Consider the following 56,945-nt stretch of genomic DNA (forward strand, 5'->3'; position numbering starts at 1 on the left):
CATGGACCTCATCGACCACCACATCAAAAACCACAGAAAGTAGCCAGAGAACCGGAACCAAAAACGCCAGGATCCCCGACAATCCGGGGATCCTGGCGTTCTGTCTGTCGTAACTTCAGGCTATATGGCGTGGGTACACTTGACTACCGGTCCTGCCTCCCCCAAGTGCGGGACCGTTTCGGAAGGATCTGGTTACCCCCAAGTTCCAGTTCCTTCCAAGGGAGATACGCCGCAGACCCCAAGCTGCAGGCACTCCGGGCAGGGTTTCGCTGACAAGTCGGTGAAGCCCTGCCCTTCCTTTTTGGGCCAGGGCCTTGGTGTGCTGCCGGAATCACCGGCCGACCGGCGGGTTCCCGGCCATCTCGTCATCGGGATGGGTGCCCAGTCCATGCTCGGTGGCCGGCGGGGAATCGCGTCGCGGTTCCGCATGCCGTGCGTGCAGGAAGACAAGGATGAAGGTGCCCACTGCGGCACCCACGGTGTTGGCCACAATGTCCAGGAGCGAGGCGAAGCGGTTGGGCAGCAGCAGTGCCTGGCCGAGCTCGATGAGGCAGGACGCGGCGAAGCCCGCGGCCAGCGGGTGCCACCATTTCCTGGTCCATGCCGCAGCGATATAACCGAATGGAATGAAAAGCAGGATGTTCGCGCCGAATTCGAACTTGTTGTATCCGAAGAACGAGGGCATACCATGGGCGTGCAGCCACCCGATGATACTGCTCAGGCTTCCGCTGACAGGACGATCCACCGGCGTCGGCCAAAAGGCGATCATTGCCAAAGCCAGCAGATATGCGGCGGCGAGGAACACAGTGAAATGGAAATGTGGCTTGGTCATGTGGCTCAGTCGGATGGGGTGGTTGCGGGCGTGAGGACGTCCGTACGGATTGCGGGAAGGCATCCCGGCAATTCTACGGCAGGGCCGTGCGCCGGGGATTTTGCGGGGGATTGGCCGGACGCATGGACCGGGAAAGTCACCCACTAAGATGACGGGCATGGAGCCAGTCGCGAAACCGAATACGCCCGTCGTCGCGGTTCGCGATGCGGTCCAGGATGATGCCGCTGCCATCGCCCGGGCCCTGGTTGCGGCCTGGCGCGCAGCCTACGCGGGCATCATCGATGCCGCATTCCTGGAGAGCATGGACGTGGACCTCATCGCCCGGAGTTGGGCGCGGACCTTGGCCCGGGGAACAGTTTCCCGCCCGATAGTCGCTGTGGTTGGCGGGGACGTGGTGGGGTTTTGCCAGTTCGGGGTGCCGCGGGACGAAGCTGCAGCGAGCACCGGAGAACTCTATGCGCTGAACCTGCTTCCGGAGTGCTGGGGCAGGGGTTTGGGTACCGTGCTCCTGCATGAGGCGGCCGGCCGGCTGCGCGTGCGAGGATACTCCGAGGCCTATCTGTGGGTCGCCGAGGGAAACCAGCGGGCCATGGACCTGTACCTGCGCCACGGGTGGCGGGACACGGGGATCACCAAGGAAGACCCGCGATTCACCCCGCCCCTGATGGAGCGCCGCTTCCGCATCGGCTTCGATTGAGTCCTCCTCCGTCACGGATTCCGGGGGACGAGCCTAGTCGAAGAGTGTCTTTGGTCGTCCGAGGCGTTTTCCGTCGACCAGGAAATCGGTGCGCTCGTTGTAGAAGCAGACCAGCCCGGCCAGTGCGGCGGACTCGGGCAACGGCTTCGCGTAGCTCCATGCCACGTTCTTTCCCCCGCTTGCAGGTGCCCAGTAGTTGGCGGTTCCCTTGTACGGGCACATGCTCATGGTCTTGGTGGCCACCAGCGCGTCCCACCTCACCTCCTCGGGCTTCACGTAGTAGCGCGGTGGAAGGGATCCCTCAAAGAGCATGACCGGGTGGGCGGATTCGGCCAGCACCATGCCATCGAGTTCCACCCGCACATGCCTGCTGGAGGGAACGATGTCGACCCGGTGGAACGGGTCACGCGGGTGGGCATGTATGTCCTGGTCTTCCTCAAGCCAGTCGAAGGCCCAGAAGTCCAGGAGCACGGCGCCGTCCAAGTCGGGATCCGCAAGGCGGAAGGCTGCGGCATCCGCTGCATGCCCGGACACCCGGACATCCAGTGCGGTGCCCTCCGCGGTGTGCAGGGCAAAGGCGTCATCGGGGGTTAGTACCTTCGCTTCCTCCGGAACGCGGGAGACCTCGGCAGCGGATTCGGTGAGCTCGGCCAGGACGTCGGATTCGGGTACGGCGTAGATCGGCACAATGCGCCGGGGTTCCCAGACGAGCAGTGCGTGCGTGGTGTCCGCGACGGGTTGGCCGCCGAGGGCCGCGCGGATCCTCTTGGCTGACGGTTCGTACCGCAAGGCGGAGAATGACTGTTTGAACAGGTGTGAAATTCGAGTGGCCACGGCGCCAGTATGCGCCCGGCCCGGGGCGCGGTCAATGAGCGGGATGCGTGCGCAAGCCGAGGCCATGGCAGAGGGATGTTCGGGTGACATCGCCTCCGCCAGGTCCGCCACGGACGGGGAACAGGCGGACCTGGGGGAATTGCGGCTCAGTGCCTGGCTCCGAGGACCAGCCCGTCGATGTCCTCGAGCGAAACGGGTCCATAGTCCCGTGAGTCGATCGATCGCTCTCGGTTGTCGCCCATGACGAAAACGGTCCCGTCGGGAACGTCGGTGCGTGGGTAGTAGGTCCCGTCGATGGTGGCCAGGTCCACGAACGGCTCGTCCACCGGGGACGAATCGACATACAGCACCGCGTCCTGGACCTCGATCTGTTGCCCCCCGACGGCAACGACCCGCTTGATCAGGGGAGTTCCGTCCACCGGGGAGGCGAAGACCACCAGATCACCCGGATGCACGCCCGAGAGCTCCGGCCCCGGCTTGAAGACAAACACCAGGCTGCCGGCCTTCACCGTGGGTTCCATGCTGTCCGACCGGACCGCCACCGGCTCCAGGATCCAGAGCCGGCAGGCCAGGGCCACCAACACAAACACTGCGGCGGCGATGGCGGTGAACCTGACCCGGCGCCGCCGGCGGGCGGCGGGCGCGCCGGGGCGGTCCGTGATGGCCACGCTCAGTCATCTCCGGTTTCGGTGTCGAACTGGCACGGTGCGGCAAGGATCGGGTCATTGACATCCTCATCCATTTCGCCCAGGCCCACCCGGAACTGGAACATCATGGAATGGTCCTCGTGCGGGAGGTTGTGGCAATGCACCATGTATCGGCCCATGTGCGGTCCGAATTTCATGATGACCTTGACCTTCTCGTTTTCTCCGATGTACACCACGTCCTTCGGGCCCCGTTCCCAGGCCGCGGGCGGCTTGCCGTTGCGGCTAAGGATCTGGAAATCGATGAGGTGGATGTGGACCGGATGGAACCAGCCGCCGGACTTGTTCTCGATTTCCCAGATCTCCACGGAGCCCAGTTTGGGATCCGCGCTGGCGAGCTTGAAGTTGCTGGCGATGACGTCCTCCCAGGTCACTCCGTTGATGGTCCAGGGTTCGACCCCGTCGTCGCGCTGCACCCGGAAGTAGCGCTTTTCCTCCGCATCATCCTTGGTCAGTCCCATCACGTGGCTGTCCGCCAGCGTGGTGGGAATGAAGTTCCACTTCGGATCGAGCTTCATCTCCGTTTCACTCGGGGGTGCGACGACATCAAAGGCCATGATCTTGTTCGTGTTGTCATAGTCCCGGTTGTTCGCATTGGACAGGTTCCGCAATTGGATGCGCTGCCCGGGCTTGTACTTGCTGAAGTCGATCAGCACCTCGTATCGCTCGGCCATCCCGTGGCGCCAGTACTTGACGGCCTGGCTCCGCGGCATCAACCCGCCGTCGGTGGCCACCACGTACATGGGGTCCCCGGTGCTCAGCGTTGGCCGATATGAGCGTGAGATGGATGCGTTGAGCACTCGGAAGCGATACACCCGCGGCTGGACCTTCATCACCGGCCAGGGCCTGCCGTTGACCAGGATCACGTCGCCCCACAGACCGGAATGGTCCCGGTCGTCGTAGGCCAGGGCGCCGTTGGCGGCGAACATGGCGTCGCTGATGATCAACGGCACGTCGAAGGCGCCTTGCGGCAACAGCTCCCGCTCCGTCGCGTCGTGCATGATGTACAGCGCGGCGAGGCCCGAATAGACGTTCTGCGCCGTGAAGTGGACACCGTGGTCGTGGTACCAGAGCGAGCGTGCGGCCTGGGAATTGGGATAGTAGTAATCCTTGTAGAACCCCGGCAGCGTCACGTCGCTGGCGTAGCCGTCATATTGCGGCAATGACGCCGAACCGTGCAGGTGCGTGGAGGTCGCCAACAGGTGGCCGAACGTCGGGTGGTTCTTCGGCATGTGGTTGCGCATGTGCACCACCGCACGGGTGCCCTGGTCCAGCTCGATGGTGGGGCCGGGAAAGATGCCGTTGTAGCCGAGGATATTGGTGGTCTGGCGCGGGAGGATCTGCGCGACAGCCTGGCGCATGCTGATCCGGTAGTGGTTCACCTTGGCGCCGTCGACTCCGGTGGAGACGGATGATGGATGCAGGACCGGAGGCCTGGCGAACGCGGCCGCGTACGGTTTGGGCATGTCACCGGCGCGCAGTTGGCTCGCGGACTTGGCGGAGACGGTGGAAATCGGCACCGTCACCAGACCCGCACCGATGATCCCCAGGCCCCCAAGGCCGCCTAGTTGGATCAATTCCCTTCTGGAAATGGACATTGCAATTACCCCAAGTTTCTTACTGGTGTTTCGTGAAAGTCAGGCGGTCAACCGCCTGAATGGTGTTCCTTCCCCAGCGAAAGGCGGCCACCGTCAGGGCCTTCGAGCACCAAGGCAACAGCCTTGTCCGGCAGTTCGAAGACCATGGTGGCCCGCACGGATTCACCTTCTTGGACAAAGGCTGCATCCGGAGAGGACCACAGCGGGACCGGTTGGCCCGATCCGAGTCCGTCGACGATGAATCTTGCCGGATCCAGCCGGGTACCGGCAGGGTCCAGGGCCGTGAACTGCATTTCGACGCGCACCCGGTGGGTGCCGACCTGTGCATCTTGCTGCAGGGCCGCCACGGGGGAGGGCGGTTGCCATCCGTCCACCTCCAACGGGACAATGCCCGTGATCATGGCGATGCCCCCTGGAATCTCCGCCGGTGCACCCAATTGCACACTTGGAGCGGTCTTGGCCGTGTTGAGCGAGTAGCCAAGTCCGATGGCGAGCAAGCACAACAACCCGAGGGGGATGACCATGAGGTAGCGACGTGTGGCCGTTGCCGGCCTCAGCGTTCGAACCGCAACAGTACCCATGTCCACACATTGTCCAAAGTAACCTTGGGAAAACCTTGAGCACCTAGTCACAAGCTGGATCGGTGGCCACGCCGCACCATTCCCGCGACATGCCCTTGCGCGTCCGGCGGCCAATGGTGCAGCAATCCACCCGGTCTGCGGCATCCACTTGGGCAGGCGCCCCGGCGGCCTGTTCCGCCGGTGCCTGCATTGCGCCGTCGGGCCGGATCGCCCGCCGAAAATGACAATGGCCGGCAACCCTAAACAAATGCGCCGCATGTTGGTAGGTTCGGGTGAACATCACGGATGCAACACTCCGGTCTTGGGGACCGCGAACGGGGGGCTTGGGGCGGCATGGTCTATTGGGGATGCAGTGGCCAATGGGGTGCGGGAACATGAACGGGGCCAGTCACTATGCGCTTCTGGGGGTTCTCTCCTCTGCGCCGCTGGCCGTGATCAAGGCAGCCCACCGCGCCCAAATGCGCGAACACCATCCCGACGCTTCCACGGGCAACGAGGAACTGGCCAAGGCCCTGAACGAGGCGCTGCGGGTATTGCAGGATGAGAAGCTGCGTGCCGCCTACGACGCGACCCTCGGCCTGGGCGTGGGAACCGCCGGCGGGATCCGCGGGGACCGGGCGGAAGCCGACCCTAGGCAGGACGGGCAGCGAGTCCGGGATGCCGGGGCGCAGAACCGGGCGCGTTCCGCCGCGGCCGAGGCGATCCGCCGGGAGCGCGAACGCGACAAGGCCAAGGCCCGCCGCGAAGCCTGCGCCCGGGCCAACGCGCGCTGGTTTGCCCACCAGGATCCCGCGCACCTGGCGGGCCTGGACGTCTTCGCGCTCAGCGAGATCAGGCTCTCCTCCATGCGCTGGCACCAGCGGGACTACCCGCCACTGCGGATCCGCGAGCCCGGGCGGCGGGGGCCGGGATGGGGGCGGATCGGTGCGTGGCTGCTGCTGGCCATCGTGATGCTGCTGGCCTGCGTGCCCGCGGCGATCGTGGCGCGGGGGAACCGGGCACCGGCGGCAACCGTCCTGCTGCTGGTGCTCCTGGTTCCGGTGCCGGCGCTGCTGGGTGCCTGGGCACGGGCCGGCGGTCGCGCAGGACCCTGGCCGAGCGTTCCCTACGTCCTGTTCCTCGCCTACGCCGGCGGACTGCTGGTTCCCGCGCTCGCCGGAGGACCCAATGTCAACCCCGTTCCGCTGGGCTGGTTGTGCGCCTACTTGGTGGGCGTCGAAACCTTCCGGGCGACGACCGCCCCGCCACGGCGCCCCCGGGCCAAGAGGCTGTTGGATCCGGAACAGGTGCGCCAGCGCACGGGCTGGGAGTTCGGCCCGTCCCTGGACACCGCGGAACTACTCACCGGCCAGTTGCTGGCGCACCTGGACCGGCTGCCCGGGAGCCGCACGATCCACCCGCTGGCATTCCCCGGGGACCCGAACCGGCAGGTGGGCCACGGCGTGCTCTGCGGCAACCGCCTGGCCCTACTCGAATCCATCCACTGTCCCGGCGGCCAGTACTTTTGGTGGCAGGGCAGGCTGCTGGCACAACGCCCCGGCCGAGACCCGGCGGACATCGGGAACCGGTTCCCGCTGGCCGTGGCCGGATACCGCAGGCTGTTTCCCGAACTCCAGGTGCGCGGCTGGACGGTGTTCCACGCCAGCGACGGGGCGGCCATGCTCACCAACAACCAGGCCGCCGGCCAGCTCCCGCGGCTGGCCACCGCCCAGATGGCCCTGCGGGAAGTGGGGGACTGGCTGGCCGCAGGGGAGCCGAACGTCGTTGACCGGCAGGCCCTCTCGGCCCTGGTGCTTGGCTTCGGCAGGGGCGAACGCCTGCTCCCGTAGTCGCGCCGGCCCCCGGCCCGCCGGGCACAGCGCCAATTGGGGTACAGCCCACCGGTGACGCGGCGGTGCCCCGGGCCTATCATGGGAAAGACCCCCCCCATGGGTACGCCAGGCCGCGAAGAAGCGGGCGGTGTGCGCCCCCATACGTCGCAAGGAGTCAGCGATGAGCGACACCGAGCAGTCCATCAGCCGCTACACCACGGGGAACCTGCGCGAGCGGCTGCATGCCGCACTGCGGGACTCGGGGCTGGAACCGGAGGTCCTGCAACCGGAAGAGCTCGGCGAAGCCGACCACCTGCACACCGGCGGCAGGGCCGCCACCGCGGCGGTGGCACAGGCGGCGGGCATCGGGCTGGGAACCCGGGTGCTGGATGTGGGCAGCGGCATCGGCGGCCCCGCGCGCTACTTTGCGCACCTGGGTGCGGTGGTCACCGGCGTGGACGTCACCGAGGAATTCGTCGTCCTGGCCAGGGAGCTTGACGCCGCCTGCGCCATGGCCGGCTCCATCACCATGCTGGTTGCCCCGGGACACAAGACGGGCCTGCCCGCCGGCTCCTTCGACGCGGCAACCATGCTGCACGTGGGCATGAATGTGGCCGACAAGCCGGCGGTGTTCGCCGAGGTGCACCGCTTGCTGCGGCCCGGGGGAGTGTTCGCGGTCTACGACCTGATGGGCACCAACACCGTTGGCTACCCCATGCCGTGGGCCGACGCCGCATCGGCGTCCTATGTGGAAACCGAGGAGGGCTACCTCGACCACCTCCGCGCGGCCGGGTTCATCATCACCGAAAACACCGACCGCAGCGCCGCGGTGCTCAAGCACATGGCCGATGCCGACGCAGCCTCCAGGCGCTCCCCTTCGCCCCTGGCCGCCCCCATCCTGCTGGGCGCGGACCCGGCGGACAGGATGGGAAACCTGGTGGCGGCAGTGAAGTCCGGCGCCCTGGTGCCCCGGCTGATGGTTGCCGTGCGCCACGTCTAGGGGTCGAATCCGCAGCGGAGGTGCTGCTTTCCGCGCGGGCCGCGGTGCCGGGGTCCTGTCCGCCCCACGTAGAATGTTTCACTGGCGCTGCCCACTGCGGCGTGCGGGAGAAACCCGCGCCTGCACGCACACGCAACACATAAGGAGCACACCGTGGCCCAACCGAAGAACCTGAAGAAGCTTGTCCGCACCCGCATGGACCGCACCGGTGAAAGCTACACCACCGCCCGCAAGGCGATCCTCGCCGCCAAGCCCACCCGCCCGGCCAGCGCCCAGGACGCCGCCGCCGCGGCTGCTGCAGCAGAGGAAGCGGAGCTGCCCGAGTACCCTGCCCCGGAAAACGTCGTCCAGTACGATGCAGGGCTCTGGCACCGCGTGCTCACCCAGGCCGGGGTCACCCACCCGCTCACCGGCGAGCCGATGAGCGAGGCGCTGCTGGCCGGGCTTGCCGGCGGCATCGGCTTCATGGCCTTCACCTTCGTCTACGAGGAAGTCACCACGGCCACCGTGGTCACCCGCGCGCATCCGGAGCCGTACACCGCCAACCTGCTGGCCCGCTGCGGGGCCGTGCTCAGAGAGCGCACCACCGGCAGCGCGCGCCTGGCCGCCGACTACCTGGACGCCGGGCTGGATGCCGGCCGCGCCGTGGTGGTGCGCGCCTCAGTCGCAGCCCTGCCCTGGATCGACGCCGACGTGGTGGAGGACTCCGACTCCATCGACCTGGTGGTCGTCGGCGAACACGGCGATGACCTGCTCATCGACGACGGCTCCGGCTCGCTGACCCCCATCAGTCCCGAAGACCTGGCCGTGGCCCGCTCCCGCCGCAAGAAGGACAAGCACTGGCAGGCCTGGGTGCCCGAGAGCACCGGCCCGGACGCCGCCACCCTGGCCGCCAATGTGCGCGAGGCCATCGCCCAAACCACCGGGCGCCTGCTGGGCACCAGCGAGCTGGAGGGAATCCCCGCGCACTTCGCCAAGAACTTCGGCGTGGCCGGGATGGACAACTGGGCGCAGAAGCTGCGCGACACCACCACCGCCAAGGGCTGGACGCGGATCTTCGAGGAGCCCGCCCGCCTGGAATCCGGGCTGTCCCAGGTCCTGGGCTTCCTCACCGACACCCGCTTTGGCGGACTCGGCGCGCTGCGCGGCCAGTACGCGGACTTCCTCACCGAGGCCGCCACGCTGCCCGGGCTCGCGCCGCTGGCCGCCCACGCCGCCGACTACGCGCACCTGGCCCAGGACTGGATCGTGTTCACCGACCTCATCGACCCGTCCATCGATCCCGAGGAACGCTCGTCGCACTTCGCGACCCTGGCCGACCAGCTCGAGGTCATCGCCGCGGCAGAGGAACGCGCGGCCACCGCGCTGGCCACCACGCTGGGCACCCTGGGCCACTGAAGCCCACTCCCTGGACGGCGTCGCCCCCCCCATCGGGGCACGTCACGCGGGCGGGGTCCGGGTGAGGCGGGAGCCGGCCCCCGCCGGCGGGCTGATAGGGTGGTGCGGTGACTTACGAGATTGAAATCGGGCGCTCCAAGCGCGCAGCCCAGGCGTACTCCCTTGACGATGTGGCGATTGTTCCCAACCGCCGCACCCGCGACCCGCAGGATGTCTCGGTGACCTGGCAGATCGACGCCTACAAATTCGAGACCCCGATCCTGGGTGCGCCCATGGACTCGGTGATGAGCCCCGCCACCGCCATCGCGCTGGGCAAGCTCGGCGGCCTGGGCGTGCTGAACCTCGAGGGGCTGTGGACCCGCTACGAGGATCCGGCCAAGGTGCTCGAGGAGATCGCCGCCCTTCAGTCCGCCAACGGCGGGCACTTCGACCCGGCCATCACCGCACGGCTGCAGGAGCTGTACGCAGCCCCGATCCAGCCCGAGCTGATCACCGCGCGCCTGGCGGAAATCCGCGACGCCGGGGTGACGGTGGCCGGCTCGCTCACCCCGCAGCGCACCCAGGAGCACTACAAGACCGTCGTGGCCGCGGGCGTTGACGTGTTCGTCATCCGCGGCACCACCGTCTCGGCCGAGCACGTGTCCAAGAACCAGGAACCGCTGAACCTCAAGCAGTTCATCTACGAGCTCGACGTCCCGGTCATCGTCGGAGGAGCCGCCGGTTACACCCCGGCACTGCACCTGATGCGCACCGGCGCCGCCGGCGTGCTGGTGGGCTTTGGCGGCGGCGCCTCGGGCACCACCCGCCGCGCACTGGGCATCCACGCGCCGATGGCCACCGCCATCTCCGACGTCGCCGAGGCCCGCCGCGACTACCTGGACGAGTCCGGCGGACGCTACGTGCACGTGATCGCAGACGGCGGCCTGGGCACCAGCGGCGACATCGTCAAGGCCATCGCCATGGGCGCCGACGCCGTGATGCTCGGCACCGCCCTGGCCCGCGCGCAGGAAGCCCCGGGAGCCGGCTGGCACTGGGGAATGGAAGCCGCGCACGAGGACAGCCCGCGCGGGGACCGGGTCAAGGTCGGCACCGTGGGACCCATGGAGACGGTGCTCTTCGGTCCCTCGAGCCACACCAACGGCACCTCGAACATCGTCGGTGCGCTGCGCCGCTCGATGGCCACCACCGGGTATTCGGACCTCAAGGAATTCCAGCGCGTCGACATGGTGGTTTCCCCCTACGAGGCCGACTAGCGACACCGGCGATCCGCCACAGGCGCCCACCGCGCCAACGACGGCCGGGCACGATCCGCCGCTTCCACCAGGAAAGCGGGCGATCCGCGCCCGGCCGTTTCGCATCTGCCTGCGACCCCTGCCGCAATCCCTGCCCGCGACCCCTGCCCGCGACCCCTGCCGCGACCCCTGCCGCAATCCCCGCCGGGCATGCCGGGCGGCTGCCCCCGTGTACGCTACAAGGCCAGGGCACAGCGCCGGTTGCGCAGCCCCCCATCCCGCCCGTTGACCGCCACCTTCGAATCGATCCCCATGACTTCAATCCAGCCGACGCCGGAAGACGAGACAACCCCCGAGCTGACCACCGGCGCCATGGTGGTCCTTGAACTGGCCACCCCCACCCGCGACGAGGCGGTTGCAGTCCTGGCCGAGCGGCTCCTTGCGGCCCGCCGGATCGCGGACCTGCCCGGCTTCCTCTCCGATGTCCACCGCCACGAGCACCAGCTGGCCACCGGCCTTCCCGGCGGCATCGGCCTGGCCCACGCCCGCAGTTCCTTCGTCGCCGCACCCAGCATCTGCGTGGGCGTCATGGCCTACGGCCACGGCCTGGACTTCGGCGCCAAGGACGGAGCAGCGCACGTGGTGCTGCTGCTGGCCACCCCCGCGTCCAGCTATTCCGGGCACCTGTCGATGCTCGCCGCGCTGGCCCGCTCGCTGGCCAAGGAGTCGTTCCGCGAATCCCTGCGCCGCGCCAACGACCCCGGGGTCATCGCCGAGCTGATCAACTCCACCGTCGACTTCTCCACCGTCTGATATGTCACCCGCGGTGTAATCCGCGCCACGTCGGCATCACGCGATCCCTCCTTGGCCGGGCACCACCGAACCCCCGGTCGCCAGCGGAAACGCGCCGCCGGGCACCTCCCGCGCACCGGTCGGCGCCGCCGGGAACGAGCGGTGCGCGCCAGGGGTTCCATTGGCTCTTCCACGTCGAATCGAAGTACGGTGGTACTGTGCTGAAAACTGCCCTTAAACCCCGTTGGATCCTGGCCTTGGTTGGCGCCATCGTTGTTGCCACCGGCTTTGTCCTGCTGAGTCAATGGCAGTTCAACCGCTCGCAGACCGAGGCCCCGCCCCCGGTGACCACCACCGAACGCGTCGTTCCGCTCACCGGCCACCTGAAGCCCGCCACCGACCTGATGGCCCGCGAGGCAGACCAGATGGTCTCCGCCTCCGGCAGCTTTCTGCCCGGCACGCAGGTCCTGGTGAAGAACCGCATCGAGGATTCACGCACCGGCTACTGGGTCGTCGCGGCCTTCAAGGTCGACGATGCGCCGGCGGGCAACACCATCCCGGTGGTGCGCGGTTGGCAGCCCGACGACGCAACCCCCGCCGCCGCCCCGACAGGGACGCTGGAGATCACCGGCCGGCTGCTGCCCACCGAGGCGCCCATCGCCGAGGACGCGCGCGACGGCATCTTCCCCTCGCTGTCGGTGGCCCAGCTGATCAACGTCTGGGACGTGCCCTCCTACAGCGGCTTCGTCGTCGCCTCGACGGTGGCCGGGCCCGACGGCACCGACCTCTCCGCCGCCGCGACCGGCTTGGTCCAGGTCGACGTGGGCCCGCAGCCCCAGGAACGTCAGATCAACTGGCTGAACATCTTCTACGGCATCGAGTGGGTGGTCTTCGCCGGCTTCGCGGTGTTCCTCTGGTACCGGCTGGTGGCCGACGACTACCGCCGCCAGCGGGAGGACATCGCCGATGCCGCCGCGCTTGCCGCGGGCCTGGACCCGGCGATCGTCTACCAGCGCCAGCTCGACCACGAGAACCCGGCGACGGCATCCCCGGACACTGCCTCCCCGGAACACGTCGCGCCGGACTCTGACTTACCGGCACACGTCTCCCCGGGCTCCACGTCCGAGAACCCCACGTCAGCAAACCCCGCCCCCCAGAACCGCGAATCCCCAACCAGCGCTTCCCAACACAAGGACCAGTCGTGACCGAAGAAAACTCCGCCCCCAAGGTGCGCCGCTTTGCCGGCACCCCCTCCCAGATCCGCGGCGCCGCCACCTTCTACAAGGTGCTGGCCTACGCCACCGGCGTGATGCTGCTGCTGCTCTGCGCCGAAATGATCGTGAAGTACTTCTGGCACCTGGAGCTGTTCATCGGCGGCACCCTGCTCGACGGCGGCTCCAACGCCGTGGGCCTGGTCAACCGGGCCGACATCGCCGGCGGCGTCAACGTCTCGCTGGCCATCCTGATCATCCACGGCTGGATGTACGTCGTCTACCTGCTGGCCGACTTCCGCCTGTGGTCGCTGATGCGCTGGCCCTTCAGCCGCTTCATCACCATCGCCCTGGGCGGCGTCGTGCCGTTGCTCTCCTTCTTCATGGAGAAGAAGGTCCACGGCGAGGTGGAGACCGAGCTGGCCTCCCACCCGCAGGCCGCCAAGCGCTACTAGGCCACGCGGCGCTGCGCCCAGCAGCACCCCCGCCGGCGCCAACCCGCCGGCACGCCACCGCCAGGGGCGGTCTTTGCATGCGCAGCAGCGCATCCGCAAGGCCGCCCCTCGCGCATTCCCCGCCGATCCCACGCATTCCCCGCCCGTCCTCGTCGCCGACATCCATCAACCTCGGCGCCAGCAGGCCCGCCCACGTCGCCGTGATCCACTTCCCCGCACATTTGTCGGTGCCGGCAGCGGTCCGGGTCGTGGGTGGCGCACACTCTAGGGCATGAGGACTTCCGCCGCACCGATCCCCCCGAGAGGGCACGAGGGCACCAACATCGCGGTCAGCGACCTGGCCACCGCGGTGCTGGCGCTTCGGGCCGCCGCGCAAAGGGCCGGCGGGATGGGGCTCGACGCGGCCTCCAGCGCCATGGTGCTGGGCCTTCTCGAGCACGGCCGGCGCACCATCGGCTACGCCCTGCTTCAGGCGACGTTCCAGGCCGACGCGACCGGCATCCACCGGCTGGACCCGGAAACCGCCACGGCCATCGACGACCTGGCCGCCGATCCCCGGACCCTGGCCGACGGCAGCGCAGCGGCCCCGCCGGAGCGCTTCGTCCCCGGCATGGCCGTGCACCGCAACACCGCCGAGTACCTGCAGGCGCACCTGCACATCTCCGCGACCGAGGCCCGCAGTCGGCTGACCGGTGCCCGGCTGCTCATCGCCCCTGCCCCGGCATCGCCGATTCCCGCCGACGGGGACGAAGCCGCGCAACCCGGGCAGTCCGGCGCCGGCACCGCGGGCGCGGCGCCGAGCTTCCCGGTGCTGGCCGGCACCGCGGCCGACGGCAGCGCGGACGTGGGGACCGTAGCCCAGCTGGCCGGCCGCCTCGAGTCCCTGCGGCCGCGCATTGCCGCCCGACCCGACGCGGCGAACCTGAACACCGCCATCGAGGAATCCCTGGCCCACGAGGCACGCACCGCTCCGCCGCGCAGCTGCCACAAGGCGCTGTCGGATTGGACGGCCTACCTCCAGGAGAACGGCGCGCCGATCACCGACGAGGAGATCCGCGCCAAGCGCGGCATGGTCTATCGCGGTTTTCGCGAGGGCTGCGACGAGTACCTGTTGCGCTGCGACCCCATCGACTCCGAAATCCTCCTCGCCTTCGCCGAGGCCTGGAGCAACCCGCGCTCCGACAGGGTCCCGCCCGCCTCCGCTTCCACCGCCGGACCCCCTTCGGGTCCGGGCACAGCGTCCTCGGCCCCTTCGGTCCCCGCTCCGGCCCCGGAAAACGGACAGGGCTCACCGGCCTCCGGCAACAGCAAGGCCACCTCGGTCACCGGAGCCCCCGGAACCGCTGGCCTCCCGGCCCCGGAATGGGCCCTGGCCCTGGGCATCGACCCGGCCCTGGCGCCCCTGAGCGAACTGGCCTGCGGCGCGCCTGCTGCCGTCACCCCCGGGGCCTCGTCTTCGGAGGCGGCTCGCCGCACCTCCCCGCAGCTGCTGCTCGACGCCGTCCTCGCTGCGGTCTCCGGGGCCCTCTCAGGCTCCGCGCCCCTGCAAAGCGGCGGGATGCCGGTGAAGATCGGTGTGCTGATCGGCTACCGCGCCCTGCTGGGCCAGTGCGAGGACGCAGGGATCACCGCCCACGGCCGCCCGATTTCCGCCGCCAACATCCGCCGCCTCGCCTGCAACGGCGACATTCTCCCCGCAGTGCTCGGCACCGACGGGGAGATCCTGGACCTGGGACGGGAGGCGCGCAGCTTCTCCCCGGCGCAGCGCAAGGCCATCGCCCTCCGCGACCGGGGCTGCGTCATCCCCGGCTGCCACCGCCCGGCCTCCACCTCCGAGGTCCACCACGTGGTGCCCTGGATGGAAGGCGGCCCGACCAGCGTCGACAACGGCGCAAGCCTGTGCCAACACCACCACCTCATGGTGCATGCCGGACTCATCACCCTGAAGATGATCAACGGGATTCCCTACGTCATCGCCCACGCCGGCCAACCCCGCGGCGACCCGGAACGAAACCTCTTCTGGCACCCGGAATTGCGCACCGCCGGCTACACCCCGCCGCTGTTCTCCGACTGAGTTCTTCCCGACGGATCCACCCGCGGCAAATCCCCGCGGCAACGCCTGCCGCAAATCCCTGTCGCAAATCCGCGTCGCAACCTCCGTCGCAACCTCCGCGGCAAGCCCATCGGCCCACGGGCCGATGGGCCACGGGCCGATGGGCCGCGGGAAGGCTCCAAAGTGCCAACATGACGCGGCCGGGGCCACGCCCAAAGTAGTTTGCGTCACCCTCGGCCACTTCAAGATGCAAGCGGGCTCCCCGGGCGGCTAAGCTTAGGCGCGTGACCAACACACCCAGCACCCCAGAGCACCAGCCGGTTCTGGTCGTCGATTACGGGGCCCAGTACGCACAGCTGATTGCTCGGCGTGTACGCGAAGCCAACGTGTATTCGGAGATCGTCCCGCATACCTTCACCACCGAACAGATTCTCGCCAAGAACCCGGCGGCAATCATCCTCTCCGGAGGCCCCTCGAGCGTATACGCCGACGGTGCCCCGAGTGTCGGTGCCGACCTTTTTGAGGCAGGTGTGCCGGTCCTGGGCATCTGCTACGGCTTCCAGGCCATGGCCAACGCCCTCGGCGGCGTTGTCGCCGAGACCGGCTTGCGCGAATACGGTGCAACCGACGCCAGCTCCAGCGGAGCCGCACGCTCCATCCTGGCCGGCATCCCGGAAAACCAGAACGTCTGGATGAGCCACGGCGACTCTGTCTCCAAGGCCCCCGAGGGCTTCGAGGTCCTGGCCACCACGGCCGGCGCCCCCGTTGCCGCCTTCGCCAACGAGGCCAAGCGCCTCTACGGCGTGCAGTGGCACCCGGAGGTCAAGCACTCGGCCCACGGCCAGCAGGTGCTGGAGAACTTCCTGTACCACGGTGCCGGCCTTGACGGCTCGTGGACCGCTGCCAACATCCTGGACGAGCAGGTCGAAAAGATCCGCGCCCAGGTCGGCGACGGCCGGGCCATCTGCGGCCTGTCCGGCGGCGTTGACTCCGCCGTGGCGGCCGCACTGGTGCAGCGCGCCATCGGCGACCAGCTCACCTGCGTGTTCGTGAACCACGGACTGCTGCGCGAAGGCGAAGCCGAACAGGTCGAAATGGACTTCGTCGCCGCCACCGGCGCGAAGCTCTACATCGCCGACGAGCGCGAACGCTTCCTGACCGCCCTGGACGGCGTGACGGATCCGGAAACCAAGCGCAAGATCATCGGCCGCGAATTCATCCGCGCGTTCGAGGCAGCGGAAACCGCGATCCTCGCCGAGGCTGCCGACTCCGGCCAGCCGGTGAAGTTCCTGGTGCAGGGAACCCTGTACCCGGACGTCGTGGAATCAGGCGGCGGCGAGGGTGCCTCCAACATCAAGAGCCACCACAACGTGGGCGGGCTTCCCGAGGACCTGGACTTCGAGCTGGTCGAGCCGCTGCGCGCGCTCTTCAAGGACGAGGTCCGTGCCGTGGGCAAGCAGCTTGGCCTGCCGGCCGAGATCGTCATGCGCCAGCCGTTCCCCGGCCCGGGCCTGGGCATCCGCATCATCGGTGCGGTCAACGAGGAGCGCCTGGAACTGCTGCGCAAGGCCGACGCGATTGCCCGCGCGGAGCTCACCGCCGCCGGCCTGGACGAGGAAGTCTGGCAGATGCCCGTCGTCCTGCTGGCCGACGTGCGCTCCGTGGGCGTGCAGGGCGACGGCCGCACCTACGGCCACCCGATCGTGCTGCGCCCGGTGTCCTCCGAGGACGCCATGACCGCAGACTGGTCGCGCCTGCCCTACGACCTGCTGGCCCGGATCTCCAACCGGATCACCAACGAGGTCGACGGGGTCAACCGCGTGGTGCTGGACGTGACGTCCAAGCCGCCGGGAACCATCGAATGGGAGTAAGCCCGACGGCGTAGACGCGCCGGCGGCAAAGTTCAGGGGGGAGCCTACGCGGGCTTCCCCCTGAACTGTTTTCACGAAAAACTGTTCACCCGGAACTGTTCACGCGGAACTGTTTTCCAAGGGGGGGTATGCCGTCCGCGGCCCCCGGGATTCCGTCGGCCTACGGCGCTGCCGCCGCGGTCGCCGCGCACTGGCTGTTCAACCAGCGGACGCACGGGGTTAACCCCGCCGGCGGCCCGGCGCGGCGCAATGTGGCCCCGCGGCCGAATAGACCGGCGCCGAACGTGTTTTGGTTCGTCATCGCGCGCCCGTTTTGGACTAGGTTGGTAAGGGCTGAATGTATCCACGTGGCAACTCGCCGCGCGGGTGCGGCAGCATTCAGGCAAGAGGTGAAGGGACGGAATGGTGGCAGAGCACCAGCAGCACACAGATGAATTGGTCTCCACGTGGGTTGAATCCCTGGGCCCAGGGGTGGGAACCGACACGTTGCTGCGGTTTGCCCCCTCGGTGTCCAACAGCATCGACATCACCCACGCGCATCCTTCGGGGCTTGCCCAGTTCCTGGCAGGACGACGCACCCGGCTCTCCACGCTGCTGCGCGACTCGGACCAATACGATTCCGCCCGACGCACCGCCGACGCACTGCGCGGCAAGATCCGCGAGCTCTGGGACGAGCGCGGCATCGACGTCGGCTATCTCTCCGCCGGCCAGGCCAACTGGCGCGCCGTGCACGAGGGTCGCAGCGAGCAGTTCAACGCCCCCATCATGCTCGGGCGCATCGTGCTCTCGGTGCGCGATGACCAGGACGACTTCGAGATCCAGCTCATGGGCCGGGCCGAGTTCTCTCCCGCGCTGCTGCGCTACCTGCGACGCCAGCACCGCCTGGACATCGACGTCGAGGCGATCAACGCCGCCGCCTACTCCATCGCCCGCTTCGACCCGACCCGCGCGATGGACGCGCTGCGCACCCAGGTCGCCGACGTCTCCGGCATGGTCATCGCCCACCGCCTGCTGATCTCCACCTTCGCCGACCTCGCCGACCCGGCGGACCCGGGCAGCATCGACATGCGGCACCCCGTGCTGGAAAAGCTTTTCGAGGCGGAGCTGAGCCGCGGCGAACGCGCCCCCGGCACCTCCTCCAGCTCCACGGCCAAGAAGGGCCACACCCGCCCCGCCCGCAGCAGCGACGAGCGCAACCCCGCCGACGAGCTGCTGTTGCTGGATGCCGACGAGTCCCAGCAGGCGGTGCTGGACCTCGTCGAGGCGGGGGAGTCGGTGGCCGTCAGCGCCCCGGCCGGCAGCGGACAGACCCAGACGGCGCTGAACGCCGCCGGCGTGTTGGCTTCCGCGGGCAAGCGCGTGCTGGTGGTGGCCGAAAGGCGCTCCAGCGCCGAGGAATTCGTGGCCCGCTTCGCCGGGCTGGACCTGGCCGGAACCGCGCTGCTGCTGAGCCCCGAGGAGGACCCCGACGCGTTGCGCGACCTGCTGACCCGGGCGATCCTGCGCAACGAGCGCGCCACCGAACCGCAGCTGGGCAAGCTGCACGCCTCGCTGCGCGAACACCGCCACGCCCTGCTTGACCACGTGCGTTCGCTGCATTCCACCCGCGCCCGCTGGGGCTGCTCGCCCTACCGGGCCATGCAGGAACTGGCCCGGCTCACGTCGCTGGACCCCGCGCCCGCCACCATGGTGCGGCTGAAGCGCTCGGTGCTCGACTCGATCACCAGCCGCACCGCCACCGCCGAGCAGCTCAAGCGCGCCGCGGAGCTCGGTGCCTTCGTCCGGGCCTCGGCCTCCAGCCCCTGGTACGGGGCGCGGCTGCGCAACAAGCGCGACACCGACACCGCCCTTGACCTGGTCACCGGGCTGCAGCGGGACCTGCCGATCCTGCGCGAGCACATGCTCAAGGTCGCCGCGCACTCCGAGATCCGCCTGGCCGACTCCTACAACAAGTGGGGCGAGCAGCTGGACCTGCTGGTTGCCGTGCGCTCGTCGCTGGACAAGTTCGAGTCCGACATCTTCGACAAGTCGGTGGAGGACCTGATCTCCGCCACCGCCTCCTCCTCCTGGCGCCGGGAGCGCGGCATCGAGATGAGCTCGATGACCCGCTCGCGGCTGCGCAAGGTCGCCAAGGACTACGTGCGCCCCGGCGTGCACGTCTCGGACCTGCAGTCCGCGCTCGAGGCCGTCCAGGAACAGCACCTGGCCTGGCGCCACCACGCCACCTCCCAGCGCCACCCGATGGTTCCCGCCGGGCTGCTGGACGTCAACGCCGGCTACCAGGACGCCGGTTCGCGCCTCGACAAGTTGGCGACGCTGCTGCCCGAGGCCGTCGGCCGCTCCCTGCGCGACGAGCCGGTCACCACGTTGCAGGAACGCATGGACGAGCTGCTGGAGCACAAGGGCGAACTGGACCAGCTGCCCGAACGCACGCTGATCACCGAGCAGCTGGCCGAACACGGCCTGGGTGAGCTGATGGACGACTTCCGGTCGCGCAACGTCGCCCCCGAGGCCGTCGCCGCGGAGCTGGACCTGGCCTGGTGGCAGTCGGCGCTGGAGGCCATGATCTCCGGCGACGACTTCCTGGCGATGAACGACGGGGACAAGCTGCGCCGCCTGGAGGCCGACTACCGGCTGGCCGACTCCGCGCACGTTTCCTCCGGCTCCTCGCGCCTGCGCTGGGCCCTGGCCAAGGCGTGGAAGGCCGCACTGGCCGACCACCGGGCGGCATCGCGCGAGCTGCGGGCCATGCTCAAGGACGGCGAGCCCTCCGTCGCCGACCTCGCCGCACTCGGGGACTCCCTGCTGAACTCGCTGTGCCCGGTCTGGGTTGGTTCCCCGCTGCTGATCCCCGCCACCGTGCCTGCAGGAATGGAATTCGACGCGGTCATCCTGCTGGATGCCGATTCGCTCTCGCTGCGCTCGGTGCTGGGCTCCATTTCGCGTTCCGGGCAGGTCATCGCGTTCGGCGACACCATGATGGGCGCCCCGAACCCGTTCGAGGTCTCGGTGGATCCCACGGCGCATACCCGCGTCGAGTCGGCCCCGATTTCCGCGATGGAATCCCTCCAGGAGGTGCTGCCGCTCATCCGGCTCTCCACCGCCTACCGCGGCATCGACGAGGGGCTCACCGAGTCCCTCTCGCACGACTTCTACGCCGGTTCGCTCTCCCGGCTGCCCGCCGCCCGCTCGCTGGGGGCCGGCACCCCGGCGCTGAAGGCCGAGTACGTGCCGGACGGCACCGGGTCCCTGGGTGCCGACGGCGAATCCGTCGAGACCACCGTGGCGGAGGTGCAACGCGTCGTCGACCTGGTCTTCACGCACCTGGCCCGCCGCGGCGACACCACCCTGGCCGTCATCGCCGGCAACCGGCGGCACGCCGCCGCCATCGCCGAGGGCATCCGCGTGCAGCTGCCCAACCACCCCTGGGCGACGAAGTACTTCCGCGCCGCCAAGGAACGCTTCCTGGTCACCAGCGTCGACCGCCTGGCCGGGCTGCAGCGCGACGCCATCATCCTCTCGGCGGGCTACGGCCGCACCACCCACGGCAAGACGGTGCACGACTTCGGCGCCCTGTCGCAGCCCGGCGGCGACGAGCTGTTCGTCAACGCCGTCACCCGCGCCCGCGAGTCGATGGTGCTGGTCTCGGCGCTGCGTCCGCAGGACATGGATCTGGCGCGCATGCGCTTCGGCGCCTACCGCTTCCTGGAGCTCTTCGGCCGGGTGCTCGGCGGGGATTCGGGCATGTCCTCGACCGCCACGCCGCTGCAGGACCCGCTGGTCACCGACCTGATGTCCCGGCTGGCCGAGCGCGGGGCCATCGTCACCCAGCACTACCGCGGCGTGCTGGACATCGCCGCACACGCGCTGGATGTCACCGGCAACGGCGCGGCCGTGCCGCTGGCCGTGGTGTACGACGGCACCCAGGGCTACCGGGAACTCTCGGTGCGCGAGCGCAGCCGCCTGCGCCCGCAGCTTTTCGAGGCCCTGGGCTGGCGCTATGTGCCGCTGTGGACCATCGACGTGTTCTCCGACCCCGACAAGGTTGCCAACGAGCTCGCCGGATTCCTGGCGCTTGACGCAGCCACGGGCGACGACGCAGCCCCCGGCGGCTCCACCGGCCCATCGACCGCAGGTTCGCGGAATGCCGGACGCCGGGAGTCCGACCTGGCCGATGCGTAGCCATGTCCGATGAGCCCGAAGCGCCGCGGCGAAAGAAACCGCGGCGCTTCACCGCACCCCCGCAACAGGTCAGCGAGTCGGCACTGGTCGGCGTCTTTCAGCTGCCGCACGGAGCCGGACGCCCGGCGACGCTCCCGTCCACGGATGCCGGCACAGGAGTGGAGGCAGGGACAGAAGCTGGGACGGAAGCAGCGGCAGATGCAGGGGGCGCCGCCGATGCAGCGCCTGCCACCGCCGATGCAGCGCCTGCCACCGCCCCGACACCGGCGAAACCCGGCGACAAGCGGCCGGTCCTTGACCAGCAGGCTGCGGAGGACGATCCGCGGCGCTGGGGAGATGGGGACGACAACCTCGGCGACTGGCTAAAGTCCCAGCGTCCGCCACACTGGGACTGATCACCCGCACTTCCCGCCGGCCTCACGACCTTCCCGCCGACGGCCGGCCGCCATCCAAGCGGCCTACGGGTTGACCAGCACCACCGACACCTTGCCCCGTTGCGCCGCCGTGGAGAGCTGCTCGGCACTGCCGGCCCCGGCTCCCACCACGATCAAGCCACCCTGCCCGGAGGCGGTGGAAACGCTCCATGGTTCCTGGCCGTCGGGCTGGACCTGCGCCTCGGTCCACAGGATCGGCACGGCCCGCGCCAGCACCCGCGACTCCAGCTTCGTCTCAAATCCATTGCCCTCGGTCAACACCACGTCGACGCGCTGTCCCGCGCGCACCAGGGACGCTGTTTGCTCGTCATCCAGGCGCAGCGGCACCGCGACGGATCCGGGTGCCAGTCCGGCCAGGAGCCCGGGCCCGATGACCATCGTGGGAATCACCGGCGTGCCGGCCAACAGCGGAATCGCCAGCCGGGAGCCGGCGGCCGGTGGCTGATTTCCGTAGGTGCCCTCGGGAACCAACGAGCGCGGAACCGATTCGCGGCTCAGGTCCTCTGGCCGCAACAGGGAGCCGACGGGCAGGTCCCGGCCCGCCACCAGCACATCGATGCGTTCCTCCGTTGCGGGGGCGAGTACCGCCAAGGACACCGCCAGCGAGAGCATGGCGAGCGCCGCGGCAAGGTGCCTGCGGTACTTGGCGAACAATTCCCTGCCCGAGCGGCGGGGAGCCCGGGCAGACGGAAACCGGCGCGGTACTTCGGTACGGCGAAAAAGTGACATGCATTAAGCAACGCATGGGCCCCATCCAAACGGATGAGGCCCATGACGAGGTTGTTATGCCGCCGGGTCGCGACAATCCTGTGCGAGGAAGTGCATCACGGTTCCCCGGGACCCGGGGAAATGCGGGTCGGGCGGCATTCGGCACCCAGGAGGACGGCGCCTAAGCGGAAGTCGACGCCGAGGCGGAAACCTTGCTCGGGCTGCTGCTGGCTGCCGGGCTGGCGGCCGGGGTGCTGGAGCTCGTCGTCGAGCGCGAGTCGTTGCGGTAGAACCCGGAACCCTTGAACACCACGCCGACGCTGTTGAACTTCTTGCGCAACGCGCCCTGGCATTCGGGGCAGATGGTCAGTGCCTCGTCGCTGAAGGACTGGACAACCTCCATGGCATGGCCACAGTCCTTGCAGGCATAAACATAGGTAGGCATATTGATCCTTTCGAACGGGCGATGCGTGCCTGGCCGCGGGGCCGAAGCACCTGGCGGCGCGGCCGGTCACCCGGACAAGCGACTGTTGAAGAGGGGAATGCGGGCACCGGGGGCGCCCGCCTACACCAATTCTATCGCACGTCCCGGCGGCTACTTGGTGAGGTTACGCACGCCGGAGGGCAGCGCGACGGCCTCGACGCGCTGGTCGAAGGGTTCGACGGGGAAATGGCCGGCCGGTACGAACTCGTGCTCGAAGGCGATGCTCAACAGCTTCGGGCGGCGCGCGGTGTCCGGCAGGGACTGGATGAACCGGTCGTAGTAGCCGCCACCCTGCCCCAGCCGGTCTCCGTTTTCATCCACTGCCTGCGCCGGGACCAGGATGACGTCGACCTCCGCCATCAGCTCGGGGCCGTGGCGTTCGCCCACCGGTTCATCGATGGGCCCGACGGCACTGCGGGCCATCGGGACCCCGGGGTACCAGCGGGACCACGACAGGCGCCGCAGAGGCTCGCAGATCGGGACGTAGATGGTGTAGCCGGCGGTGTGCAGTTCCACCAACAGGGAGGCGGTGGGCGGTTCGGAGCCGTAGGACAGGAAGAAGGTCAGCGTCCGACGCGGCGCGTTTTGCACCAGCCACGGGATCAGGTGGCCGGCCAGCGACGCCATCTCCGATTCGCGCAGGGCAGGTCCCATGGCACGGCGGCGGGCGCGCAACAGGTTTCGGACTTCGTCCTTGGGGTTCATCTCGCTCACATTCCACAGTCTAGCGATCCGTGCGATGCGCGAGGCTGAAACCGCGCGGCGGGGAAACCGCTTGATCCGGAAACCCGGCGACGCGGAAACCGGGCGACGCAGTAACCGGGCGACGCGGAAACAGGGGGGGAGTGCGGGAGCGCCCGGGGCAGCACCCGGCGAGGCAGGAACAACCCGAGCCACACCCCCCCAGGCGACCCGCGGTGGCCCGCGGGTCGCCAAGGGCAAGATCCCGGCAGCACGCCGTCGATCGGCACGGTCGGCACGGTCGGCACGGGTGGAATAGCTAAGATTGGTGCATGTCCGAATTTGATCGCCACTGGCCCGTCACCGTGCAGGGGCCGCGATTGCTGCTGCGCCCGCTGCGCCGCCGTGACAAGGCCGAATGGATGCATTTGCGCCGCAGCAACGACCGCTGGCTTGCCCCTTGGGACGCGACCCTGCCCGAGGGCACCGGGTACCCGGCGGACTTCGGACAGATGGTCGCCACGCAGAACCGCTCGGCGCGCCAAGGCCAGTGCCTGCCCTGGGTCATCGCCCTGCCCTCCATCCACACCAGGCGCGCCCCGATCGTCGGGCAACTGTCGGTCTCCTCGATCGTGTGGGGCGCGGCGCGCAGCGGTTCCATCGGATACTGGGTCGACGCGAAGCACGCCGGGGCCGGGATTGCGCCCGAAGCCGTCGCCATGGCGGTGGACCATTGCTTCACGGCCATGGGGCTGCACCGCATCGAAATCAACATCCGCCCGGAAAACGGCGCCAGCCTGCGCGTGGTCGAGAAGCTGGGCTTCCGCGACGAGGGCGTGCGCAAGGACTACCTGCACATCAACGGGCAGTGGGCCGACCACCGCAGCTTCGCGTTGACCGCAGCGGAAGTGCCGGAGGGCATGCTCAACCAATGGCTGGCCAGGACGCCGTAGCGAAGGCGCCCTAGCGACGACGCCGGCAATGGCAAAATGTGGCGAAATCACAAATTAGTCCAGAGTATTGCCGGACACACCGGGTTGAATGCGGCACCATCCGCCGAAGCATGCTTAATGTGGTTGACGTGGACGTTTCACATTGACAACATTTTTGGGCGACGAAGCAGGACGCCGGGGGCAGTTGCAGTGAATGGAAGCACCACAATGGAGTAAATCGGCGGCTGTAAAGCGACGCCGTGGCAATCCGCAGGAGAAATCAGTCGCCAGTCGACGGAGGAGCAACATGGCACCGGTAGCATCCAACGCTTCAGTCGCGTCACCATCGACTGGGCAGCGACCCCTGCGGATTTTTTACGACCGGGTGGCCATCGCCCTGCTCGGCTGCCTCTCCGTGCTGGCCCTGCCCATCGGCGGCGTGCTGGCCCTGGCGGGCGTGTTCTCCGGATGGGTGCCGTTGGTTGCCCTGCTTCTGGCCTTTGCAAGCTTCTCAGCGCTGCGCGGCCTGGCCGTGCGGGACAGGCGCGCCAAGCTGCTCGCCCGGCTGGAAACCACGCGGACCCGCGCCATGGAAACCGGCCGCGCCCCGAGCCCCGAACCGGCCCGCAAGACCGCAGTCGTCTTCGACGCGCAGCCGAACTCCAACAAGCGTGCCCCGCGCCTGACCGTGGAGGAATTGCGTGCCGAGGCACTGCGCATCGCCCACAAGGGTGCTGCGCTCCAGCGCCCCGAGGGCTGGGAGCCCACCGAGGTCCCCTTGCCGCAATACGTCGTGGCCAACACCGTCCAGCGTCCGGCCCCTGCCCCGCTGAAGGCAGCTGCCGAGCCGAAGGCCTCCAGCACCGCGACGCTGCGTGCCCAGGAGGCCGCCGCCCGCCTAGCCGAAGCCGCTGGGACCGAAGGCGACGGCGCCGAAGACGTGCAGAAGATTCCCGCCATCCCGGCTGCCCCGCTGACCGAGCCGGTCCAGCCTGCCCGGCCCACCGGCACCTCCGATCCCGTCGGGAAGCCGGCTGCGGAAACCACTGCCGTCCGCGCACCGCGCGCCGAGGCCACCGACCGCATCAACCTCGACGACGTCATGCAGCGTCGCCGGGCCTGAGCCGCCACACACCCCCCTTGCACCGATGAGCGCCAGCGCACCGGGCCCGGCCGACGCGGCGCAGCTTGCCGCGTTGGCCGCGGCCGTCCCCGAGCTGGTCCGCCAACTCGGCGGCAGCGTACCCATCGGCACCTGGGACCTTGAGGCCAACCGGTTGCGCATCCAGCATCGGCCCGGCGCCGGGATCAGCGCGATGTACCGCATGCCCGCGGGCACCGGATTCAACGAGCTGGGCGCCACCACCGAGAAGATCGCCGTCCCCGGCGTCGCAGCCACCACCATCGGCGCGGGCCCGCACACCCCCGGGATCACGGTCAGCGGTTGGATCCACCCCCGCGACCCCATGCTGCCCGACCTGGCCTCCGCCGCCGACCGGGTGCACGTGCAGCGGACCTGGGGCGAGGGTCAACGGCTCACGGGGCTGAAGACCGTCGCCTACCGGCCGCTGCGTCGCGCGGTGCTGCGCGCGACGTTCACCACGCTGGGACCGCTGCGCATTCCACGCACCGTCTTCCTGAAGGTGGGACGCGCCCGCGCAATCACCGGGCTGCGCCTGCGCCACGAACTGCTCGCCGGCACCGGCATCCCGGTCCCTGCCATGCTGGGCCCGCGCACCTCCGGGATCCTGGCACTGGAGGCCGGCCGCGGCGAATCGCTCGGGGCCGCCATCCGCCGGCACTCGGGAGCGGACCTTGACCCCAACGACTTCATCGGCCTGCTCGATGCGCTGCCGGCCGGCTTGATGCAGCTGGAGGCCAGGTCTGCCTGGAGCGATTCGATCCAGCGCTACCGCCAGGCGGCCACGCTGGCCCTCCCGCACCGGGCCGCGGAGCTGGAGACGCTCGCGGCGCGGATCGCTGCGCACCTTGCCGCCTCGGATCGCGGCGAATTGGTGCCGGCGCACGGGGACTACTACGACGCGAACATCCTGCTGGAAGCCGGATCGATCAGTGCGCTGCTTGACCTCGACTCGCTGGGGCCCGGGTACCGGGTCGATGACCTGGCCTGCCTGCTGGGGCACTTGGCGATCCTGCCGTCGCTGGGGGAGAAGAACCGGGAGGCCGGCCCGGCGCTGGAGCGCTTCGGCGCAGTCTTTGAACGCCACGTCGATCCCCGCGCGCTGTGGGCGAGGTCGGCCGGGGTGGCGCTGACGCTGATTGCCGGATCCCGTGGGCTCGGTGCCGACACGTGGGAGCAGGTGGCCGAGGCCCGGCTGGGGACGGTGGAGGAGCTGGTGCGACGCGCCGACGCGTTCGCCTGAGAGGATCCGCACCATCTGGGTCCACGTTTGGGTCTACGTCTGGGTCCAAATCCAGGTCCACAAGCGCCCGGGACCCGCACTCCGCAACCCGCGCGCCGGAACCGCCGGCAGGGCACCGCCCTAGTTCGGAAGGTCCTCCTAGTTCGGAAGGTCCTCGGGGATCGGCCCGCCCAGTCCCTTGTGGTGGCCGAAGACCAGCGTCGTTTCGGTGTGACCCACGGACTCGTCGGTGGCCAGATTGTCCAGCACCCAGTCGCGCAGCGCCTCGGTGGAACTCACGGCGATGTGCAGCAGGTAGTCGGTGGCGCCGGAGACATGGAACATCGAAAGGACCTCGGGCAGCCGCGGCATCTTGTCGGTGAACCTGTCGATCTGCACGCGATCGTGCACGCGCAGCTTCACCGAGATCAGCGCCTGCACGCTGCGCCCCACCGCCGGCAGGCTGACCTCCGCGTGGTAGCCGGTGAGCACCCCGCGCTCCACCAGGGCGCGGGTCCGCAACAGCGCCGTGGACGGCGCGATGCCCGTGCGCTGCGCCAGCAACGCGTTGCTGATGCGTGCGTCATTGACCAGTTCCTGAATAATCCGACGGTCAACGGCGTCAAGTTCAACCGGTTGTTGCGGAAAAGTTGAAGGTGCCATGCTGATATTCCATCACAGTTGTGGTCGATCGGGAGATTTGGACCCCGGGGAAAACCCCTGCACACCCTAAAATGGACTCATGACTACCCCCGAACCCCAGGTCCACCGCGGCTTTGACACCCGGCTTGCCGCCTACTGCGTGGTGATCCGCGAGGGAGAGATCCTGCTGGCGCTGTGGGACATGCGCGAGCGCGATGCCGGATTCGTGCCGCGCTGGACACTGCCCGGCGGCGGCGTGGAACTGGGCGAGGACATCGATGCCGGGGCCGTGCGCGAGGTCGAGGAAGAGACCGGCTACACGGTGCGCATCGATGCGCTGCTCTCCGTGGACTCGGGCCTGATCCCGGCGCACCGGCGCTACAGCGGCACCGAGTACCCCATGCAGACGGTCGCGGTCATCTATGCGGCCACGGTGACCGGCGGGGAGCTACGGCACGAGGCCAATGGCACCACCAGCCAGGCGGCCTGGTTCCGGCTCGAAGACGTCCCCGGGCTGAACCGCGTGGACCGCGTGGACGCCGCCATCGAGCTACACAGCGAACACCTGCGCAAGGAAAGCACCAGATGAGCGAAACGAACCACCCGCACCGCCTCCGCCGCGCCCGGGGGTTTGAAGCTCCGGGGCTTCGCGCGCTCGGGCTCGGCGCCGCGCTGCTGGCCCTGGCCGGGTGCACCCCGAACGCCCAGGTGCCCATCGCGCAGGAGCAGACGGAGCGTGAACTGGTGCTCGTGCAGCGGCCCGATGCCACTTCACAGGCCCTGGGCCATGCCTACAAGGACATGTTGGTCGACGCCGGGGTGTCGGCGCGCCTGGCGGAACCCGCTGCGGATCCGGTCGCGGAGGTCCTGGCCGGCCGGGCCGACGTCGCCGTGGCCGGATCCAGCGAGCTGCTCGCGGCCCTGGGCGAGGTCCCGGGTGCCAAGGACGATGGCGACGCATCCGGGGCCCCGGAGTCCCCGGCTGCACCCGGCGACCTTGACGCGGCTGCCGTCAACACCCGATTGCACGCGCTGACTCCCGAGGGCTTCGCCGTGCTGGACACCGCCGAAGCCGAGCGCACAGGGACCCTGGTCGTCACCGCCGCCACCGGCGCGGGCGAAAAGCTGGCGACCATCGACCAGCTCGGCCCGCTCTGCCCCGAGCTGGACTTCGGCATGACCCGCACGGTGCGGGCCACACTCCTGCCGGCGCTTGGCCTGAAGGCATCGTGCACCCCCCGGGCGATCGTCGAGCTCACCGATGACCAGGCGCGGGGCGTCCTGCCGGTGATCAGCGATGCGGTCCAGGTGCAGGCGACGACGCTCGCGAATTCCGGGATCCAGGACAACGCCCTGGTGGTGCTGCAGGGTTCCGCCTCGCTCTTCGCCCCGGAAGCCCTGACCCCGGTGATCACCACCGACGGGGTGGGCCAGGATGCGATCAAGGCCATCAACAAGCTCTCCGCCGCGCTGAAGCAGGAGGACCTGCAGGACATCAACCGCATGGTCTCCGGCCGCGACGCGCTGCACCCCAAGAAGGCCGCCGCCGACTGGCTGGCCGACGAATCGCTGGTCAGCGCCCCATGATGACGCGCGGGCTTCACACTCGGCCGCCCCGCGAGGTTGCCTTGCTCACAGTCCACGCCCGCTCCCGGCCCACAATGAGAAAGTAAGAGCATGCCAGAATTCAAGCAGTCCACGAAACTCCACAACGTCCTGTACGACATTCGCGGGCCGCTGCTGGAACACGCCCAGCGGATGGAGGCCGAGGGCCAGCGCATCCTCAAGCTGAACATCGGCAACCCGGCGCCCTTCGGCTTCGAGGCCCCGGACGCGATCCTGGTGGACATGATGCGCAACCTGCCCAACGCGCAGGGCTACTCGGACTCCCGCGGCATTTTCTCGGCCCGCACCGCCGTCTCGCAGTACTACCAGACCCGCGGCATCCAGACCATCGGCGTGGACGACATCTACCTGGGCAACGGCGTCTCCGAGCTGATCACGCTGAGCCTGAACGCGCTGCTGAACAACGGCGACGAGGTGCTGATCCCCGCCCCCGACTACCCGCTGTGGACGGCCTCGGTCTCGCTCGCCGGCGGCACCCCGGTGCACTACCTCAACGTCGAGGAGGAGGGCTGGCTGCCGGACCTGGAGGACATGGCCGCGAAGATCACCCCGCGCACCAAGGGCATCGTGCTGATCAACCCCAACAACCCCACCGGGGCGGTGTACCCGAAGGAAACCCTCGAGGGGGTCCTGGAGCTGGCGCGGCGGCATGGGCTCATCGTGTTCTCCGACGAGATCTACGAGAAGATCCTGTACGACGACGCGGTGCACATCAACACCGCCGCGTTGGCCGACGACGTGCTCATCCTGACCTTCTCCGGGCTGTCCAAGGCCTACCGGGTCTGCGGCTTCCGCGCCGGCTGGATGGCCATCTCCGGGCCCAAGCACCTGGCCAGCGACTACATCGAGGGCATCAACCTGCTCACCAACATGCGCCTGTGCGCCAACGTCCCGGCGCAGCACGCGATCCAGACGGCGCTGGGCGGGTACCAGTCCATCAACGACCTGATCCTGCCCGGCGGGCGGCTGAAGGAACAACGCGACGTCGCGTTCGACATGCTCAACGCGCTGCCCGGGGTCAGCTGCCAGCAGGCCAAGGGCGCGCTGTACCTCTTCCCGAAGCTGGACCGGGAAATGTACCCCATCCACAACGACGAGGCCTTCGCGCTGGAACTGCTCAAGCAGCAGAAGCTGCTGGTCTCCCACGGCACCGCGTTCAACTGGGTGGCCCCGGACCACTTCCGGCTGGTCACCCTGCCCTCGGTGCGCGACCTGCAGGACGCCATCGGCCGCATCGGCGAGTTCCTCGAGGACCTGCGCGAGGGCAAGGTCGGCGTCTAGGGAGGCGCCGACCCCCGCCTGCACTGGCCCCCGGCCTGCGCCGACCCCCCGCCTGCGCTGGCCCCCCGCCTGCGCTGGCCACCCCTGCCGCGCCGGCCACTCCTGCCGCGCAGGTGGCGACGCAGGTCATTGGCGCAGGTCATTGACGGGATGGCGCCACCCGGTGTCGTACGCTGAAAGCCCGGCCCCCCATCCCGAAAGCGGCACGCATGAGCAAGAAGACCAAGATCGCGGTTCCCTCCGTTCCCTTCGACGAACCCGCGCACCGGTTGTTCGCGGCCGGTGCGGATTTCCGGTTGGCCGATGTCGACCCGACCGCGAAGCCGGGCTACCTCGGCGACAAGAAGACCGGCGCCGTGGACCTGGCGGGCGTCGGCGCGGCGCTGGGCGACTTGCAGGAGCGGTTCTTCGCCGCCTCGCGGGCAGGTGCCCCGCACAAGATCCTGCTGGTGCTCCAGGGGATGGACACCTCGGGCAAGGGCGGGATCGTGCGCCACGTCGTGGGGACCGTCGATCCGCAGGGCGTCAGCCACCACGCCTTCAAGGCACCCACCGCCGCCGAGGCCAAGCGCGATTTCCTCTGGCGCATCGCGCGCCAACTGCCCAAGAGCGGGTACATCGGGGTCTTTGACCGCTCGCACTACGAGGACGTGCTGATCCACAAGGTCAGGGGGCTTTCGCCGGCGGAGGAGATCGAGCGCCGCTACGGCGCCATCAACGATTTCGAGCAGAACCTGGCGGACAAGAACACCACGATCATCAAGGTCATGCTGCACATCTCCAAGGACGAGCAGCGCGCGCGCCTGTCCGAACGCCTGGAGCGCGAAGACAAGCACTGGAAGTTCAACCCCGGGGACATCGACGAGCGCGCGTACTGGGATGACTACATGGGCGCCTACGAGGCCGCCATCCAGCGCACTGACACCGCCGCGGCGCCGTGGTTCGTCGTCCCGGCGGACAGGAAATGGTACGCCCGGCTGGCGGTGGCCACGCTGTTGCGCGAGGCACTGGAGGCCATCGACCCGCAGTGGCCGGCAGCAGACTTCGACGTCGACGAGCAGCGCCGCCGGCTGGCCGCTTCCTAGGCTGCCGCGTCGGGACCCTGCCGCGTCGGGACCTGCCGACCGGGGAAGTGCAGCAAAACCTACTGGGCGCACCCCGGCGACCTCATTCGGGGGAGTGCGCTCCGTTGTCCTTGCGCGCGGCGTCCAGGCGCGCGGTGGCACCCTGCAGCCAGGCCTCGCAGCGTGCTGCCAGCGCCTCGCCGCGTTCCCACAGGGCCAGGGACTGTTCCAGGGTGGCGGCACCGGCCTCGAGCTGCGCGACGACGGCCACGAGTTCCTCGCGCGCCTGCTCGTAGCTCAGCGCGGCGATGTCGTTGGTTGCTGCTTCGGGGTTCATGGGGTGTTTCCTTCTTCCGGGGTGTGGCTGTGGGTGACGGTGGCGGCGAGCCGCCCGCGGGCCAGGCGCACCTGGACCTCGCTGCCGGTCGGGGCCTGCGCGGCGGAGCGGACAATGTCCCCGGATTCCAGTTGGATGACCGCATAGCCGCGGTCAAGGGTCTGCTGCGGGGACAGGGCGCGGACCTGGGCGCGCAGGTGCGCAATGGAATCGTGTCCGCGGGCCAGCGAGGCGCGCATGGCCAGGGTGCTGCGTTGGCCCAGCCGCACGACGTCCTCGCGCCGTCCCTGCACCATGGATTCCGGAGTGGACAGCACCGGGCGTGCCCGTAGCGAGGCGATGCGCTGGGTCTCGCGTTCCACGTTGGCGCGCACCGCGCGGTCCAGCCGGCTTCGGGCCTGGGCCAGGTTGGCCAGCTCCTCGGCGAGGTCGGGCACCACGCGCTTGGCGGCGTCGGTGGGGGTGGAGGCGCGCACGTCGGCCACGTCGTCAAGGATCGGACGGTCGGCCTCGTGCCCGATGGCGGAGATCACGGGGGTCGTGCAGGCGGCGACGGCGCGCACCAGGTCCTCGGAGCTGAAGGGCAGCAGGTCCTCCAGTGCGCCGCCGCCGCGGGCGATGATGATCACCTCGACGTCGGGGTTGGCGTCCAGCTCGCGCAGCGCGGCGGTGACCTCCGCGACGGCGTTGACGCCCTGGACAGCGGTGTTGCGGATGTCGAATTGGACGGCGGGCCAGCGCAGCGTGGCATTGCGCACCACGTCCTTCTCCGCGTCCGAGTCGCGCCCGGTGACCAGCCCGATGCGGCCGGGCAGCAGCGGCAACGGCTGCTTGCGCGCGGGGTCGAAGAGGCCCTCGTCGAAGAGCGCGCGGCGCAGGCGCTCCAGGCGGGCCAGCAGGTCGCCGAGCCCCACGGGGCGCAGATCCGAGGCGTTGAGCGAGAGCCGGCCGGTCTTGGCGTAGAAGCTGGGCTTCACCCGCGCCACCACGCGGGAGCCGACCTCCGGGGGCGTGTCCAGCGAGCGCATCACCGAGGCCCACACGGTCACCGAGAACGAGTAGTCGACATCCACGTCGCGCAGCGTCAGGTAGGCGTGGCCGTTGCGGACATTCGCCTCCAGCAGCTGGGCCTCCACCCAGGACTCGGGGGAGTTCTCGATGTGCTGCTTGAGCTTTTCGCTCAGCACCCGCAGCGGCCAGGGGTTCTGCGGGGTGGTCGCCGCGGCGGTGCGCGGCAGCGAACCTTGTGCTTCTTGTGCTTGCTCCACGTGGGTGCGCGCCTTCCTTGGTGCTGGATTTCGAAACTACACCAACTCCCATTGATACCAGTAACGTGGGACAAAACGCTGCCGCCGGGCACACGCGCCCCCGCCCCGGCGCCGAACCAGCAGGAGCAACGTGAGAATCGCAACAGCCGCCCGCAACATCCTCGCCATCGTCCTGCTGATGCTCGCCGTACTGCTGGGCGCCGGGTCGCTGCTCGGGTCCGCGGCCACCACCGTGGTTCACACCCCGGAACCGCTCCAACGCATCCTGGGCCCGCTGGCCACCGACCCCCAGCTGCGCCAGGTGCTGCCCGATGAAATCGGCGCCGCGTTGGAGGAGCGGATCACCGGGGGCGCCGCGGTGCCCCCGCAGTTGGCCGGCCCGCTGCACAACGCCGTCGCCACCGCCGGTGCAGCGATGCTCGACGACCCTGGATTCCCCGCCGCGTGGGAACAGACCATCGAAGAGGCCAGGGCCGACTTCACCGCCCGCATGGCCGAAGCGAAGGGCACCGAGCAGGTCACGCTGCGCCTTGACCTGGCCCCGCTGCTGGGCAGCGGCTGGGGCACGCTGCAAGCATCCCTCGAGGGCTCGGTGCTCGGCGCCCTGCTGCCCACCGAGGTCCCGATGCCGCCGGCGGTCCTGGAGACCGGCTGGCCCGACGCCCAACAGCTGCCAACCCCAACCCTGAACACCTGGCTGGCCGTGGCGCGCGGCTGGCCCTGGCTGTTGGCCGGGGCAGTGGTTGCGGCGGCGGCCGGGTTGCTGCTGGCCACCAGGGGCGGGCGGCCATGGGCGGTGTTTGCCGCCGGGTGCACGGCCCTGGCACTGGGCGGCGCTGCGCGCCTGTGGTTCGCCGTCCTCGGACCGGTCATCGCCCCGGCGCAGGGAGCCGGCGTGGAGAGCTTGGTCACCGGCAGGTTGCTGGGCGCACTGGAGGAAGAGGTCGGGAGATTCGCCGCGATCCTTGGCGGCGGCGGCATCGTGCTGGTGATCGCGGGAATCGGGTGGGCCATCGTGGCCGGCCTGGCCGCGCATCGGGCCCCGCGCCGCGGCTAGGCCGGTGGCTGAATCCACACCCCCGAATTTGCCCGCCCCAGTAGACTTGGACCCATGGCTACCAGTTCCACCGTTCAGGTCTCCCTTCCGATGCCCAAGATCCCGCGAACCCGTCGCACACCGGCCGACATCGCCGCCGCAGCACCGGTGGCGGGACAGCGCAATGTGCTCCTGGCTGCCCCGCGCGGCTACTGCGCCGGCGTCGACCGAGCCGTCATCGCGGTGGAAAAGGCGTTGGAGCACTACGGCGCGCCGGTCTACGTGCGCAAGCAGATCGTGCACAACCTGCACGTGGTCTCCACCCTTGAGGCGCGCGGCGCCATCTTCGTGGAGGAAAACGAGGAGGTGCCCGAGGGCGCACTGGTCGTCTTCTCCGCCCACGGCGTTTCCCCGGCAGTGGTGCAGTCCGCCGCGGACCGCAACCTGCGCACCATCGACGCCACCTGCCCGCTGGTCACCAAGGTCCACAAGGAAGCCGTCCGCTTCGCCAAGGACGACTACGAGATCCTGCTGATCGGACACGAAGGCCACGAAGAGGTCGAGGGCACCTACGGCGAGGCGCCGGAGCACACGCAGATCGTGAACAACCCCGACGAGGCCGACACCATCGAGGTCAAGAACCCCGACAAGCTCATCTGGCTCTCGCAGACCACCCTGAGCGTGGACGAAACCATGGAGACCGTGCGACGCCTGCGCGCCCGCTTCCCCAACCTGCAGGATCCGCCCAGCGACGACATCTGCTACGCGACGACCAACCGCCAGGCAGCGATCAAGGCAGTGGCCCCGCAGAGCGAACTGGTCATCGTCGTCGGTTCCTCGAACTCGTCGAACTCGGTGCGCCTGGTCGAGGTGGCCCTGGAATACGGGGCGAAGGCCGCCTACCGCGTGGACTACGCCTCGGAGGTCGACGAGACCTGGTTCGAGGGCGTGGCGACCGTCGGGGTGACCTCCGGCGCCTCGGTGCCCGAGGTCCTGGTGCGCGATGTGCTGGCCCTGCTGGCCGAGTACGGCTATGGCACCGTCGAGGAAGTCACCACGGCTCAGGAAGACATCCTCTTCTCGCTGCCCAAGGAGATCCGCGCCAAGCTCAAGGAGGCCGGCGACGACTCCCGCGGTCCGGGCGGCCGCATCACCAAGTCGGACATCAGCAGCTAGCTTCCCGCACGGCTCCCGCAAGAGGGCCGTACCCGGACTCGTGGCGCGGAACCCCCACCTCCAGTGGCGGGGGTTCCGCGCCACGGCTTTAACCATCACAGCTGCCTCACCAGCACGGCCGTCAACCAGCACGGTCGTCAACCAGCACGGTCGTCAACCAGCACGGCCGTCAACCAGCACGGCCGTCAACCAGCACGGCCGTCAACCAGCACGGTCGCCTCCGCGCCTTCCGACGTGTCCCCACGCGCGCAGGCAGTTGCGGATCCCCGCCGGCCGGGCGCGCTCAGTCCCGCGCGTCTCGCCGGGTCAACGGCAGCACACCGGATGCAGCAGTCCCGAGCGCATCGGCGTCGGCCGCATCGAGCAGCTCACCGGCTCCGAGCGCCCGCGGTGTCGCCTCGATGACCGGGAGGCCGTGCAGCGCCGCGGCCGGATCGTGTTCGGAACCGAGCCCCGGATCCAGGTCCCTGATGCGCCGGGCGCTGGGCAGGACCCGGGATTCCAGGGCGCCGACGAACGCGTTGTACTTCTCCACGCTGCCGCGCAGCGAAGCACCCAGCTTCGACACGTGCCCGCCCATGGTCCCGAGCCGTTCGTACAGCTCACGGGCCTGCACAAACAGTTCGCGCGCGTTCTGGGTCAATAGCTCCTGCCGCCACGCGAACGCCAGCCCCTTGAGCATGGCCAGCAACGTCGCGGGGGACGCCAAGGCGACGTTCTTGCCGAAGGCATGGTCCAGCAGCGCCGGATCTGCTCCCAGCGCGTCGGCAAGGAAGGATTCGGCCGGCAGGAAACACACCACCAGCTCGGGGCTGCCGTCCACGGCATTCCAGTAGGACTTGGCGGCCAGGGCGTCGACGTGCCGACGAAGCGCCTTGGAATGCTCCTGCATCTGCTCCCTGGCCCTGGCGCGCGAGGCGGCATCCGAGGCCGCCGAGAGCTCCTGGGCCTTCAGGTAGGCAGCCAGCGGGACCTTGGAGTCCAGCACAATCATCTTGTTCCCCGGCAGCCGAACCACCATATCGGGACGCAGTCCCTCGGAAGTGCGCAGTTGTTCGCTGAAGTCGACGTGGGCCAACATGCCGGCAGCCTCGACGACCCGGCGCAATTGCAGCTCGCCCCACGTGCCGCGTGCGGCATTGTTGCCCAGCGCGGCGGCCAGCGAACCGGTGGTGCGCAAGAGCTCGGAGTCGTTGTGGGCGGCCTGCACCAGCTGCTCGCTGAGCTGGCCGAATTGCTCCACCCGGTCCCGCTCCAGCGTCGAGACCTGCGCGCCTACCCGGCGCAGTTGTTCGGCGACCGGCGCCAGGGCCTGGAGCACCGACTGGTCATGGCTCCCACGCACACGGTCCTCGGTGACCCGCTCGCGCAATTCCGCCACCTGGGCCTGGGCCCCTGCCAACAGCTGCGCGGTTTGTGCCAGCTCATCGCGCTCAACCACGGCCTGCGCACGTGCGGCAGCGAGCGGTGCACGGTTCCCGTACCACCACGCGCCGACACCCAAAATGAATCCCACGACCAGCGAGCAAAGGGCCGCAACCCACACCAAAGCATCCATGACACAAACCATGCCAGCACCCACCGACGGTTTTGGACGGTAGACTCTATTCCCGTGGCTCTTACAATCGGAATCGTCGGACTGCCCAATGTCGGCAAGTCAACAATGTTCAATGCTCTTACCCGCGCGCAGGTCCTCGCGGCCAACTACCCGTTCGCGACCATCGAACCCAACGTGGGTGTCGTGCCGTTGCCCGATGCGCGCCTGAAGGTGCTCGCCGGGATCTTTGGCTCCGAGCGCATCCTTCCGGCAACCGTGTCCTTCGTGGACATCGCCGGCATCGTCAAGGGTGCCTCCGAGGGTGAAGGCCTGGGCAACAAGTTCCTGGCCAACATCCGCGAAGCCGAGGCCATCTGCCAGGTGACGCGCGCGTTCTCGGACCCCGACGTGATCCACGTCGACGGCAAGGTCGATCCGGCCTCGGACATCGAGACGATCGCCACCGAGCTGATCCTCGCCGACATGCAGACCATCGAGAACCAAATGCCGCGCCTCGAGAAGGAACTGCGCGCCAAGAAGATCGAGGCCTCCTTCATCGAGACGGTCAAGGCCGCGCAGAAGGTCCTTGAAGAGGGCAAGACGCTTTACTCCGCCGGCAAGGCCGCCGGAATCGACATCGACGAGCTGGCCCCGCTGCAGCTGATGACCACCAAGCCGTTCATCTACGTGTTCAACACCGACGAAGAGGGCCTGGCCAACACCGAAATGCAGGCCGAGCTGTCCGCCCTGGTCGCCCCGGCCGAGGCCATCTTCCTTGATGCGCAGTTTGAGTCCGAACTGGCCGAGCTGACCGAGGAAGAGGCCGAGGAAATGCTGGAGGACGCCGGCTACACCGAGTCCGGCCTGGACAAACTCGCCCGGGTGGGCTTCGACACCCTGGGACTGCAGACCTACCTGACCGCAGGTCCGAAGGAAACCCGTGCCTGGACCATCGCCAAGGGTGCCACCGCACCGGAGGCAGCCGGCGTGATCCACACCGACTTCCAGCGCGGCTTCATCAAGGCCGAGGTCTTCGGTTTCGAGGAATTGGTCGAGGCCGGATCCGTCGCTGCGGCCAAGTCCGCCGGCAAGGCACGCATCGAAGGCAAGGAATACATCATGAAGGACGGCGACGTCGTGGAATTCCGCTTCAACGTCTAGGAGCTCGTGTTTCTGATGCGGCCCCACTTGTTTCGACAAGCGGGGCCGTTTCTGCGTTTGCCCGAGAACAACGGATGCCCGGTGGCTCTTCACATTCCGCCGGGGGAACCGCGCCCGTTGGAAGCATTGGTATGGAGGCAGTTCGGCAACTTGATCGGCTTCGCCGCTCGCCGGCCAGTAGCCGTCTCTTAGAACAGCGGCCAGGGTACCGCCGACATCTCACCACTCGGAGCCGGAAACCGACCTGCCGAGCGCAACCGGTCGCAGCGCGCGGCGAGCGATGCGATTTCTTCGGCGCTGAGCAAGTCCGCCAGGTTTCGGCCCAGATCCCCGTGCAGTCCTTCGCTGACGCGATCTATGCCGTCTACTTCGTCGGCGGTCAGGGCGTCTCCCAGCCATCCCCACAGCACCGTGCGCAGCTTGTGGTCACGGTGAAAGGTGAGCCCGTGGTCCACGCCGTGCCGGTGTCCGTCAGTCATGGCAAGGATGTGGTCGCCTTTGCGGTCGGCGTTGTTGACGATGACGTCGAACACCGCCATGCGTCTGAGCGCCGGCGAGTCTTCGTGAACGAGGGCGACCATCCGTCCGTCCTCATCTCGTCCCTGGAGAACGTGTTTCCAACCAGTCTCCGGCATTTGGTCCGCCGCGATCAGGTTCACGGCGTTTTGGGCGGGATCCTGCTCCTGCCAGAGCTGCACCATTCCTTCGCCCAGCGGACCATCGCGCAGCCAGGTGTGGGGCACGACGCCCCAGCCGAAGGCCTGAGAGACCAGGTAGGCGGCCACCTCCCGGTGGGCAAGCGTTCCCCGGGGAAAATCCCACAGCGGACTTTCGCCTGCCATCGGCTTATAGACGACCGCCACGTCGCCGATGCTGCCGAGAAACGTGGCGTTTGAAGCCGTCGTGATACGGCCGGTGAGCGTCAGCTCGGCGGCCACTAGGTCAGGTGTTGGCATCAGACTTCGGGAAGGGTGCAGGTGTGTCCATCAGCGTCCACGGGATATCCGCAGAGCGGGCACATGGGACGCCCAGCACCCACGATCTCGCGGGTGCGCTTGGCGAATGCGCGGGCGGTGCCGACCGGCATTCGCACGCGCAGCATTTCGGTCTCGTTGCCCCCGTCCTCCTGAAGCGCTTCGTCGTTGTCATCGGCATCGGGACCGTCATCGGTGATGGGGTGGGCCTCAATGACGATCTGGGCCGTGGTTGGGTCCCATCCCAAGCTCATGGCCCCGGTGCGAAACTGCTCCGCAACGGCCTCGAGCGGGTCGTTGTCGACAAGTTCAACGGGAGTACCCGTGGGAACGCTGAAGCGGTTGCCCTCGACGGTGATGAGCTGGTCGAGAATTTCGTCGATCTTCTCCGCGAGCAATGCGGACTGCTGTTTCTCCATGGCAATACTCACGACCTGCTTCCGTGCGCGCACCTGCAGGTAGAACGTACGCGCCCCCGGCACGCCAATGGCGCCAACGACGACCCGATCAGGCCAGAAAAAATCGTGAACACTTGTGGGCATATCAGTCATTCTAGGCCCATGAGCCTCATGGCGCCTTGTGCCCTGCGCCGCCGCCCACCGGCGCATCGCCAGAGCGGATGCCGTTCGACAACCATGACAGATCACCCGCATCGGTGTTTGTCGCGTAGACACTCGGCCGACTAGCGCCGTAGCGCACGATCGATATGGAGGCGGGACCCACGTTGATACGCTGAAACAGGTCAAGGTGCATGCCGAGCGCGTCAGCAAGGATCGACTTGATGATGTCACCGTGACTCACTGCCGCCCACACGGCCCCTGGCCCGTGCTCGGCTTCGAATGCTGCATCGTGGCGTCGAATCGCTGCCACTGACCTGGCCTGCATCGCGGCCAGGGATTCACCGCCCGGAAAGACGACGGAGGACGGCTGCGACTGGACAGCCGGCCACAAATCCTCGGTCTCGAGATCACTGAGCATACGGCCCTGCCACTGGCCGTAGTCGCACTCTGTGAGATCGAGGTCGACTGGCGCGTACGGCTCGCCGGTCTGGCGATCAAGGATGAACTGGGCGGTCTGCCGACAACGCTCAAGAGGGCTCGACACCACCCCAACCAATGGCACGGGTGCGAGCCGTTCTCCGGTCAGGGTCGCCTGGTCCCGCCCGATCTGGTCCAAGCCGACGCCGACTGCCCGACCTGCCAGCAGTCCGGTCGCGTTGGCGGTGGAGCGGCCGTGCCGCACGAGAATAACTGTCGCCATTTACCCAGCCTATCCACCCGCCGTCGACGAACCCAGCCCAGAAGCAGAGTGTCACCAACTTGGTGGCCAGCTGCAGCTATTCCGTTCAGATGTAGGCCCTTGATGTCGTCACGTTTTCGCGCGTCCTGCGCCAAGGTATCTCGCGACCTCGGGATCCGAGTCGAGCTCCGAAAACGTTGATCAGTTTTTCGGCCGGTGGGTAACACTGCGGGGAGGGGGCCCAGCATTCGGAACTTCAACAATTTCGGGGATACTGCTCCATTGCAGTAAGGCCGCACGCGGGCGTGGCAATTGACCTGCCCGTGCATTGAGTGCCTCGGTCCATGTGGAGCTTTCCACGGAACGGAGCAGGTTTATTGCGGGCGTGGGGTCCTTGGATCAAGAGAACTTGTCGGGTGGCCGGCGGATGGCAAATTCCGATTCAAAAAACACTCGATTCGTCACGGTCTGGATACCGCAAGCAGCATCTGCTGCGTGCGGTGCCTCCAATTATGGCGATTCCGCATCACTGATCGCTTGGACCCGCTAAAACCGCAGCGACCCCGGTGCAATCATTGGTTGTTTTAGTGCCACCAAGCATGTTTCCTATAGTCAGAACACTAATCGGAAAGGACAGCGGTTCTCAGGTACATTTCCACCAAGTGAAGGATTTCTCATGAACATGGAAAGTTTCGATTGGGCGGGTATGGCGCAGAAGGTCGCCATCGCCGTAATAATCCTGCTGGTGACTTGGCTATTGGCCAAGTTGGTCAAGTGGGTCATTGGAAAACTCGTGGGGCGGGTAAAGGGGTTGCAACGTCAGGGGAATGACGGGCAACAACTTGGGGAATCACTGGGCAAGGTTGCGGGACTGATCATCTGGCTCTTTGGACTGGTCGCCATCTTGCAGGTCTTCGCCCTTACCGAGGTCCTGTCGCCGGTTCAAGATCTGCTGGGCAAGGTCATGGCCTTCATCCCGAACCTCATCGGTGCGGGCATCATCTTCTTCATCGGCTACATGATCGCCAAGATTGTGCGGCAGCTGGTGACCACGGCTTTGGGCGCTGTTGATTTCAGCAGGCTGACTGCCAGGTTCAAGAAGGGACAGCCTGAAGTCGATCCCGTTGCCACTCATCAACAGAACGCCAAGATCATTTCCATCATCGGAAACCTGCTTTTCGCGATCATCATCATTGTGGTGGGCATCAGCGCGCTGCAGGTGCTGGGCATCGCCGCAATCTCCGATCCGGCCCAGCAGATGCTGACCATGATCATGAGCGCGATCCCGCAAATCATCGCCGCGCTGATCCTGCTGGCCATTGGTTACGTCATCGCAAAGTTTGTCGGCACGATCCTGGAAAGCACGTTGCAGGGAATCGGCACCGATTCGGTTGTGCACAAGTGGGGGATCGTTCCCGCCGACAAGAGCGCCTCGGGCATCATCGCGCTACTGGTGAAGATCGCCATCATGCTGTTCTTCGGCATCATGGCGGCACGTCAGCTGAACTTCCCCGAAGTCACCAACATCCTCAACGACATTTTGGCACTTGGCGGCAACGTGCTCTTCGGCGCTCTGATCATCGCCGCAGGATTCCTGATCGCCAACATCGTCGTCTCGATCGTCGGTCCGGGAACGGCGGCGACAGTGATCCGGTGGGCAACGATTGCGCTCTTCATCGCCATGGGCCTGAAGTACATGGGCATTGCGGATTCCATCATCAACATGGCCTTTGGCGCAGTGGTGATCGGCGGCGCACTGGCCGCGGCCCTCGCATTCGGCCTGGGTGGACGCAATGCGGCAGCTAAGGCACTGGAGAAGTTGGAACACAAGCAGCCGCCTCCGGCACCGCCGGCACATGCCGGGCCGGTGAACCCGCTGGGTTAGGCGCCGACAACTACTAACAGCGACGCCGGTACGCGGTGTTGCGAACGGCAGGGCGGTCCTGGGTATCCACGGGACCGCCCTTCTTGTTGCCGGGGGACACCCCCGCATCGCGCGTTGCCGCAGGACCGATATTCCGGTGGGATCAGGCGTGAATCTTTGCTGCGTGGACGCTGTGGGCGGGGAGCTCCCGGCGCCCCGCCAGCAAGTGTTCATGCGTGAGATAAGGCACGTTTAACACCAGATTTCCCATTAGGACTAGAATGGTTAATTGGGTCAGTCGTGGCCCCGACCCCCGAGACCCAAATTCTCTAGAAGAAGTGAGCCTTTTCGCATGTCAGATACCACCATCATCGCTCGTGAAGACCTGCGCAACGTAGCCATCGTTGCGCACGTTGACCACGGCAAGACCACCTTGGTCAACGCAATGCTCCAGCAGACCGGTGCATTCGACAGCCACGGTGAAACCGAAGACCGCGTGATGGACTCTGGCGAGCTGGAACGCGAAAAGGGCATCACCATCCTGGCCAAGAACACCACCGTGTTCTACGACGGTCCGGCCGCCAACGGCCACAAGATGACCATGAACATCATCGACACCCCCGGCCACGCCGACTTCGGTGGCGAGGTCGAGCGCGGCCTGTCGATGGTTGACGGCGTCGTCCTTTTGGTCGATGCTTCCGAGGGTCCGCTGCCGCAGACCCGCTTCGTGCTGCGTAAGGCACTCGTTGCCAACCTGCCCGTCATCATCGTGGTCAACAAGACCGACCGTCCCGATGCACGCATCGACGGCGTCGTCTCCGATTCCATGGACCTGCTCCTGGGCCTGGCCTCCGACCTGGCAGACGAAGCTCCGGACCTGGACCTGGACAAGATCCTCAACGTCCCGGTCGTCTTCGCCTCGGGCAAGGCCGGTTTCGCCTCGGTGAACCAGCCCGCCGACGGCACCATGCCGGACAACGAGGACCTCGAGCCGCTGTTCGAGACCATCATCAAGCACGTTCCGGCCCCGACCTACACCGAGGGCGAAGTCCTTCAGGCACACGTCACCAACCTTGACGCTTCCCCGTTCCTGGGTCGCCTGGCGCTGATGCGCATCTTCAACGGCACCCTGCGCAAGGGCCAGCAGGTTGCCTGGGCCCGCCAGGACGGCGAGCTCAAGACCGTGAAGATCACCGAACTGCTGGCCACCAAGGGCCTGACCCGCGTCCCGGCGGAGTCCGCTGGACCGGGCGAGATCGTCGCAGTTGCCGGCATCGAAGACATCATGATCGGCGAGACCCTCACCGACATCGAAAACCCGAAGCCGCTGCCGCTGATCACCGTGGACCCGCCGGCAATCTCGATGACCATCGGTATCAACACCTCGCCGCTGGCCGGCAAGGTCAAGGGTGCCAAGGTCACCGCGCGCCAGGTCAAGGACCGTCTTGACAAGGAACTGATCGGCAACGTTTCGCTGAACATCCTTCCGACCGAGCGCCCGGATGCCTGGGAAGTCCAGGGCCGTGGCGAATTGGCACTGGCCATTCTCGTTGAGCAGATGCGTCGTGAAGGCTTCGAGCTGACCGTCGGCAAGCCGCAGGTTGTTACCAAGATGATCGACGGCAAGCTGCACGAGCCGATGGAGCACATGACCATCGACGTACCCGAGGAATACCTCGGCGCCGTGACCCAGCTGATGGCAGCCCGCAAGGGCCGCATGACCAACATGGCCAACCACGGTACCGGCTGGTGCCGCATGGAGTTCATGGTTCCGGCACGTGGCCTGATTGGCTTCCGCACCCGCTTCCTCACCGACACCCGCGGTGCAGGCATTGCCGCTTCGTTGGCCGAGGGCTACGAGCCGTGGGCCGGTCCGATCGAATACCGCATCAACGGTTCGATCGTGGCTGACCGTTCCGGCGTCGTCACCCCGTTCGCGATGATCAAGCTGCAGGAACGCATGTCCTTCTTCGTGCAGCCGACCTCCGAGGTCTACGAGGGCATGATCGTTGGCGAGAACTCACGCGCCGATGACATGGACGTGAACATCACCAAGGAAAAGCAGCTCACCAACATGCGTGCAGCTTCCTCGGATACCTTCGAGAACATGACCCCGCCGCGCAACCTGACTCTGGAAGAGTCCCTCGAATTCGCCCGTGAGGACGAATGCGTTGAGGTTACCCCGGATGCGATCCGTATCCGCAAGCTCATCCTGAACGCCGGCGACCGCGCGAAGTCTAACCGTGCCCGGGCAAAGTCCTAACAAGGCACCAGGGCTAACCGCCTCCACCCTGGGCAGCGTCCTGGCCGCTTTGGCGGCCGGGGCGCTTGCCGCCGTGGTGGGAACCATCCTTCATGCCTCGTTGGGCTATGCGGGAGACGTGCCGATTCCCTGGGGCGCCGCATTGGCCCTGCTGCTGACGGGCGCCCTGGTCTACTGGGTGGGCCTGCTGCGCGGCAAGCTGTGGGTCAGTGCGCTGGCCGGGCTGGCGACCTACGTGTTCGTGGCATTGATCTCGACCGACACGAACAACCAGATGATCGTCTCGACCCAGTTCTTCAAGATGCTTCCGGGCCCGGCATTGGCCGGCGGCATGTGGGTGTACGGCATCATCGTCCCGGTCATCGTGGCGATCCTGCTGGTCTCCCGGCAATTGCGCGCCGCAACACGTACCCGCGGCTGATCCCGGGTGCTGGCCGATAAGGCCGTCACCCAACGCAACACCAAGCCAACCAATGACAGGACCCCGCAGAGCACGCTCTGCGGGGTCCTGTCATTGGTTGGCGCGGGGGTTAGGCCGCGCCGGTGGTCTTCTTGGCGGACTTCACATCCAGGTGGTGTGCCAGGAACAACGAGGTGGCCACACCGTCGGTATCCGAGTCGCGCATGGCGTAGTCCTCGATCACTGCATGGATGCGTGACATCATTTCCTTCTGGGTGCTTTCGCTGAGCTTCAGGCCCACGCGCAGGACCTGGATTTCCTGCGGAGCCAGTCCGTCGATTTCCTGCAGGAACGTGTCGACGAGCAGCGGAGCGGCATCCGGCAGCTTGGTGCCCCACGACAGCTTGGTGCTTCGGTACGGCACTTCCTTGGCGCCGCGGTTGCCGCGGCGCGTCTCCTCGGCGGCGAGGAATCCGTTGGAGAGCAGCGTGCGCACATGGTGCAGCGACGTCGCCGGATTGATGTCCAGCATGTCGGCTATTTCCTTGTTGGTGCGCGATTCGTGCAAGCAAAGTCGCAGGATGCGAAGGCGGAGCGGGGAGCTCAACGCCCTGGCACGGGCCTGTACTTCTTCATCTGTGGCCATGGTTTAAGCATACGGGAAATCACGCCACTGATTGAATGTTTCAAATCGCTCGGCGTGTGTGTTTCGGGGGGCGCTGTCAACGGCGCTGCCGCCGGTCAGGCGGGGGAGGAACCGTCTTGGCGTGGGTGATCCGGGCGCGTTCGATGGACACCGGACCGCCGCGGGTCTCGAGGACCACATGGGTCTCGGTCACCGACTGCACGTTTCCCAGGGCATCGGACAGCCGCTCGCCGGCGCTTCCCTGCTCGTCGGGTGCCAGGCGATAGCGAATGACCACGCGGGTGCCCGAGGGAATCGTGGCGAAGAGATCCGGATCCATGTCTTGAGTCTAGGCCGGGGCGTAACATGACACCGTGAGTCAGGGATGGATGTGTGCGAGGCCACATTCATGGCGGGGGTGCCGTTCGACCGGGCAAAGCGGCCCCAACGGGACTAAGCTATTGGAGAGCATGCATAGCCGCGTGCCGCATGACCAGACAGTTCATGATCCGTTGTAAAGGAAGGCCCCGGGTACCGTGACCTACATCATCGCCCAGCCGTGCGTCGACGTCAAAGACAAGGCGTGCATCGAGGAATGCCCCGTGGATTGCATCTACGAAGGCGAACGCTCGCTGTACATCCACCCCGATGAATGCGTTGACTGCGGCGCCTGCGAACCGGTATGCCCGGTGGAGGCCATTTACTACGAGGACGATGTCCCCGACCAGTGGGCCGAGTACTACAAGGCCAACGTGGAGTTCTTCGACGAGGTCGGTTCCCCGGGCGGCGCGGCCAAGCTGGGCAACATGGGCATCGACCACCCCATCATTTCCGTCCTTCCGCCCCAGGCCCAGGACTGAACGCCACCACCATGCTGACGCTCCCTGACTACCCGTGGAACGCCCTTGCCCCCTACGCGGCCCGCGCCGCCGAGCACGAGGGCGGTGCCGTGAACCTTTCCATCGGCACCCCCGTGGACCCCACACCCGAAATCATCATCCGGGCACTGCGCGAGAGCGCGAACGCCCCGGGATACCCCACCACCCACGGCACGCCGGAGCTGCGCGAGGCCATCGTGAATTGGTTCGGGCGCCGCCGCGACGTGCGTGGCCTGGCCACGGACGACGTCATGCCCACCGTCGGCTCCAAGGAACTGGTGGCCTGGCTGCCGCTGCTCCTGGGCCTGGGGGCGGGCGACCTGGTGGTCCGCCCGCTGGTTGCCTACCCGACGTACGACATCGGTGCGCAATTGGCCGGCGCCGACTCCATCGCGGCCGATTCGCTGGCGGGGCTCTCTGAGGACGACCGTGCGCGCGTGAAGCTCGTGTGGGTGAATTCCCCGGGCAACCCCACCGGCATCGTCCGCGGCGCTGCCGAACTCAAGGCGCTGGTGGATGACGCCCGCTCGCTGGGCGCTGTCGTGGCCTCGGACGAATGTTACGCCGAGCTTGGCTGGGGCGAGCACGAGGACGGGGTGCCGAGCATCCTCCACGACTCGGTCTCCGGTGGCGACATGAGCGACCTGCTGTGCGTCTACTCCCTGTCCAAGCAGTCGAACCTCGCCGGATACCGTGCTGCCTTCGTGGCCGGGGCACCGAACCTGATGCCCGCACTGGTCAACAACCGCAAGCACGCGGGGATGATCGTACCGGCCCCGGTCCAGGCTGCCATGGTCGCCGCCCTAAACGACGACGAGCACGTCAAGGCGCAAAAAGATCTGTACCGTGCACGCCGTGACCTCCTGGTTCCGGCCCTCGGCGCCTTCGGCTTGCGCATCGTGGACTCGGTCGGCGGGCTCTATCTGTGGTGCACCGCGGACGAGGACTGCTGGACCACCCTGGGACGGCTCGCGGACCTGGGCATCGTGGCAGGACCCGGCGCGTTCTACGGGACGGCCGGGGAGAAATTTGTCAGGATCGCGCTCACCGCCAGCGACGAACGGATCCACAGCGCCGTTGAACGGCTTAATGCGGCAGCCTGAACGGCAAACGTGACCAACCAATTAGTGTCAAGAGCCTACTAAACGGTAGCGTGACAGTGATTACTGACCATCGGATTCATCTGCATTCCGGTTAGGAGAGACAATGACGGAAAACAATTCTGCTCAGCTCAGCTTCGGCGGCAACAGCATCGAACTCCCTGTTGTGCCCGCGGTAGAAGGCAACAATGGCTTTAACATCGCCCCCCTGTTGAAGGCGACAGGCGGCGTGACGTACGACCCGGGCTTCATGAACACTGCGGCAACCAAGTCCGCGATCACCTTCATCGATGGCGATGCGGGGATCCTGCGCTACCGCGGTTACCCGATCGAACAGCTGGCCGAGAAGTCCAGCTTCCTGGAGACCAGCTACCTGCTGATCTACGGCAACCTGCCCTCGGCCACCGAGCTGGAGGAATTCGACCAGAAGATCCGCCGGCACACGCTGCTGCACGAAGAGCTCAAGGGCTTCTTCGGCGGCTTCCCGCGCGACGCGCACCCGATGCCGGTGCTCTCCTCGGCCGTTTCCGCCCTCTCCACCTGGTACCAGGATTCGTTGGATCCGTTCAACGAGGAACAGGTCGAGCTCTCGACCATCCGCCTGCTGGCCAAGATGCCGGTGCTTGCCGCCTACGCGCACAAGAAGTCCATCGGGCAGGCACTGCTCTACCCGGACAACTCGATGAACCTGGTCGAGAACTTCATGCGCTTGAGCTTCGGCCTCGCCGCCGAGCCGTATGACTTGGATCCGGTCATGGTCAAGGCCCTTGACCAGCTGCTGGTCCTGCACGCGGACCACGAGCAGAACTGCTCCACCTCCACGGTGCGCCTGGTCGGTTCCTCGAACGCGAACATGTTCGCATCGGTCTCCGCCGGAATCAACGCACTCTTCGGCCCCGCCCACGGCGGCGCCAACGAGGCAGTGCTGAAGATGCTGCGCCAGATCCAGTCCGAGGGCCTGAAGCCCGCCGACTTCATGGAGAAGGTCAAGAACAAGGAAGACGGCGTCCGCCTCATGGGCTTCGGACACCGCGTCTACAAGAACTACGATCCGCGCGCCAAGATCATCAAGAACACGGCCCACGAGATCCTCGGGAAGCTCGGCGGCAACGACGAGCTGCTGGACATCGCGATGTCCCTCGAAGAGCGCGCGCTCAACGACGACTACTTCATCTCGCGCAAGCTCTACCCGAACGTCGACTTCTACACCGGCCTGATCTACAAGGCCATGGGTTTCCCGGAGAAGATGTTCACCGTGCTGTTCGCCATCGGACGTCTGCCGGGCTGGATCGCGCAGTGGCGTGAAATGATCCAGGATCCGGAAATGAAGATCGGGCGCCCGCGCCAGCTCTACATCGGCGAGTCGGAGCGCACCTACCCGAACCGCTAAGTCGGTCCGGAGCCGCAGCGGGGAAGGGATCCCGCCGCGCGAACCGCGGCAATGCAAGCCCAGGGGGCCGGCATCGTTGAAGGAGATGTATCCTTCAGCGGTGCCGGCCCCCCTTTGCCGTGAACGGCCGGCTGCACGCTGATCCCCGGACTTGCGGGGCTTTTGTGCCATTTCGGGCTTATCCTAGATTTAGGCAGGGGATTTAACGGAAACGGGTGTGCACATATGGTGCTGGAGTCTGGTTCGGGTTGGAAGGTTTCGGCCGATATCGACAAGGAGATGTTGCTGGCGCTATATTTCCGGGATTTGGCGGCCATCGAGCCGATGGGGGCAATGTCCCTCGCGCCGCTGAGTCCCAGGGTCAAGCCGGCTGCCGCGCGGGAGCTGTCCGAGAATGCCGCCGGAGAACTGCGCCAGGAATGGCAAAGCTGGTGGGAGCAGATCCTGGCCAACGGCCAACCGACCATCGACATCCACGCGGAACCCGACTTTCCGGGCTTCTCCGATTCACCGAGCCTGCAACACCTCTTGCGTGCTCACTACGGCAACGCCTACACCTGGACGCAGAACAGGGTGGGGGAGTACCGGGATTACTGCGTCGACAACACCAAGGAGCGGCTCCAGCTCTTGGCGCATCTCTTCGCCGAACGGGAGCTGGAGGGCAAGAACCTCGATGACCTGCATCTGAAGCTGGTCGAGCTGCCGCTGGCCGAGCGTCGCGCCTGGTTCGTTGAACCGGACACGGTGATCCTGAGCCAGGAACTGATGCGGGATGCGACGCTTTTCCGCAGCTACCTGCAGCCCATTATCGACCTGATGACCTAGGCGCAGGGTTTCGGCGTTATTTCGCGGAACCTGCCAGGGAGATGATGACGTAGCCGTCCGTGGTCGCCGCCGGCACCCAGCGGCCCTCGGAGCGGTTCCACACCAGTCCCGCGTAGGAGACCGACTCGGTTTGGTGCTTCTGCGCGTTGGCCACGGCCCACTGGGCGATGGCCCAGCCCTGGTCGCCGCGTACGGCGATGCGCACGCGGTTTCCGGCCAGGTCGTCGGTCTTCTGGCCCGTGGCCGCCAACAGGTCGGCCGCCACCGTCGTGGCCGAGCCGGCACCATCCGTCGGGCGCAGCGTGCAATTGAGCGTCGAGGGGGAGGCCCCGGTGAGCGCCGAGGCAAACGCGCTGGCCTCTTCCTCATGCTTGGCGTAGGCCTGCGGGTAGGCGGAGCGCTGCACCTTTTGCGCCGCGTCGGTCAGGGCCATCGACTCGTAGTCAAAGGTCTCCAGCTCCTGGAAGAAGCGGTTGGCGGCATAGACCGGATCCTGGACCTGCTCCTCGGTGCCCCAGCCCATGGACGGGCGCTGCTGGAACAGGCCGCGCGAATCCGGGCCGGCGTTGTCGCCGTAGTCGATGTTGGTGAGCTTGGATTCCTGCATCGAGGTGGCGATCGCGATGGTGGCTGCACGGGTGGGCATCTTCCGCTTGGTGGCCGCAGCGGCGATCACCGCGGCGTTCGACGCCTGGTCCGGTGTCAGGGTGTGCAGCGTCGAACCCACCAGCGCGGTGCATTTCTGGCGTACCACCGTGGCATCGATCCCGATGAAGTTCACCGCGGCGTAGAGCCCACCGCCGATGAGCCCCATGGCAAGCACCAGGGCCAAAAAGGTGCGGCCCCAGCGTCGGGGCCCGCGGTGCCGACCATGATGCCGGTCGGCATGCCGCGAGCCCAACGAGAGCACGCGTTGGTGTGCGTCAGTTGGCATGCAGGACGCTGTTCAATTCCACATGTTGGCCGGCCCGCGGCAGCGCCTCCACGGCACCGGTGAGCGAGTTGCGGCGGAAGAGCAGGTTCGGAACTCCGGAAAGTTCAACGGCCTTGACCACGGTGTTCCCGAGCTGGACGCGGGTTCCGGCGGTGACGTAGAGGCCGGCTTCGACGACCGAGTCGTCCCCGATGGAAATGCCGACGCCGGAGTTTGCGCCAAGCAGCACGCGTTCGCCGATGACGATCCGTTCCTTGCCTCCGCCGGAGAGGGTCCCCATGATGGAGGCACCGCCGCCAACATCCGAACCGTTGCCCACCACGACCGAGGCGGAGATCCTGCCCTCGACCATCGAGGCGCCCAGGGTGCCGGCATTGAAGTTCACGAAGCCCTCGTGCATGACGGTGGTGCCCGATGCCAGGTGCGCACCCAGGCGGACGCGGCCGCCGTCGGCAACGCGGACCCCTGCGGGAACGACGTAATCGAGCATCCGGGGGAACTTGTCGACCCCGTAGACGGTCAGGGCACCGCGCGGGCGCAGGCGCAGGCGGGTGCGTTCGAAGTCTGCTACTGCGCAGGGTCCGAAGTTCGTCCACACGACGTTTTGGAGCAGGCCGAAGGCCCCGTCGAGGTTGACGTTGTTGGGGGTCACCAGTCGGTGGGAGAGCAGGTGCAGGCGCAACCAGACATCCGCGGTGTCAGCGGGGGCAACGTCGAGGTTGATTTCAAGGGCGATCACGGCCTGCGTGGTGCCACGCCCGTCATCGTCCCGGGCGGCGGCAGCCAGGTCCCCGGAAATCTGCGCGGCGTCTTCCAGGACACCGACGACGGGATTGGGGAACCACGCGTCCAGCACCGAGCCGTCGGCGGCATAGGTGGCCAGGCCGTGGGCCGAGGCGATCCTGAGGTCGTGTGTGGAGGCGTGCGTGGATGGGGTGTCTACCGGAGTCATGAATCAATCCTAGCGCGGCCCCGGGTACTAATCTTGGATTGTGCACAGCAAACCCAGCCCCGCAAACCCCGCCGCCCCCGCCACGCCCATTGACCTGGACCTGCGCGAAGACGTGGCGGACCTGACCGCCCGGCTGATGGACATCGAGTCCGTCTCCGGGAACGAGACCGCCCTGGCGGACGCCATTGAAGCGGCCCTGCGCCGGATCCCGGGCCTGTCGCTGCACCGCGACGGGGACTCGATCGTGGCCCGCACGACGCTGGGCCGGGCGGAGCGGGTGATCCTGGCCGGCCACCTTGACACCGTGCCGCTGCCCACGACCCCTGGTGCCCGGGGGACAGTGCCGGTGAGCTGGGAGGGGGAGACCCTCTACGGCCGCGGCGCGACCGACATGAAGGGCGGGGTGGCGGTGCAGCTTGCCCTGGCTGCCACGCTGCAGGACCCGAACCGGGACGTCACCTACATCTTCTACGACCACGAGGAAGTCGAGGGCTCCAAGTCGGGCCTGGGCCGGCTCTTCCGCAACTGCCCGGAACTGCTCGGCGGCGATTTCGCCATCCTGCTTGAACCCACCGACGGCACCGTGGAGGGCGGCTGCAACGGCACCAGCCGCTACAAGGTGCGCACCCGCGGCGTCGCCGCCCACTCGGCCCGCGCCTGGATGGGCGAAAACGCCATCCACGCCGCCGCACCCATCCTGGCGATCCTGGCCGGCTACACGCCCCAGACCGTGGAGGTCGACGGACTGGAATTCCGCGAGTCGCTCAATGCAGTCCGCATCAACGGCGGCATCGCCGGCAACGTGATTCCTGACTACTGCGAGGTCGAGGTCAACTACCGCTTCGCCCCCGACAAGGACGTGGAGGCCGCCGAGGCCCACGTGTTCGAGCTCTTTGAGGGATTCGAGATCGTCCGCACCGATGGTGCCGGCGGTGCCCGGCCCGGGCTGCGGCATCCTGCAGCAGCCTCCTTCGTTGAAGCGGTGGGCCAGATCCCGAAGCCGAAGTTCGGGTGGACCGATGTCGCCCGCTTCTCGGCGCTGGGCATTCCCGCGGTCAACTTCGGTCCGGGCGATGCCCTGCTGGCGCATTCGGACGACGAACATGTCACCCGCACCGCCATCCACGACTGCCTGGCCGCACTGCGCCGCTGGCTAGGCGAAGCCCCCTCCGCCTAGCACCCCCCGGATCCCGGCGCGCCGCCGGGATCCATCACCGGCGCAAAAGGGCCGGGCGACATTCGACGTCTCGTGGATCACGAGACCGACTGCCGCCCGGCCCTTTTCGCCGTGCTGTGACCTGTCCGGGTTGGCCTAGGTGGCCGGACCTCCGGGAACCTTGGTGCTCAGGTCGGCGACCACCACCGGCACTGCCGGGTCCATGGGCTTGCCCGCGCTGATGCCGCGGCTGCTGAGCCGGCCCGCGACCACGGAGGCCAGCTTCGAGAGAGCGAAGTTGATCAGGATGAAGATGGCTGCCACCACCACGAGTGCCTGAAGCACGTTGGCGTTGCCCGTGCCGATGAGCCTGCCGTTGAAGAGCAACTCGTTGAAGTTGATGATGTACCCCAGCGCGGAGTCCTTCAGGATGACCACGAACTGGCCGATCAGCGCCGGCAGCATCGCGATGAGTGCCTGCGGGATCTCAACGTTGCGCAGCGACTGCCCGCGGGTCAGGCCAATGGCGATGCCCGCCTCGCGCTGGCCCTTGGGCAGGCCGAAGACGCCCGAGCGAATCAACTCGGCAACGATCGATCCGTTGTACAGCGTCAGGCCCACGACCACCGCGACGAACGGCGAGTCGCTGGGGGCCACGATCCCGGAGCGAGCCAGGATGATCCAGAGGAAGATCATCATCAGCAGCACCGGCACCGCACGGAAGAACTCCACGACAATGGAGCTGATCCAGTTGACCACCTTGTTGGTGGACAGGCGCCCGATGCCAAAGATGAACCCGAATATCAAGGACGTGACGATGGCAACTGCCGCGGCGCGCAGGGTGTTCAGCAGGCCGGGGACGATGTAGTTCTCCCAGATGGAGCCCTCACCGAACACCGACCACTTCTCGGCAGTCAACTGACCGGCATCGTTCAGGACCTTATACAGGTAGTAGACCAGAAGGATAGCCAGCAGCACGCCGATGACGTTGATGACGAGGACGCGGCGCCGGGCCTTGGGCCCGGGCGCGTCGAACAGAACGGATTCGGAGACTTTCATCGTGCCACCGCCAACTTCTTGGATAGGTACGTGGTGAGCAAGCCAACGGGGATCACGACGATCACGAAGAACACGGCGATGGTGAGGAAGATCAGGATCCCGACATCGGCGCGGAACTCAAGCATGGTCTTCATGAGGCCCGAGATCTCGGCCACCGAACCTGCCACGGCGACCGTCGTGTTCTTGATCAACGCGATCAGCACGTTGCCCAGCGGGGCAATGGCCCCGCGGAAGGCCTGCGGCAGGATGACCAGGCGTGCGGCGGGCAAGAAGCTCAGCCCGATGGCGCGGGCCGCCTCGGCCTGGCCCAGCGGCACGGTGTTGACGCCTGAACGAATGGCCTCACACACAAAGGCGGAGTGGTAGATCGTCAAACCGAGAATGGCGATCTGGAAGAAGTTGAGATTGAAATCCGAGCTGAACTGGACCCTGAACACGCCAAAGAGAACCAACACGCCAAAGGCCATGATGATGGTCAGCGGGGTGTTTCGGAAGATGTTCACGTAAGAGGTTCCGAAGGCGCGGAAGCTTGGTACCGGCGAAATACGCATCAATGCCAAGAGTGTGCCCAGGACCAACGACCCGATGGCTGCCCAAAATGTCAGCTGCAGGTTGCCCCAGAAGGCGGACATCATTTGTCCGCCGTATTCATCCCATAGGGAAAGGTAGCCTTGCATGGCTTACTCCTTTAGGGTGCGATTGAGGTAGGTCCCATCCGGCGCGGATCGCGCGCCGGATGGGACCTGTGAGAACGATCAGTGTCTAGGCGCAGGCTTCGGGCTTCGGAGGGTTCATTTCGGCGTTGGGCGTGTAGCCGGTGCCCTCTGTGTTGGCCTGAAGCGCCTTTTCCCATTCGCCGGATTCGATCATCTTGGTGATGGCGGTGTTGATGTCGGCGCAGGTGGTGGCGTCCTTGCTCAGGCCGACACCGTACTTCTCCTCGGAGAAGGTGTTGCCCACAACCTTGAACTTGCCCTTGTTGGCCTCGGTGGCAGCAAGGCCGGCCAGGATGATGTCATCGGTGGTGACTGCGTCGATGCCACCGGTTTCCAGCAGTCCGAGGCAGTCGGCGTAGCCGCCCTGTTCAACCAGCGCCACGCCGGGGTAGGAGTCGGAGACCTTCTGTGCAGAAGTCGAACCCGTCACCGAGCAAAGCTTCTTGCCGGTCAAGGTCTCCGGGCCGGTGATGGAGGAGTCGTCCTGGCGGACCAATAGGTCCTGGCCGGCGACGAAGTAGGGGCCGGCGAAGGCCACGCGCTCCTTGCGGGTGTCGGTGATCGAGTAGGTCGCGAAGATCATGTCGAGCTGCTTGGTTTCCAGCAGGGTTTCGCGGTTTGCAGACGGGGCGGAGACCCATTCGATCTTGTCTTCCGCGAAGCCAAGTTCATTGGCAACGTACTTGGCGACATCGACGTCGAAACCTGTGTAGGCCTCGCCGTCCTTGAAGCCGAGACCTGGCTGGTCGAACTTGATGCCGATCTTGATAGTGTCACCATCGGCGGTTTCGCCGCCGGATCCGCCACAACCGGTCAGGGCCAGGGCCCCGGCTGCTGCCATGGCTGCTACTGCTGAAATGCGAGACTTACGCATCGTTTCTCCTTGTTGTGATCAAGGATGAGAGCGAGTTTCCCATCCATCGAAGTAAGAGTGTCGTTGAACGTCTTTAGTTGGTGATGAGCTTGCCGAGGAAATCCTTGGCCCGCGCACTCTCCGGATTGGTGAAGAACTTGTCGGGGGTGGATTCCTCGACGATCAGGCCATCGGCCATGAAGATCACGCGGTCGGCGGCCTTTCGGGCGAATCCCATCTCATGGGTCACCACGATCATCGTCATGCCTTCCTTGGCGAGGCCAATCATCGTGTCAAGGACTTCGTTGATCATTTCGGGGTCCAAGGCAGACGTCGGCTCGTCAAAGAGCATGACCTTCGGACGCATGGCGAGTGCGCGGGCAATGGCCACGCGTTGCTGCTGGCCACCGGAAAGCTGTGCGGGGAGCTTGTCCTTCTGGTTGGCAACACCGACGCGTTCAAGCAGGGACATCGCGAGCTTGTCGGCATCCGACTTCTTCATCCCCTTGGCCTTGATCGGGCCCAGGGTGACATTCTCCAGAATGGTTTTGTGTGCAAAGAGATTAAATGACTGGAACACCATGCCGACGTCTGCACGCAGCTTGGCCAGCATTTTGCCTTCTTCGGGCAACACCTTGCCATCGATTTCGATGGATCCGGTATCGATGGTTTCGAGTCGATTGATGGTGCGGCATAGGGTCGACTTCCCTGAACCGGATGGGCCCAGTACGACGACGACTTCTCCCTTGCTGACTTCAAGGTTGATGTTCTGTAGAACATGGAGGTGGCCATAGTGCTTGTTTACCCCGGAGAGCCTGACGATGGGAGTCAGGTCCGGGTTAGCGCTATTCGAGTGGGAATCAGTGCTCATGACAAGAACACTATCCGAAGTGACGCGCTTCACGACCATCATTTGGCCAGTCGATGCCAAATCTTTGCCTAAAGGGGCCGTGACGCGGCCGGTCGGACCGGGAATTGCCATTACAGTGGAGGGCATGCATCGCCAGAATTCGCAATCGAAGAGCTTTGATTCCCTGCCCGATCCGGCACGCCGAAAAGGTTCGGTGGTGTTGCGTCGCTCGCAAGCCAAAACCGAGCAGTCGGATGCCTATCTTCTTGATACGCGCGAGGATCAGGATTTCACCCACTCCGATCCGTGGCGAGTTTTGCGCATCCAGAGTGAATTCGTTGAAGGATTCGGCGCCCTTGCCGGTTTGGGGCCGGCGATCAGCGTCTTCGGCTCCGCCCGCACTCCGCGTGGGTCGGAGCGCTACAACCAAGCCGAGAAAATCGGCGAGCTCATTGCGGCCGCCGGGGTGGCAGTGATAACCGGTGGCGGCCCCGGGGCCATGGAGGCAGCAAACAAGGGTGCGGTTGCCGCCGGCGGCATTTCGGTCGGCCTGGGTATTGAGCTGCCCTTCGAAACCGGACTCAACGAGTGGGTCGACCTCGGAATCAACTTCCGCTACTTCTTCGCAAGAAAAACAATGTTCGTCAAGTACTCACAAGGGTTCATCGTCTTGCCTGGCGGTTATGGAACATTGGATGAACTCTTTGAGGCGCTGACCTTGGTGCAAACCGAAAAGGTGACCGGATTCCCGATTGTTTTGGTCGGCATCGCATATTGGAGCCCGCTTTTGGAATGGCTGCGAAACACCGTTGCGGTGGAAGGCGCTATTTCCGTTTCAGACCTTGACTTGGTTCACATCACCGACGACGTCGAAGAAGCTGTGGAT

Annotated in this window: 54 protein-coding genes (1 of these 54 running past the window's edge); 31 read left to right on the forward strand and 23 right to left on the reverse strand. The window is 67.0% G+C overall.

Annotated features, from left to right (window positions below):
• Positions 1-331 precede the first annotated feature (331 nt).
• The gene (locus tag OIU93_RS15080) at positions 332-832 is read right to left on the reverse strand and encodes a VanZ family protein (RefSeq protein WP_264270881.1); all 501 of its coding nucleotides are present in this window, start codon (positions 830-832) and stop codon (positions 332-334) included.
• A 157-nt stretch (positions 833-989) separates the two neighbouring features.
• On the opposite strand from OIU93_RS15080, the gene OIU93_RS15085 reads away from it, so the two are divergent.
• Positions 990-1,529, forward strand: a complete 540-nt coding sequence (locus OIU93_RS15085) for an N-acetyltransferase (protein WP_264270882.1) — start codon at positions 990-992, stop codon at positions 1,527-1,529.
• A 33-nt stretch (positions 1,530-1,562) separates the two neighbouring features.
• Here the strand turns inward: OIU93_RS15085 and OIU93_RS15090 are convergent, their stop codons facing one another.
• From OIU93_RS15090 to OIU93_RS15105, 4 genes are all read right to left on the reverse strand, one after another.
• The gene (locus OIU93_RS15090) at positions 1,563-2,363 is read right to left on the reverse strand and encodes a DUF427 domain-containing protein (protein WP_264270883.1); all 801 of its coding nucleotides are present in this window, start codon (positions 2,361-2,363) and stop codon (positions 1,563-1,565) included.
• A gap of 146 nt (positions 2,364-2,509) precedes the next feature.
• Complete coding sequence (lepB, locus tag OIU93_RS15095) at positions 2,510-3,031, reverse strand: signal peptidase I (RefSeq protein ID WP_264270884.1); 522 nt, start codon at positions 3,029-3,031, stop codon at positions 2,510-2,512.
• A gap of 2 nt (positions 3,032-3,033) precedes the next feature.
• Complete coding sequence (locus OIU93_RS15100; RefSeq protein ID WP_264270885.1) at positions 3,034-4,665, reverse strand: multicopper oxidase family protein; 1,632 nt, start codon at positions 4,663-4,665, stop codon at positions 3,034-3,036.
• 47 nt (positions 4,666-4,712) lie between these two features.
• Complete coding sequence (locus tag OIU93_RS15105; RefSeq protein WP_264270886.1) at positions 4,713-5,246, reverse strand: hypothetical protein; 534 nt, start codon at positions 5,244-5,246, stop codon at positions 4,713-4,715.
• Positions 5,247-5,620: 374 nt separating this feature from the next.
• Here OIU93_RS15105 and OIU93_RS15110 point away from each other — a divergent pair, with 374 nt between their 5' ends.
• The 11 genes from OIU93_RS15110 (at position 5,621) to OIU93_RS15160 (ending at position 21,646) form a co-directional block, all read left to right on the forward strand.
• On the forward strand, positions 5,621-7,075 hold the full coding sequence (locus OIU93_RS15110; protein WP_264270887.1) for a J domain-containing protein: 1,455 nt from the start codon (positions 5,621-5,623) through the stop codon (positions 7,073-7,075).
• Positions 7,076-7,238: 163 nt separating this feature from the next.
• The gene (locus OIU93_RS15115; RefSeq protein ID WP_264270888.1) at positions 7,239-8,057 is read left to right on the forward strand and encodes a class I SAM-dependent methyltransferase; all 819 of its coding nucleotides are present in this window, start codon (positions 7,239-7,241) and stop codon (positions 8,055-8,057) included.
• 153 nt (positions 8,058-8,210) lie between these two features.
• Positions 8,211-9,455: a BtrH N-terminal domain-containing protein gene (locus tag OIU93_RS15120; protein ID WP_264270889.1), complete on the forward strand. Its 1,245-nt coding sequence runs from the start codon at positions 8,211-8,213 to the stop codon at positions 9,453-9,455.
• Positions 9,456-9,562: 107 nt separating this feature from the next.
• Positions 9,563-10,708 (forward strand): GuaB3 family IMP dehydrogenase-related protein, encoded by a 1,146-nt coding sequence (locus tag OIU93_RS15125; RefSeq protein ID WP_264270890.1) that lies wholly within the window; start codon positions 9,563-9,565, stop codon positions 10,706-10,708.
• A gap of 291 nt (positions 10,709-10,999) precedes the next feature.
• On the forward strand, positions 11,000-11,500 hold the full coding sequence (locus OIU93_RS15130) for a PTS sugar transporter subunit IIA (RefSeq protein WP_264270891.1): 501 nt from the start codon (positions 11,000-11,002) through the stop codon (positions 11,498-11,500).
• A 197-nt stretch (positions 11,501-11,697) separates the two neighbouring features.
• A complete protein-coding gene (locus tag OIU93_RS15135) occupies positions 11,698-12,684 on the forward strand; it encodes an SURF1 family protein (RefSeq protein WP_264270892.1) in 987 nt (328 codons plus the stop codon).
• Positions 12,681-13,145: a DUF3817 domain-containing protein gene (locus OIU93_RS15140; protein WP_264270893.1), complete on the forward strand. Its 465-nt coding sequence runs from the start codon at positions 12,681-12,683 to the stop codon at positions 13,143-13,145. Before OIU93_RS15135 ends, OIU93_RS15140 begins: the two co-directional genes overlap by 4 nt.
• A gap of 271 nt (positions 13,146-13,416) precedes the next feature.
• Positions 13,417-15,219, forward strand: coding sequence for an HNH endonuclease signature motif containing protein (locus OIU93_RS15145; RefSeq protein ID WP_264270894.1), 1,803 nt, complete (start codon positions 13,417-13,419; stop codon positions 15,217-15,219).
• A gap of 263 nt (positions 15,220-15,482) precedes the next feature.
• A complete protein-coding gene (guaA, locus tag OIU93_RS15150) occupies positions 15,483-17,069 on the forward strand; it encodes a glutamine-hydrolyzing GMP synthase (protein WP_264270895.1) in 1,587 nt (528 codons plus the stop codon).
• A 402-nt stretch (positions 17,070-17,471) separates the two neighbouring features.
• A complete protein-coding gene (locus OIU93_RS15155; RefSeq protein WP_264270896.1) occupies positions 17,472-21,251 on the forward strand; it encodes a DNA helicase in 3,780 nt (1,259 codons plus the stop codon).
• Between the two features lie 2 nt (positions 21,252-21,253).
• Complete coding sequence (locus OIU93_RS15160; protein WP_264270897.1) at positions 21,254-21,646, forward strand: hypothetical protein; 393 nt, start codon at positions 21,254-21,256, stop codon at positions 21,644-21,646.
• Positions 21,647-21,709: 63 nt separating this feature from the next.
• Here OIU93_RS15160 and cpaB read toward each other — a convergent pair whose 3' ends face one another.
• The 3 genes from cpaB to OIU93_RS15175 form a co-directional block, all read right to left on the reverse strand.
• A complete protein-coding gene (cpaB, locus tag OIU93_RS15165) occupies positions 21,710-22,414 on the reverse strand; it encodes a Flp pilus assembly protein CpaB (RefSeq protein ID WP_264270898.1) in 705 nt (234 codons plus the stop codon).
• A gap of 160 nt (positions 22,415-22,574) precedes the next feature.
• Positions 22,575-22,838, reverse strand: coding sequence for an FmdB family zinc ribbon protein (locus tag OIU93_RS15170; RefSeq protein ID WP_264270899.1), 264 nt, complete (start codon positions 22,836-22,838; stop codon positions 22,575-22,577).
• A 150-nt stretch (positions 22,839-22,988) separates the two neighbouring features.
• Entirely contained in the window at positions 22,989-23,582 is a 594-nt protein-coding gene (locus tag OIU93_RS15175) for a 5-formyltetrahydrofolate cyclo-ligase (RefSeq protein ID WP_264270965.1), read from the reverse strand.
• 308 nt (positions 23,583-23,890) lie between these two features.
• Here OIU93_RS15175 and OIU93_RS15180 point away from each other — a divergent pair, with 308 nt between their 5' ends.
• The 3 genes from OIU93_RS15180 (at position 23,891) to OIU93_RS15190 (ending at position 26,874) form a co-directional block, all read left to right on the forward strand.
• Complete coding sequence (locus OIU93_RS15180) at positions 23,891-24,511, forward strand: GNAT family N-acetyltransferase (RefSeq protein WP_264270900.1); 621 nt, start codon at positions 23,891-23,893, stop codon at positions 24,509-24,511.
• Between the two features lie 286 nt (positions 24,512-24,797).
• On the forward strand, positions 24,798-25,613 hold the full coding sequence (locus OIU93_RS15185; RefSeq protein WP_264270901.1) for a hypothetical protein: 816 nt from the start codon (positions 24,798-24,800) through the stop codon (positions 25,611-25,613).
• A gap of 25 nt (positions 25,614-25,638) precedes the next feature.
• The gene (locus OIU93_RS15190; RefSeq protein ID WP_264270902.1) at positions 25,639-26,874 is read left to right on the forward strand and encodes an aminoglycoside phosphotransferase family protein; all 1,236 of its coding nucleotides are present in this window, start codon (positions 25,639-25,641) and stop codon (positions 26,872-26,874) included.
• 138 nt (positions 26,875-27,012) lie between these two features.
• On the opposite strand, the gene OIU93_RS15195 is transcribed toward OIU93_RS15190, so the two are convergent.
• Complete coding sequence (locus OIU93_RS15195) at positions 27,013-27,516, reverse strand: Lrp/AsnC family transcriptional regulator (RefSeq protein ID WP_264270903.1); 504 nt, start codon at positions 27,514-27,516, stop codon at positions 27,013-27,015.
• 79 nt (positions 27,517-27,595) lie between these two features.
• Between OIU93_RS15195 and OIU93_RS15200 the strand changes: the two genes are divergently transcribed.
• From OIU93_RS15200 to OIU93_RS15215, 4 genes are all read left to right on the forward strand, one after another.
• Positions 27,596-28,084 (forward strand): NUDIX hydrolase, encoded by a 489-nt coding sequence (locus OIU93_RS15200; RefSeq protein WP_264270904.1) that lies wholly within the window; start codon positions 27,596-27,598, stop codon positions 28,082-28,084.
• A complete protein-coding gene (locus tag OIU93_RS15205; protein ID WP_264270905.1) occupies positions 28,081-29,082 on the forward strand; it encodes a glycine betaine ABC transporter substrate-binding protein in 1,002 nt (333 codons plus the stop codon). Before OIU93_RS15200 ends, OIU93_RS15205 begins: the two co-directional genes overlap by 4 nt.
• A gap of 90 nt (positions 29,083-29,172) precedes the next feature.
• A complete protein-coding gene (locus OIU93_RS15210; RefSeq protein WP_264270906.1) occupies positions 29,173-30,402 on the forward strand; it encodes a pyridoxal phosphate-dependent aminotransferase in 1,230 nt (409 codons plus the stop codon).
• Between the two features lie 209 nt (positions 30,403-30,611).
• Positions 30,612-31,487, forward strand: a complete 876-nt coding sequence (locus tag OIU93_RS15215) for a PPK2 family polyphosphate kinase (protein ID WP_264270907.1) — start codon at positions 30,612-30,614, stop codon at positions 31,485-31,487.
• Positions 31,488-31,569: 82 nt separating this feature from the next.
• Here the strand turns inward: OIU93_RS15215 and OIU93_RS15220 are convergent, their stop codons facing one another.
• Complete coding sequence (locus OIU93_RS15220) at positions 31,570-31,803, reverse strand: exodeoxyribonuclease VII small subunit (RefSeq protein WP_264270908.1); 234 nt, start codon at positions 31,801-31,803, stop codon at positions 31,570-31,572.
• Positions 31,800-33,071: an exodeoxyribonuclease VII large subunit gene (gene xseA, locus OIU93_RS15225; RefSeq protein WP_264270909.1), complete on the reverse strand. Its 1,272-nt coding sequence runs from the start codon at positions 33,069-33,071 to the stop codon at positions 31,800-31,802. Before xseA ends, OIU93_RS15220 begins: the two co-directional genes overlap by 4 nt.
• A 130-nt stretch (positions 33,072-33,201) precedes the next feature.
• Here xseA and OIU93_RS15230 point away from each other — a divergent pair, with 130 nt between their 5' ends.
• Positions 33,202-34,128, forward strand: a complete 927-nt coding sequence (locus OIU93_RS15230; protein ID WP_264270910.1) for a hypothetical protein — start codon at positions 33,202-33,204, stop codon at positions 34,126-34,128.
• 54 nt (positions 34,129-34,182) lie between these two features.
• Entirely contained in the window at positions 34,183-35,283 is a 1,101-nt protein-coding gene (locus tag OIU93_RS15235; protein ID WP_264270911.1) for a 4-hydroxy-3-methylbut-2-enyl diphosphate reductase, read from the forward strand.
• Positions 35,284-35,566: 283 nt separating this feature from the next.
• On the opposite strand, the gene OIU93_RS15240 is transcribed toward OIU93_RS15235, so the two are convergent.
• Positions 35,567-36,841, reverse strand: a complete 1,275-nt coding sequence (locus OIU93_RS15240) for a DNA recombination protein RmuC (protein WP_264270912.1) — start codon at positions 36,839-36,841, stop codon at positions 35,567-35,569.
• A gap of 54 nt (positions 36,842-36,895) precedes the next feature.
• On the opposite strand from OIU93_RS15240, the gene ychF reads away from it, so the two are divergent.
• A complete protein-coding gene (gene ychF / locus OIU93_RS15245; protein WP_264270913.1) occupies positions 36,896-37,981 on the forward strand; it encodes a redox-regulated ATPase YchF in 1,086 nt (361 codons plus the stop codon).
• A 188-nt stretch (positions 37,982-38,169) separates the two neighbouring features.
• Here the strand turns inward: ychF and OIU93_RS15250 are convergent, their stop codons facing one another.
• From OIU93_RS15250 to OIU93_RS15260, 3 genes are read right to left on the reverse strand one after another with little or no spacing between them, the layout of a single operon-like run.
• Entirely contained in the window at positions 38,170-38,937 is a 768-nt protein-coding gene (locus tag OIU93_RS15250) for an SCO1664 family protein (protein WP_264270914.1), read from the reverse strand.
• On the reverse strand, positions 38,937-39,497 hold the full coding sequence (locus OIU93_RS15255) for a DUF3090 domain-containing protein (RefSeq protein ID WP_264270915.1): 561 nt from the start codon (positions 39,495-39,497) through the stop codon (positions 38,937-38,939). Before OIU93_RS15255 ends, OIU93_RS15250 begins: the two co-directional genes overlap by 1 nt.
• Before the next feature lie 25 nt (positions 39,498-39,522).
• Complete coding sequence (locus tag OIU93_RS15260; RefSeq protein ID WP_264270916.1) at positions 39,523-40,215, reverse strand: histidine phosphatase family protein; 693 nt, start codon at positions 40,213-40,215, stop codon at positions 39,523-39,525.
• Between the two features lie 655 nt (positions 40,216-40,870).
• Between OIU93_RS15260 and OIU93_RS15265 the strand changes: the two genes are divergently transcribed.
• From OIU93_RS15265 to OIU93_RS15275, 3 genes are all read left to right on the forward strand, one after another.
• Positions 40,871-42,079, forward strand: coding sequence for a mechanosensitive ion channel (locus OIU93_RS15265; protein ID WP_264270917.1), 1,209 nt, complete (start codon positions 40,871-40,873; stop codon positions 42,077-42,079).
• A 331-nt stretch (positions 42,080-42,410) separates the two neighbouring features.
• On the forward strand, positions 42,411-44,321 hold the full coding sequence (gene typA / locus OIU93_RS15270) for a translational GTPase TypA (protein WP_264270918.1): 1,911 nt from the start codon (positions 42,411-42,413) through the stop codon (positions 44,319-44,321).
• Complete coding sequence (locus tag OIU93_RS15275) at positions 44,302-44,742, forward strand: hypothetical protein (RefSeq protein ID WP_264270919.1); 441 nt, start codon at positions 44,302-44,304, stop codon at positions 44,740-44,742. The genes typA and OIU93_RS15275 overlap by 20 nt, the downstream gene beginning before the upstream one ends.
• 109 nt (positions 44,743-44,851) lie before the next feature.
• Here the strand turns inward: OIU93_RS15275 and OIU93_RS15280 are convergent, their stop codons facing one another.
• Together OIU93_RS15280 and OIU93_RS15285 are read right to left on the reverse strand one after the other, a co-directional pair.
• Entirely contained in the window at positions 44,852-45,367 is a 516-nt protein-coding gene (locus OIU93_RS15280; RefSeq protein WP_264270920.1) for a helix-turn-helix domain-containing protein, read from the reverse strand.
• A gap of 76 nt (positions 45,368-45,443) precedes the next feature.
• The gene (locus OIU93_RS15285; protein ID WP_264270921.1) at positions 45,444-45,686 is read right to left on the reverse strand and encodes a hypothetical protein; all 243 of its coding nucleotides are present in this window, start codon (positions 45,684-45,686) and stop codon (positions 45,444-45,446) included.
• A gap of 196 nt (positions 45,687-45,882) precedes the next feature.
• Here OIU93_RS15285 and fdxA point away from each other — a divergent pair, with 196 nt between their 5' ends.
• The 4 genes from fdxA to OIU93_RS15305 all read left to right on the forward strand — a co-directional run bounded on the left by fdxA (position 45,883) and on the right by OIU93_RS15305 (position 49,539).
• Complete coding sequence (gene fdxA, locus OIU93_RS15290) at positions 45,883-46,206, forward strand: ferredoxin (RefSeq protein ID WP_264270922.1); 324 nt, start codon at positions 45,883-45,885, stop codon at positions 46,204-46,206.
• Between the two features lie 11 nt (positions 46,207-46,217).
• Positions 46,218-47,327: a succinyldiaminopimelate transaminase gene (gene dapC / locus OIU93_RS15295; RefSeq protein WP_264270923.1), complete on the forward strand. Its 1,110-nt coding sequence runs from the start codon at positions 46,218-46,220 to the stop codon at positions 47,325-47,327.
• Positions 47,328-47,430: 103 nt separating this feature from the next.
• Positions 47,431-48,714, forward strand: a complete 1,284-nt coding sequence (locus OIU93_RS15300; protein WP_264270924.1) for a citrate synthase — start codon at positions 47,431-47,433, stop codon at positions 48,712-48,714.
• Positions 48,715-48,939: 225 nt separating this feature from the next.
• Positions 48,940-49,539, forward strand: a complete 600-nt coding sequence (locus tag OIU93_RS15305; protein ID WP_264270925.1) for a hypothetical protein — start codon at positions 48,940-48,942, stop codon at positions 49,537-49,539.
• Positions 49,540-49,555: 16 nt separating this feature from the next.
• Here the strand turns inward: OIU93_RS15305 and OIU93_RS15310 are convergent, their stop codons facing one another.
• Together OIU93_RS15310 and dapD are read right to left on the reverse strand one after the other, a co-directional pair.
• On the reverse strand, positions 49,556-50,473 hold the full coding sequence (locus OIU93_RS15310) for a hypothetical protein (RefSeq protein ID WP_264270926.1): 918 nt from the start codon (positions 50,471-50,473) through the stop codon (positions 49,556-49,558).
• On the reverse strand, positions 50,463-51,425 hold the full coding sequence (gene dapD, locus OIU93_RS15315) for a 2,3,4,5-tetrahydropyridine-2,6-dicarboxylate N-succinyltransferase (protein ID WP_264270927.1): 963 nt from the start codon (positions 51,423-51,425) through the stop codon (positions 50,463-50,465). Before dapD ends, OIU93_RS15310 begins: the two co-directional genes overlap by 11 nt.
• 37 nt (positions 51,426-51,462) lie before the next feature.
• Here dapD and dapE point away from each other — a divergent pair, with 37 nt between their 5' ends.
• The gene (dapE, locus tag OIU93_RS15320) at positions 51,463-52,602 is read left to right on the forward strand and encodes a succinyl-diaminopimelate desuccinylase (protein WP_264270966.1); all 1,140 of its coding nucleotides are present in this window, start codon (positions 51,463-51,465) and stop codon (positions 52,600-52,602) included.
• Positions 52,603-52,737: 135 nt separating this feature from the next.
• Here the strand turns inward: dapE and OIU93_RS15325 are convergent, their stop codons facing one another.
• The 4 genes from OIU93_RS15325 to OIU93_RS15340 form a co-directional block, all read right to left on the reverse strand.
• Positions 52,738-53,640: an amino acid ABC transporter permease gene (locus tag OIU93_RS15325; protein ID WP_264270928.1), complete on the reverse strand. Its 903-nt coding sequence runs from the start codon at positions 53,638-53,640 to the stop codon at positions 52,738-52,740.
• On the reverse strand, positions 53,637-54,317 hold the full coding sequence (locus tag OIU93_RS15330) for an amino acid ABC transporter permease (protein ID WP_264270929.1): 681 nt from the start codon (positions 54,315-54,317) through the stop codon (positions 53,637-53,639). The genes OIU93_RS15325 and OIU93_RS15330 overlap by 4 nt, the downstream gene beginning before the upstream one ends.
• Before the next feature lie 85 nt (positions 54,318-54,402).
• Complete coding sequence (locus OIU93_RS15335) at positions 54,403-55,230, reverse strand: glutamate ABC transporter substrate-binding protein (RefSeq protein ID WP_264270930.1); 828 nt, start codon at positions 55,228-55,230, stop codon at positions 54,403-54,405.
• Between the two features lie 73 nt (positions 55,231-55,303).
• Complete coding sequence (locus OIU93_RS15340; protein ID WP_372342943.1) at positions 55,304-56,080, reverse strand: amino acid ABC transporter ATP-binding protein; 777 nt, start codon at positions 56,078-56,080, stop codon at positions 55,304-55,306.
• Between the two features lie 124 nt (positions 56,081-56,204).
• On the opposite strand from OIU93_RS15340, the gene OIU93_RS15345 reads away from it, so the two are divergent.
• Positions 56,205-56,945 carry the 5' portion of a TIGR00730 family Rossman fold protein gene (locus OIU93_RS15345; protein WP_264270968.1) on the forward strand. The gene runs 48 nt beyond the window's last position, so only the first 741 of its 789 coding nucleotides appear in the window; the start codon lies at positions 56,205-56,207; its stop codon lies off the right edge, out of view.

The sequence above is a fragment of the Paeniglutamicibacter sp. ZC-3 genome (genome assembly GCF_025847175.2).
In the GTDB taxonomy this organism is placed as follows: Bacteria; Actinomycetota; Actinomycetes; order Actinomycetales; family Micrococcaceae; genus Paeniglutamicibacter; species Paeniglutamicibacter sulfureus.

Coding starts and splice junctions, on each gene's coding strand:
- OIU93_RS15285 (WP_264270921.1), bottom strand. CDS start 45,686: ATGGATCCGGATCTCTTCGCCACGATTCCCTCGGGCACCCGCGTGGTC.
- OIU93_RS15335 (WP_264270930.1), bottom strand. CDS start 55,230: ATGCGTAAGTCTCGCATTTCAGCAGTAGCAGCCATGGCAGCAGCCGGG.
- OIU93_RS15085 (WP_264270882.1), top strand. CDS start 990: ATGGAGCCAGTCGCGAAACCGAATACGCCCGTCGTCGCGGTTCGCGAT.
- OIU93_RS15210 (WP_264270906.1), top strand. CDS start 29,173: ATGCCAGAATTCAAGCAGTCCACGAAACTCCACAACGTCCTGTACGAC.
- OIU93_RS15205 (WP_264270905.1), top strand. CDS start 28,081: ATGAGCGAAACGAACCACCCGCACCGCCTCCGCCGCGCCCGGGGGTTT.
- OIU93_RS15240 (WP_264270912.1), bottom strand. CDS start 36,841: ATGGATGCTTTGGTGTGGGTTGCGGCCCTTTGCTCGCTGGTCGTGGGA.
- OIU93_RS15330 (WP_264270929.1), bottom strand. CDS start 54,317: ATGCAAGGCTACCTTTCCCTATGGGATGAATACGGCGGACAAATGATG.
- OIU93_RS15080 (WP_264270881.1), bottom strand. CDS start 832: ATGACCAAGCCACATTTCCATTTCACTGTGTTCCTCGCCGCCGCATAT.
- OIU93_RS15105 (WP_264270886.1), bottom strand. CDS start 5,246: ATGGGTACTGTTGCGGTTCGAACGCTGAGGCCGGCAACGGCCACACGT.
- OIU93_RS15160 (WP_264270897.1), top strand. CDS start 21,254: ATGTCCGATGAGCCCGAAGCGCCGCGGCGAAAGAAACCGCGGCGCTTC.
- OIU93_RS15130 (WP_264270891.1), top strand. CDS start 11,000: ATGACTTCAATCCAGCCGACGCCGGAAGACGAGACAACCCCCGAGCTG.
- OIU93_RS15260 (WP_264270916.1), bottom strand. CDS start 40,215: ATGGCGACAGTTATTCTCGTGCGGCACGGCCGCTCCACCGCCAACGCG.
- OIU93_RS15280 (WP_264270920.1), bottom strand. CDS start 45,367: ATGGCCACAGATGAAGAAGTACAGGCCCGTGCCAGGGCGTTGAGCTCC.
- OIU93_RS15195 (WP_264270903.1), bottom strand. CDS start 27,516: ATGGCACCTTCAACTTTTCCGCAACAACCGGTTGAACTTGACGCCGTT.
- OIU93_RS15220 (WP_264270908.1), bottom strand. CDS start 31,803: ATGAACCCCGAAGCAGCAACCAACGACATCGCCGCGCTGAGCTACGAG.
- OIU93_RS15300 (WP_264270924.1), top strand. CDS start 47,431: ATGACGGAAAACAATTCTGCTCAGCTCAGCTTCGGCGGCAACAGCATC.
- OIU93_RS15305 (WP_264270925.1), top strand. CDS start 48,940: ATGGTGCTGGAGTCTGGTTCGGGTTGGAAGGTTTCGGCCGATATCGAC.
- OIU93_RS15110 (WP_264270887.1), top strand. CDS start 5,621: ATGAACGGGGCCAGTCACTATGCGCTTCTGGGGGTTCTCTCCTCTGCG.
- OIU93_RS15180 (WP_264270900.1), top strand. CDS start 23,891: ATGTCCGAATTTGATCGCCACTGGCCCGTCACCGTGCAGGGGCCGCGA.
- OIU93_RS15325 (WP_264270928.1), bottom strand. CDS start 53,640: ATGAAAGTCTCCGAATCCGTTCTGTTCGACGCGCCCGGGCCCAAGGCC.
- OIU93_RS15250 (WP_264270914.1), bottom strand. CDS start 38,937: ATGCCAACACCTGACCTAGTGGCCGCCGAGCTGACGCTCACCGGCCGT.
- OIU93_RS15170 (WP_264270899.1), bottom strand. CDS start 22,838: ATGCCTACCTATGTTTATGCCTGCAAGGACTGTGGCCATGCCATGGAG.
- OIU93_RS15265 (WP_264270917.1), top strand. CDS start 40,871: ATGAACATGGAAAGTTTCGATTGGGCGGGTATGGCGCAGAAGGTCGCC.
- OIU93_RS15145 (WP_264270894.1), top strand. CDS start 13,417: ATGAGGACTTCCGCCGCACCGATCCCCCCGAGAGGGCACGAGGGCACC.
- OIU93_RS15200 (WP_264270904.1), top strand. CDS start 27,596: ATGACTACCCCCGAACCCCAGGTCCACCGCGGCTTTGACACCCGGCTT.
- typA (WP_264270918.1), top strand. CDS start 42,411: ATGTCAGATACCACCATCATCGCTCGTGAAGACCTGCGCAACGTAGCC.
- OIU93_RS15235 (WP_264270911.1), top strand. CDS start 34,183: ATGGCTACCAGTTCCACCGTTCAGGTCTCCCTTCCGATGCCCAAGATC.
- OIU93_RS15215 (WP_264270907.1), top strand. CDS start 30,612: ATGAGCAAGAAGACCAAGATCGCGGTTCCCTCCGTTCCCTTCGACGAA.
- OIU93_RS15175 (WP_264270965.1), bottom strand. CDS start 23,582: ATGAACCCCAAGGACGAAGTCCGAAACCTGTTGCGCGCCCGCCGCCGT.
- cpaB (WP_264270898.1), bottom strand. CDS start 22,414: ATGTCACTTTTTCGCCGTACCGAAGTACCGCGCCGGTTTCCGTCTGCC.
- OIU93_RS15255 (WP_264270915.1), bottom strand. CDS start 39,497: ATGCCCACAAGTGTTCACGATTTTTTCTGGCCTGATCGGGTCGTCGTT.
- OIU93_RS15115 (WP_264270888.1), top strand. CDS start 7,239: ATGAGCGACACCGAGCAGTCCATCAGCCGCTACACCACGGGGAACCTG.
- OIU93_RS15310 (WP_264270926.1), bottom strand. CDS start 50,473: ATGCCAACTGACGCACACCAACGCGTGCTCTCGTTGGGCTCGCGGCAT.
- OIU93_RS15185 (WP_264270901.1), top strand. CDS start 24,798: ATGGCACCGGTAGCATCCAACGCTTCAGTCGCGTCACCATCGACTGGG.
- OIU93_RS15155 (WP_264270896.1), top strand. CDS start 17,472: ATGGTGGCAGAGCACCAGCAGCACACAGATGAATTGGTCTCCACGTGG.
- OIU93_RS15340 (WP_372342943.1), bottom strand. CDS start 56,080: ATGAGCACTGATTCCCACTCGAATAGCGCTAACCCGGACCTGACTCCC.
- OIU93_RS15190 (WP_264270902.1), top strand. CDS start 25,639: ATGAGCGCCAGCGCACCGGGCCCGGCCGACGCGGCGCAGCTTGCCGCG.
- dapC (WP_264270923.1), top strand. CDS start 46,218: ATGCTGACGCTCCCTGACTACCCGTGGAACGCCCTTGCCCCCTACGCG.
- OIU93_RS15100 (WP_264270885.1), bottom strand. CDS start 4,665: ATGTCCATTTCCAGAAGGGAATTGATCCAACTAGGCGGCCTTGGGGGC.
- dapD (WP_264270927.1), bottom strand. CDS start 51,425: ATGACTCCGGTAGACACCCCATCCACGCACGCCTCCACACACGACCTC.